Source organism: Candidatus Methylomirabilota bacterium, from assembly GCA_035315345.1.
In the GTDB taxonomy this organism is placed as follows: domain Bacteria; phylum Methylomirabilota; class Methylomirabilia; order Rokubacteriales; family CSP1-6; genus CAMLFJ01.
In genome coordinates this window covers 1-55,801 of the sequence record DATFYA010000215.1, presented here as the reverse complement: position 1 = coordinate 55,801, position 55,801 = coordinate 1, and the positions used below count along the sequence as shown (strand labels likewise).

General features: G+C 70.9%; 58 protein-coding genes (1 of these 58 cut by a window edge). 29 read left to right on the top strand and 29 right to left on the bottom strand.

Going from position 1 to position 55,801, the window contains the following annotated elements; genetic code table 11:
• The 5 genes from VKN16_27960 to VKN16_27940 all read left to right on the top strand — a co-directional run.
• On the top strand, positions 1–302 hold the 3' end of the coding sequence (locus VKN16_27960; GenBank protein HME98058.1) for a branched-chain amino acid ABC transporter permease. The gene continues 625 nt to the left of window position 1, outside the view; only the last 302 of its 927 coding nucleotides appear in the window; the start codon falls outside the window, past its left edge; it ends in the stop codon at positions 300–302.
• A complete protein-coding gene (locus tag VKN16_27955) occupies positions 299–2,377 on the top strand; it encodes a hydantoinase/oxoprolinase family protein (protein ID HME98057.1) in 2,079 nt (692 codons plus the stop codon). The genes VKN16_27960 and VKN16_27955 overlap by 4 nt, the downstream gene beginning before the upstream one ends.
• Positions 2,374–4,101, top strand: coding sequence for a hydantoinase B/oxoprolinase family protein (locus tag VKN16_27950; GenBank protein ID HME98056.1), 1,728 nt, complete (start codon positions 2,374–2,376; stop codon positions 4,099–4,101). The genes VKN16_27955 and VKN16_27950 overlap by 4 nt, the downstream gene beginning before the upstream one ends.
• Positions 4,102–4,285: 184 nt before the next feature.
• The gene (locus VKN16_27945; GenBank protein ID HME98055.1) at positions 4,286–4,678 is read left to right on the top strand and encodes a hypothetical protein; all 393 of its coding nucleotides are present in this window, start codon (positions 4,286–4,288) and stop codon (positions 4,676–4,678) included.
• 93 nt (positions 4,679–4,771) lie between these two features.
• A complete protein-coding gene (locus VKN16_27940) occupies positions 4,772–5,851 on the top strand; it encodes a malate/lactate/ureidoglycolate dehydrogenase (protein HME98054.1) in 1,080 nt (359 codons plus the stop codon).
• 17 nt (positions 5,852–5,868) lie between these two features.
• Here the strand turns inward: VKN16_27940 and VKN16_27935 are convergent, their stop codons facing one another.
• Entirely contained in the window at positions 5,869–6,558 is a 690-nt protein-coding gene (locus tag VKN16_27935; protein ID HME98053.1) for a DUF1345 domain-containing protein, read from the bottom strand.
• 291 nt (positions 6,559–6,849) lie between these two features.
• Between VKN16_27935 and VKN16_27930 the strand changes: the two genes are divergently transcribed.
• The 4 genes from VKN16_27930 (at position 6,850) to VKN16_27915 (ending at position 11,212) form a co-directional block, all read left to right on the top strand.
• Entirely contained in the window at positions 6,850–7,896 is a 1,047-nt protein-coding gene (locus VKN16_27930) for a methyltransferase domain-containing protein (GenBank protein ID HME98052.1), read from the top strand.
• Between the two features lie 226 nt (positions 7,897–8,122).
• On the top strand, positions 8,123–9,502 hold the full coding sequence (locus tag VKN16_27925; protein ID HME98051.1) for an extracellular solute-binding protein: 1,380 nt from the start codon (positions 8,123–8,125) through the stop codon (positions 9,500–9,502).
• A gap of 22 nt (positions 9,503–9,524) precedes the next feature.
• Positions 9,525–10,400, top strand: a complete 876-nt coding sequence (locus VKN16_27920; GenBank protein HME98050.1) for a sugar ABC transporter permease — start codon at positions 9,525–9,527, stop codon at positions 10,398–10,400.
• The gene (locus VKN16_27915) at positions 10,397–11,212 is read left to right on the top strand and encodes a carbohydrate ABC transporter permease (protein ID HME98049.1); all 816 of its coding nucleotides are present in this window, start codon (positions 10,397–10,399) and stop codon (positions 11,210–11,212) included. Before VKN16_27920 ends, VKN16_27915 begins: the two co-directional genes overlap by 4 nt.
• A 49-nt stretch (positions 11,213–11,261) precedes the next feature.
• On the opposite strand, the gene VKN16_27910 is transcribed toward VKN16_27915, so the two are convergent.
• The 9 genes from VKN16_27910 to VKN16_27870 form a co-directional block, all read right to left on the bottom strand.
• Complete coding sequence (locus VKN16_27910; protein HME98048.1) at positions 11,262–12,389, bottom strand: MFS transporter; 1,128 nt, start codon at positions 12,387–12,389, stop codon at positions 11,262–11,264.
• A gap of 55 nt (positions 12,390–12,444) precedes the next feature.
• Complete coding sequence (locus tag VKN16_27905; protein ID HME98047.1) at positions 12,445–13,068, bottom strand: FAD-dependent oxidoreductase; 624 nt, start codon at positions 13,066–13,068, stop codon at positions 12,445–12,447.
• A gap of 9 nt (positions 13,069–13,077) precedes the next feature.
• Positions 13,078–13,809 carry an ABC transporter ATP-binding protein gene (locus VKN16_27900; protein HME98046.1) on the bottom strand — a complete coding sequence of 244 codons (732 nt, stop codon included), beginning with the start codon at positions 13,807–13,809 and terminating at the stop codon, positions 13,078–13,080.
• Positions 13,799–14,518, bottom strand: coding sequence for an ABC transporter ATP-binding protein (locus VKN16_27895; GenBank protein HME98045.1), 720 nt, complete (start codon positions 14,516–14,518; stop codon positions 13,799–13,801). The genes VKN16_27900 and VKN16_27895 overlap by 11 nt, the downstream gene beginning before the upstream one ends.
• 3 nt (positions 14,519–14,521) lie before the next feature.
• Entirely contained in the window at positions 14,522–15,457 is a 936-nt protein-coding gene (locus VKN16_27890) for a branched-chain amino acid ABC transporter permease (GenBank protein ID HME98044.1), read from the bottom strand.
• A gap of 48 nt (positions 15,458–15,505) precedes the next feature.
• Positions 15,506–16,336 carry a branched-chain amino acid ABC transporter permease gene (locus tag VKN16_27885; GenBank protein HME98043.1) on the bottom strand — a complete coding sequence of 277 codons (831 nt, stop codon included), beginning with the start codon at positions 16,334–16,336 and terminating at the stop codon, positions 15,506–15,508.
• Positions 16,337–16,391: 55 nt separating this feature from the next.
• Positions 16,392–17,672, bottom strand: a complete 1,281-nt coding sequence (locus VKN16_27880; protein HME98042.1) for an amino acid ABC transporter substrate-binding protein — start codon at positions 17,670–17,672, stop codon at positions 16,392–16,394.
• Between the two features lie 90 nt (positions 17,673–17,762).
• Positions 17,763–18,158 carry a response regulator gene (locus tag VKN16_27875; GenBank protein HME98041.1) on the bottom strand — a complete coding sequence of 132 codons (396 nt, stop codon included), beginning with the start codon at positions 18,156–18,158 and terminating at the stop codon, positions 17,763–17,765.
• Positions 18,155–19,033 carry an SMP-30/gluconolactonase/LRE family protein gene (locus VKN16_27870; protein ID HME98040.1) on the bottom strand — a complete coding sequence of 293 codons (879 nt, stop codon included), beginning with the start codon at positions 19,031–19,033 and terminating at the stop codon, positions 18,155–18,157. Before VKN16_27870 ends, VKN16_27875 begins: the two co-directional genes overlap by 4 nt.
• A 106-nt stretch (positions 19,034–19,139) precedes the next feature.
• On the opposite strand from VKN16_27870, the gene VKN16_27865 reads away from it, so the two are divergent.
• Together VKN16_27865 and VKN16_27860 are read left to right on the top strand one after the other, a co-directional pair.
• Positions 19,140–19,637 (top strand): hypothetical protein, encoded by a 498-nt coding sequence (locus VKN16_27865; protein ID HME98039.1) that lies wholly within the window; start codon positions 19,140–19,142, stop codon positions 19,635–19,637.
• A gap of 19 nt (positions 19,638–19,656) precedes the next feature.
• A complete protein-coding gene (locus tag VKN16_27860; GenBank protein ID HME98038.1) occupies positions 19,657–20,700 on the top strand; it encodes an isocitrate/isopropylmalate family dehydrogenase in 1,044 nt (347 codons plus the stop codon).
• Between the two features lie 64 nt (positions 20,701–20,764).
• On the opposite strand, the gene VKN16_27855 is transcribed toward VKN16_27860, so the two are convergent.
• Positions 20,765–21,091, bottom strand: a complete 327-nt coding sequence (locus tag VKN16_27855; GenBank protein HME98037.1) for a hypothetical protein — start codon at positions 21,089–21,091, stop codon at positions 20,765–20,767.
• A gap of 108 nt (positions 21,092–21,199) precedes the next feature.
• Between VKN16_27855 and VKN16_27850 the strand changes: the two genes are divergently transcribed.
• Both VKN16_27850 and VKN16_27845 read left to right on the top strand, forming a co-directional pair.
• A complete protein-coding gene (locus VKN16_27850) occupies positions 21,200–22,180 on the top strand; it encodes a Gfo/Idh/MocA family oxidoreductase (GenBank protein HME98036.1) in 981 nt (326 codons plus the stop codon).
• A gap of 109 nt (positions 22,181–22,289) precedes the next feature.
• On the top strand, positions 22,290–22,523 hold the full coding sequence (locus tag VKN16_27845) for a hypothetical protein (protein ID HME98035.1): 234 nt from the start codon (positions 22,290–22,292) through the stop codon (positions 22,521–22,523).
• Between the two features lie 27 nt (positions 22,524–22,550).
• Here VKN16_27845 and VKN16_27840 read toward each other — a convergent pair whose 3' ends face one another.
• The 6 genes from VKN16_27840 to VKN16_27815 form a co-directional block, all read right to left on the bottom strand.
• Positions 22,551–23,267: a Bax inhibitor-1/YccA family protein gene (locus VKN16_27840; protein HME98034.1), complete on the bottom strand. Its 717-nt coding sequence runs from the start codon at positions 23,265–23,267 to the stop codon at positions 22,551–22,553.
• 41 nt (positions 23,268–23,308) lie between these two features.
• The gene (locus VKN16_27835; GenBank protein ID HME98033.1) at positions 23,309–24,178 is read right to left on the bottom strand and encodes a creatininase family protein; all 870 of its coding nucleotides are present in this window, start codon (positions 24,176–24,178) and stop codon (positions 23,309–23,311) included.
• 120 nt (positions 24,179–24,298) lie between these two features.
• Entirely contained in the window at positions 24,299–25,597 is a 1,299-nt protein-coding gene (locus VKN16_27830) for a glutamate-1-semialdehyde 2,1-aminomutase (GenBank protein HME98032.1), read from the bottom strand.
• Between the two features lie 29 nt (positions 25,598–25,626).
• On the bottom strand, positions 25,627–26,148 hold the full coding sequence (locus VKN16_27825) for a DinB family protein (protein HME98031.1): 522 nt from the start codon (positions 26,146–26,148) through the stop codon (positions 25,627–25,629).
• On the bottom strand, positions 26,138–26,680 hold the full coding sequence (locus tag VKN16_27820; GenBank protein HME98030.1) for a VOC family protein: 543 nt from the start codon (positions 26,678–26,680) through the stop codon (positions 26,138–26,140). The genes VKN16_27825 and VKN16_27820 overlap by 11 nt, the downstream gene beginning before the upstream one ends.
• 14 nt (positions 26,681–26,694) lie before the next feature.
• Complete coding sequence (locus tag VKN16_27815; GenBank protein ID HME98029.1) at positions 26,695–27,312, bottom strand: NIPSNAP family protein; 618 nt, start codon at positions 27,310–27,312, stop codon at positions 26,695–26,697.
• Between the two features lie 104 nt (positions 27,313–27,416).
• Between VKN16_27815 and VKN16_27810 the strand changes: the two genes are divergently transcribed.
• The 5 genes from VKN16_27810 (at position 27,417) to VKN16_27790 (ending at position 34,169) form a co-directional block, all read left to right on the top strand.
• Complete coding sequence (locus VKN16_27810; GenBank protein HME98028.1) at positions 27,417–28,436, top strand: LLM class flavin-dependent oxidoreductase; 1,020 nt, start codon at positions 27,417–27,419, stop codon at positions 28,434–28,436.
• Positions 28,433–29,692 carry an MFS transporter gene (locus VKN16_27805; protein HME98027.1) on the top strand — a complete coding sequence of 420 codons (1,260 nt, stop codon included), beginning with the start codon at positions 28,433–28,435 and terminating at the stop codon, positions 29,690–29,692. The genes VKN16_27810 and VKN16_27805 overlap by 4 nt, the downstream gene beginning before the upstream one ends.
• Positions 29,693–29,768: 76 nt before the next feature.
• The gene (locus VKN16_27800) at positions 29,769–31,031 is read left to right on the top strand and encodes an LLM class flavin-dependent oxidoreductase (GenBank protein ID HME98026.1); all 1,263 of its coding nucleotides are present in this window, start codon (positions 29,769–29,771) and stop codon (positions 31,029–31,031) included.
• Between the two features lie 25 nt (positions 31,032–31,056).
• On the top strand, positions 31,057–31,842 hold the full coding sequence (locus VKN16_27795; protein HME98025.1) for an alpha/beta fold hydrolase: 786 nt from the start codon (positions 31,057–31,059) through the stop codon (positions 31,840–31,842).
• Between the two features lie 5 nt (positions 31,843–31,847).
• Positions 31,848–34,169 (top strand): xanthine dehydrogenase family protein molybdopterin-binding subunit, encoded by a 2,322-nt coding sequence (locus VKN16_27790; protein HME98024.1) that lies wholly within the window; start codon positions 31,848–31,850, stop codon positions 34,167–34,169.
• A 60-nt stretch (positions 34,170–34,229) separates the two neighbouring features.
• Here the strand turns inward: VKN16_27790 and VKN16_27785 are convergent, their stop codons facing one another.
• Positions 34,230–34,877 carry a TetR/AcrR family transcriptional regulator gene (locus VKN16_27785; GenBank protein ID HME98023.1) on the bottom strand — a complete coding sequence of 216 codons (648 nt, stop codon included), beginning with the start codon at positions 34,875–34,877 and terminating at the stop codon, positions 34,230–34,232.
• A gap of 2 nt (positions 34,878–34,879) precedes the next feature.
• Entirely contained in the window at positions 34,880–35,818 is a 939-nt protein-coding gene (locus VKN16_27780) for a Rieske 2Fe-2S domain-containing protein (GenBank protein HME98022.1), read from the bottom strand.
• 219 nt (positions 35,819–36,037) lie between these two features.
• On the opposite strand from VKN16_27780, the gene VKN16_27775 reads away from it, so the two are divergent.
• Complete coding sequence (locus VKN16_27775; GenBank protein ID HME98021.1) at positions 36,038–36,583, top strand: HdeD family acid-resistance protein; 546 nt, start codon at positions 36,038–36,040, stop codon at positions 36,581–36,583.
• Positions 36,580–37,578: an amidohydrolase family protein gene (locus VKN16_27770; protein HME98020.1), complete on the top strand. Its 999-nt coding sequence runs from the start codon at positions 36,580–36,582 to the stop codon at positions 37,576–37,578. Before VKN16_27775 ends, VKN16_27770 begins: the two co-directional genes overlap by 4 nt.
• An 18-nt stretch (positions 37,579–37,596) precedes the next feature.
• Here the strand turns inward: VKN16_27770 and VKN16_27765 are convergent, their stop codons facing one another.
• Together VKN16_27765 and VKN16_27760 are read right to left on the bottom strand one after the other, a co-directional pair.
• Positions 37,597–37,977, bottom strand: a complete 381-nt coding sequence (locus VKN16_27765) for a carboxymuconolactone decarboxylase family protein (GenBank protein ID HME98019.1) — start codon at positions 37,975–37,977, stop codon at positions 37,597–37,599.
• Between the two features lie 104 nt (positions 37,978–38,081).
• Positions 38,082–38,978, bottom strand: coding sequence for an NAD(P)-dependent oxidoreductase (locus VKN16_27760; protein HME98018.1), 897 nt, complete (start codon positions 38,976–38,978; stop codon positions 38,082–38,084).
• Positions 38,979–39,084: 106 nt separating this feature from the next.
• Here VKN16_27760 and VKN16_27755 point away from each other — a divergent pair, with 106 nt between their 5' ends.
• Complete coding sequence (locus VKN16_27755) at positions 39,085–39,735, top strand: methyltransferase (GenBank protein ID HME98017.1); 651 nt, start codon at positions 39,085–39,087, stop codon at positions 39,733–39,735.
• A gap of 103 nt (positions 39,736–39,838) precedes the next feature.
• Here the strand turns inward: VKN16_27755 and VKN16_27750 are convergent, their stop codons facing one another.
• Entirely contained in the window at positions 39,839–41,026 is a 1,188-nt protein-coding gene (locus tag VKN16_27750; protein HME98016.1) for a CoA transferase, read from the bottom strand.
• A 67-nt stretch (positions 41,027–41,093) separates the two neighbouring features.
• Between VKN16_27750 and VKN16_27745 the strand changes: the two genes are divergently transcribed.
• From VKN16_27745 to VKN16_27735, 3 genes are all read left to right on the top strand, one after another.
• Positions 41,094–42,332 (top strand): MFS transporter, encoded by a 1,239-nt coding sequence (locus tag VKN16_27745; protein HME98015.1) that lies wholly within the window; start codon positions 41,094–41,096, stop codon positions 42,330–42,332.
• A 2-nt stretch (positions 42,333–42,334) separates the two neighbouring features.
• The gene (locus VKN16_27740; GenBank protein HME98014.1) at positions 42,335–43,423 is read left to right on the top strand and encodes an Ldh family oxidoreductase; all 1,089 of its coding nucleotides are present in this window, start codon (positions 42,335–42,337) and stop codon (positions 43,421–43,423) included.
• A gap of 78 nt (positions 43,424–43,501) precedes the next feature.
• Positions 43,502–43,909, top strand: a complete 408-nt coding sequence (locus VKN16_27735; GenBank protein HME98013.1) for an SRPBCC family protein — start codon at positions 43,502–43,504, stop codon at positions 43,907–43,909.
• 65 nt (positions 43,910–43,974) lie between these two features.
• Here VKN16_27735 and VKN16_27730 read toward each other — a convergent pair whose 3' ends face one another.
• The gene (locus VKN16_27730; GenBank protein HME98012.1) at positions 43,975–44,553 is read right to left on the bottom strand and encodes a PEP-CTERM sorting domain-containing protein; all 579 of its coding nucleotides are present in this window, start codon (positions 44,551–44,553) and stop codon (positions 43,975–43,977) included.
• 175 nt (positions 44,554–44,728) lie between these two features.
• Positions 44,729–45,298, bottom strand: a complete 570-nt coding sequence (locus VKN16_27725) for a putative glycolipid-binding domain-containing protein (GenBank protein ID HME98011.1) — start codon at positions 45,296–45,298, stop codon at positions 44,729–44,731.
• Positions 45,299–45,335: 37 nt separating this feature from the next.
• Between VKN16_27725 and larA the strand changes: the two genes are divergently transcribed.
• Entirely contained in the window at positions 45,336–46,622 is a 1,287-nt protein-coding gene (gene larA, locus VKN16_27720; GenBank protein HME98010.1) for a nickel-dependent lactate racemase, read from the top strand.
• Positions 46,622–48,217 (top strand): NAD(P)/FAD-dependent oxidoreductase, encoded by a 1,596-nt coding sequence (locus VKN16_27715; GenBank protein ID HME98009.1) that lies wholly within the window; start codon positions 46,622–46,624, stop codon positions 48,215–48,217. The genes larA and VKN16_27715 overlap by 1 nt, the downstream gene beginning before the upstream one ends.
• Positions 48,218–48,272: 55 nt before the next feature.
• Here VKN16_27715 and VKN16_27710 read toward each other — a convergent pair whose 3' ends face one another.
• The 5 genes from VKN16_27710 to VKN16_27690 are packed head-to-tail and all read right to left on the bottom strand — an operon-like array spanning position 48,273 to position 53,020.
• Complete coding sequence (locus VKN16_27710; GenBank protein ID HME98008.1) at positions 48,273–49,532, bottom strand: MFS transporter; 1,260 nt, start codon at positions 49,530–49,532, stop codon at positions 48,273–48,275.
• A 28-nt stretch (positions 49,533–49,560) separates the two neighbouring features.
• A complete protein-coding gene (locus VKN16_27705) occupies positions 49,561–50,403 on the bottom strand; it encodes an SDR family NAD(P)-dependent oxidoreductase (protein ID HME98007.1) in 843 nt (280 codons plus the stop codon).
• A complete protein-coding gene (locus VKN16_27700; GenBank protein HME98006.1) occupies positions 50,400–51,215 on the bottom strand; it encodes an alpha/beta fold hydrolase in 816 nt (271 codons plus the stop codon). Before VKN16_27700 ends, VKN16_27705 begins: the two co-directional genes overlap by 4 nt.
• 12 nt (positions 51,216–51,227) lie before the next feature.
• A complete protein-coding gene (locus VKN16_27695) occupies positions 51,228–52,166 on the bottom strand; it encodes an SMP-30/gluconolactonase/LRE family protein (GenBank protein HME98005.1) in 939 nt (312 codons plus the stop codon).
• On the bottom strand, positions 52,166–53,020 hold the full coding sequence (locus VKN16_27690; protein HME98004.1) for an LLM class F420-dependent oxidoreductase: 855 nt from the start codon (positions 53,018–53,020) through the stop codon (positions 52,166–52,168). The genes VKN16_27695 and VKN16_27690 overlap by 1 nt, the downstream gene beginning before the upstream one ends.
• 115 nt (positions 53,021–53,135) lie before the next feature.
• Between VKN16_27690 and VKN16_27685 the strand changes: the two genes are divergently transcribed.
• From VKN16_27685 to VKN16_27675, 3 genes are all read left to right on the top strand, one after another.
• Positions 53,136–54,098, top strand: coding sequence for an ABC transporter substrate-binding protein (locus VKN16_27685; GenBank protein ID HME98003.1), 963 nt, complete (start codon positions 53,136–53,138; stop codon positions 54,096–54,098).
• 91 nt (positions 54,099–54,189) lie between these two features.
• A complete protein-coding gene (locus VKN16_27680) occupies positions 54,190–54,942 on the top strand; it encodes an ABC transporter permease subunit (protein ID HME98002.1) in 753 nt (250 codons plus the stop codon).
• Entirely contained in the window at positions 54,939–55,712 is a 774-nt protein-coding gene (locus tag VKN16_27675) for an ABC transporter ATP-binding protein (GenBank protein ID HME98001.1), read from the top strand. Before VKN16_27680 ends, VKN16_27675 begins: the two co-directional genes overlap by 4 nt.
• Positions 55,713–55,801: the final 89 nt, after the last annotated feature.

The following is a 55,801-nucleotide window of genomic DNA, read 5'->3' as shown; positions in this document are numbered from 1 at the left end:
TGGCCTTCGCGCTCAGCTCGGGCTTCGCGGGGCTCGCCGGCGGCCTCTACGCCTACTACGTGCAGCTGGTGAGCCCGGTGGTGGCCGGCGCGGCCACGACGTCGCTGGTCATCGGCATGGCGGTGTTCGGCGGCCTCGGCACGCTCTGGGGGCCCGTGCTGGGCGCGCTGCTCCTCTACGGCCTCTACGAGGGCTTGCGCTTCGTCGGCGTCGTGTACAACCTGATCGCGGTGGGCTTCGTGATCGTGGTCTTCGTCATCTTCGTTCCGCGCGGGCTGGCGGGCCTCGGGAGATCGGCATGAGCTATCGGCTGGGAGTCGACGTGGGCGGCACCTTCACCGATCTGGTCCTGGTGGCGCCCGACGGCGTGGCGCGCACGTGCAAGGTGCTCTCCACCACCACGAACTACGCCCAGGCCATCATCGCGGGCCTCCGCGAGCTGGCCGACCAGGCGGGCATCGCGGCCGCCGACATCGGCGAGATCATCCACGGCACCACGGTGGCCACCAACGCGATCCTCGAGCGCCGCGGGGCGCGCGCGGGCCTGCTCACCACCGAGGGCTTCCGCGATCTGCTCGAGATCGGCCGCCTGCGGCTCTCGCGGCTCTACGACCTCGACTTCGAGCGCCCGTCGCCGCTGGTGCCGCGCCGGTGGCGGCGCGAGATCCGCGAGCGCATGAACCACCGCGGCGAGGTGGTGACGCCGCTCGACCACGACGGCGCGGCCGCCGCCATCGACCGCCTGCTCGCCGAGGGGGTGGAGTCGATCGCGGTGTGCTTCCTGCACGCCTACGCCAACCCGGCCCACGAGGCCGCGGTGGGCGCGATGATCCGGGCGCGCGCCCCGCACGTGGCGCTCACGCTCTCCTCGGAGATCCTGCCCGAGATGCGCGAGTTCGAGCGCACCAGCACCGCGGTCACCAACGCCTACGTGATGCCGGTGATGGGCCGCTACCTGGCCTCGCTCGAGGGCGAGCTGCGCGCGCTCGACGCCCGGGCCCCGCTGCTGATCATGCAGTCCAACGGCGGCGTCATGACCGCCGAGGGCGGACGGCAGCGCCCGGTGCACGTGATCGAGTCGGGCCCAGCCGCCGGCGTCATCGCGACTGCCGCGCTGGCCCGCGCCATCGGCGCCCCCAACGCGCTCAGCATCGACATGGGCGGGACCACCGCGAAGGCCTCGATCATCGAGGGCTACGAGATCAAGCGCACCGGCGAGTTCGAGATCGGCGGGACCATGTCGCAGGGCAGCCGGCTCAACAAGGGCGGCGGCTTTCTCCTGCGGGTGCCCGCGATCGACATCGCCGAGGTGGGCGCCGGCGGCGGCAGCATCGTGTCCGTCGACGGCGCGGGCGCGCTGCACGTGGGCCCGCGCAGCGCGGGGGCGCTGCCGGGCCCGGTCTGCTACGACCAGGGCGGGACCGAGGTCACGCTGACCGACGCCAACGTCACGCTCGGCTACCTCCACCCCGAGCGGCTGCCGAGCGGCCTCCGGCTGGACGCGGGCAAGGCGCGGCGCGCGCTCGCCGAGCAGGTCGCCGCGCGCCTCGGCATCGACGCGGCGGACGCGGCGCACGGGGTCTACCTGCTCGGCTGCGCGGGCATGGCCCGCGCGGTGCGCGCGGTCACCATCGAGCGCGGGCGCGATCCGCGCGAGTTCACCCTGGTGGCCTTCGGCGGCAACGGCCCGCTGTTCGCGGCCGAGATGGCGCGCTCGCTGGAGATCGGCACGATCCTGGTGCCGCCGGCCCCCGGCGTCTTCAGCGCGCTGGGGCTGCTCGAGGCCGAGGTCGAGCATCACCTGGTGCGCACGTTCCTCCGCCCGCTGTTCGGCACCAAGCCGTCGGAGATCGGCGCGGCGGTCGCGGAGATGGAGCAGGAGGCCGAGGCCCTGCTGCGCGCGGAAGGCAGCCGGGCCGCGGTCGAGATCAGCCGCTCGATCGACCTCAAGTACCAGGGCCAGTCCTTCGAGCTGACCGTGCCGCTGCCGCCCGCGTGGACCGACGAGGCGCTGCGCACGCTGGCCGTCGACTTCGGGCGCGAGCACGAGCGCACCTACGGCCACCAGGCCGAGGGCGATCCCGTCCAGATCGTCAACCTGCGGCTCACCGCCCGGGTGCTGCGGCCGGCCGACCGCCCCCCGATCCGGCTCGGGGAGGGCCGCGCCGGGCGCCCGGGCGACCGCGCGGCCTACTTCGGCCCGGCCCACGGCACGATCGCCACGCCCGTGGTCGCGCGCGCCGCGCTCGACGCGGCCCCGCGTCCGGGCCCGCTGCTGGTCGACGAGTACGACGCCACCACGCTGGTGCCGCCGGGCTGCACCGCGCGCCTCGATCCCCACGGCAACATCGTCATCGCGACCGGAGGCCCGGCATGACCACGCGCGATCTGAGCGACCCGATCCTCCTCGAGCTGGTCAAGAACGGCCTGGACGCGATCGTGGACGAGATGGCCATCGCGCTCGTGCGCACCGCGTACTCCAACAACCTCAAGAACGCGATGGACATGTCCTGCGCCCTCTGCGACGCCGAGGGGCATCTCATCGCCCAGGGCCTGACCCTGCCCCTCCACCTGGGCTCCATTCCCGACGCGATGGCCCAGGTGCGCCGCAAGTTCGGCGCGGGCCTCGCCCCCGGCGACGTGTTCATCCTGAACGACCCCTACGAGGGCGGCACCCACCTGCCCGACTTCTACATCTTCAAGCCCATCCTGGCCGGGGGCCGCCTGGTCGGCTGGTCGGCCAGCATCGGGCACCAGCTCGACGTGGGCGGCAAGACCGCGGGCGGCAACGGCTGCGACGCCACCGAGATCTTCCAGGAGGGCCTCCGCATCCCGCCGCTGCGCCTCTACGCGGCGGGCAAGCCGGTGGACGCGGTGTTCGAGCTGATCGACCGCAACGTGCGCGTGCCGCGGCAGGTGCTGGGCGACGTGCGCTCCCAGGTGGCCGCCTGCCTCACCGGCGAGCGCGGCTATCTCAAGCTGGCCGAGCAGTACGGGCCCGATCGCTTCGCGGCCTGCACCACCGCGCTGCTCGACCAGGCCGAGCGGCTGGCCCGCCACGCGATCACCGCGATGCCGGACGGCCGCTACACGTTCACGGACTGGATGGACGACGACGGCATCGATCCCGACCCGATCCCGATCACGGTGACGGTCACCGTGACGGGCGACCGGCTCATCGCCGACTTCACCGGCTCGGCGCCCCAGGTCAAGGGCGCGATCAACTCGCCGCTGCCCTTCACGAAGTCAGCGGTGTACGCGTGCGTGCGGCACCTCGTCGGCGGCACCCCGCCCAACAACGAGGGCTACTTCCGTCCGATCGAGGTGATCGCGCCTGCGGGCACGGTGGTGAACCCGGTGATGCCGGCCGCGGTGGCCGCCCGCGGGCTCACCGGCTTTCGCATGGCCAATACGGTCTTCGGGGCGTTGGCCCAGATCGCGCCCGACCGGGTGTTCGCGTGCGAGATGGGCGGCGACACCGGCATCAGCTTCGGCGGCTACGACGTCGAGCGCCGACCCTTCGTCTTCCTCGAGTTCCTCTTCGGCTCGTGGGGCGGCCGGCCGACGAAGGACGGCGTCGACGCGTGCAGCAGCTCGGTGGTGAACTTCTCCAACAACCCGGTGGAGATCATCGAGTCCGAGTATCCGCTGATGATCGAGCGCTACGGCTACCTGCCCGACACCGGCGGCCCCGGCAAGTTCCGCGGCGGGCTGGCCCTCGAGCGGCAGTATCGCTTCCTCGAGGCGGAGGGCACGCTGCAGCTGCGCACCGACCGGCGGGCGCACGTGCCCTACGGCCTCGCGGGTGGGCGCCCGGGCACGCCGTCGCGCAACGTCCTGAACCCGGGCGCCGAGCCGCGCGACCTGCCCGCCAAGTGCACGCTGACCGTGCGGCGCGGCGACGTGTTCCGTCACGAGCTGGCCGGCGCGGGCGGCTGGGGCGATCCCTTCGAGCGCGACCCGGAGCGCGTGCGGCGCGACGTGATGGAGGAGAAGATCACCGCCGCGTACGCGCGGCGCGAGTACGGCGTCGCCGTCGACGAGGGCACCGGCGCGATCCTGACCGAGGAGACCGCGCGGCTGCGGGCGCGCCGGCCGTAGCGGCGGGGCGTTCGTCGGCGATTTCGCGCAGGAAGGCCTTACCGGGGAAGAACGCCACGCCCGCCGCGGTCGCAGACCCGCTGATACGGGCAAGCGGCGACTTTGCGCCTCGATGCAGAGTCTGGCACGTCCAGTGCTCCATCCTCACGGCAGGCGAAATCATCGCCGAAGGAGGATTCGAGCCATGTCGAGCCCCAAGACCTTCATCGCGGTCGTGCTGGGATCGGTCGCGTTCACCCTTCCGATGGCGGCCGCACTCGCGGATCACGTCAAGGTGGGAGCCCCGGCGACGACCACCGTCGTGGTCACGCCGACCGTGCCCGTTCCCGCGACCCAGACGCTTCAAGCCGACGAGATCAAGGCCGGGACCGTGCGTGCCAATACGATCTACGCCAACAAGATCGAGGCGGACGAGGTCCGTGGCGCCGTACACCAGACCGAGGGCGTGAAGGTGAAGGACAGCGAGGGCAAGATCCAGGCCCCCGAAGTCTCGGCGTCCATCATCTACGCCGACGAGATCACCGCGAACACCGTGATCGCCGACACGATCTACGTCCGCGACATGGACCGCCGCTAAGTCCGGGGTCAGGTCTTGCATTACGACAAATGTCGTAATGCAAGACCTGACCCCGCTTGATTCTGGTGGGGCGGGCGCGTAGGCTCGCGGGGTATGCGCGTCGCCCACGACCGGCTTCGTCGGATCACCGCCGAGATCATCGGCCGCGGCGGGAGCGAGCCCGCCGAGGCCGATCTGGTGGCCGGACACCTGGTGGACGCCAACCTGGCCGGCCACGACAGCCACGGCGTGAGCCTGGTCCCGCACTACGTGCGTCACCTGCAGGCCGGCCTGGTCGTGCCCAATGCCGCCGCCAAGGTCATCAAGGACGACGGCGCGTTCCTGATGTTCGACGGTCAGCGGGGATTCGGGCGTCGGGTGGCCGGCGAGGCGATGGCTGCGGCCATGGCGCGCGCCCGCGAGACGGGCGTGGCGGTGATGACGCTGGCCAACGCGCACCACATCGGGCGCGTGGGCGCCTACGGCGAGATGGCGAGCGCGGCCGGCCTCGTGTCCATGCACTTCGTGAACGTGACCGACCATCGCGGGCTGGTGGCCCCGTACCGCGGGAGCGATTCGCGCTTCTCCACCAATCCGGTGTGCATCGGCATGCCCGGCACCGCCACGCAGCCGCCGCTGCTGCTCGACATGGCCACGAGCGGCGTCGCGCTCGGCAAGGTGCTGGTGGCGAAGCTGGCGGGCAAGCGGGTGCCCGAGGGCAATCTCATCGACTCGAAGGGCGCGCCCACTACGGACCCCGAGGTCATGTACCAGGAGCCGCACGGATCGCTGCTGCCCTTCGGCGCCCACAAGGGCTACGCGCTGGCCGTGCTCACCGAGCTGCTGGCCGGCGCCATGTCGGGCGGCGGCACCATCCAGCCCGACAACGCCCGCCGCGGCGGGATCGTCAACAACATGTTCAGCATCCTGGTCGACCCGGCGCGCCTGGCCGGGGTCGACTGGATGGGGCGGGAGATCGACGGCTTCGTGACCTACGTGAAGGGCTCGCCGCCCGCCGATCCCGCGAGCCCGGTGCTGGTGCCGGGCGACCCGGAGCGCCGCTCGCGCGACCTGCGAGGGCAGACCGGCATTCCGCTGGACAGCGCGACCTGGGAGGCGCTCCTGGCCGCCGGCGAAGCCATCGGGGTGCCGCGGAGCCGGACCGAGACGGTGGCCGCCCCGGTCCGGGACTAGCCGCCCCGGGGTCGCGGTTATCCGGTCGTCAGCATGCCCGAGGCGATGTTGATCGTCAGGGCGAGCAGCGCGACGTTGAACACGAACGAGACGATGCCGTGGGCGGTGACCGTCCGGCGGATCTCCCGGCTCGTGATCGCCACGTCGGACACCTGCGAGGTCATCCCGACCACGAACGCGAAGTAGACGAAGTCCCAGTAGTCGGGCGTGTCGTCGCCGCCCGGGAACGCCAGCCCTCCCGCCGACCCCTCGTCCTCGCCGTAGAACTCGTGGGCGTAGTGCAGGGCGAACATGGTGTGGACGAACGCCCACGACAGCAAGATCGTCACGACGACGAGGCCCACCTGCGCGGGCTTCCGCTCGCCTCCGGTCCCGGTCAGCTGGGCCAGGATCGCGCCCAGGCTCGCCAGCCCGGCCGCCACCGTCAGCACGAGGATGACGCCTTGCCCCGCGTCCTCGCGGGAGGCCCGCTGGCGAATATCGCGCACGCGCGAGCGGAGCATCATCTCGAGCACGAGGATCAGGTAGAGCGTCACCGTGAGGTCCCAGCCCACGAGCAGCCGGGTGGCCGGCCGCCAGTCCGTCGCCGCCGCGAAGACGATGAGGCACGCCAGCCCCAGCGCGAGCGAGGCGAACAGGCGAGGCCGCGACCACACGATGCGGTGGGGAAGGAAGCCGCGGCGTCGACGGTGACCCGGGGTCGACATGCAGTGCGCCCGACGATCCGGCCAAACCCCTGGCGTGTCAAGAGCGACGAGGTGCGGCTGTGCCTACAGAGACAACCCGCGCCGTCCCTCGCGCCTCGGGTCGGATCGGACTCGCGCCCGCCCGAGCCGGGCATGATGCCGTGCGCCGGCCCGCCACCGTCCGGCGCAAACGCGCGTCCTGGTGGAAGCGGCCGCGCTGGCATCGCGGATGCTCTGTGGAATGGTAGCCGCGCCGCTCGGTGGGACGAGCGGCGGCCCGGCTCAGCATCCTCTCCAGCCTCGGAGGTGCCCATGGCGATCGATCAGGCGAAGCTCGACGCGCTCCTCGGCCGCGCAGTGGTCGACATCGGCGCGAACTTCCACGCCGCGCTGGTGGTCACCGGCGACCAGCTCGGCCTCTTCCGCGCGCTGCACGACATCGGGCCGGTCACCTCGGCGGACCTGGCCAAGCACACGAGCACGCACGAGCGGTACGTGCGGGAGTGGCTCGCCGCGATGGCCGCCGGCGGCTACGTCAGCTACGAGCGGGCCACCCAGGAGTTCTCGCTCTCGGACGAGCAGGCGATGGCCCTCCTCGACGCCGATCTCCCCGGGGCGTTCCTGCTGGCCCAGGCCGCGGTGAAGTCGGGCGCGCGGATCACCGAGCTGTTCCAGACCGGCGAGGGCCTGGGCTGGCACGAGCACGACCCCGCGCTCTTCGAGGGCACCGAGCGGTTCTTCCGTCCCGGCTACACCGCCAATCTCGTCTCGCGCTGGATCCCCGCCCTCGAGGGCGTCGGGCTGAAGCTCGAGTACGGCGGGCTGGTCGCCGACGTCGGCTGCGGGCACGGCGCCTCCACCATCCTGATGGCGCGGGCCTACCCGCGGTCGCGCTTCGTCGGCTTCGACTACCACCGCGCGTCGATCGATCGGGCGCGCGAGGCCGCGCGGCGCGCCGGCGTCGACAACCGCGTGACCTTCGAGGTGGCGGGCGCCACCGACTATGCGGCCGCCGGCTACGACCTGGTGGCGTTCTTCGACTCGCTGCACGACATGGGCGATCCGGTCGGGATCGCGCGCCACGTCCGCCGGTCGCTCGCGCCCGGCGGCACCTGGCTCCTCGTCGAGCCGTTCGCGCACGACCGGCTGGAGGACAATCTCAACCCGGTCGGCCGCATGTACTACGCGGCCTCCACGATGCTCTGCACGCCGAACTCCCTGTCCCAGCCCGTCGGGGCCGCGCTCGGCGCCCAGGCCGGGGAGACCCGCCTCCGGAACGTCGCCACCGAGGCCGGCTTCACGCGGTTCCGGCGCGCCGCCGAGACGCCGTTCAACCTCGTCTTCGAAGCACGGGGCTGAGCGGCGGGGTGACGGCGAGGGGCGGTCGCAGCAGCGACCGCGACCGCTCCTCGTCGCTCGCCTCGTAGCCCGCGCGCGCCGCTGCCTTCTCCCTGCCGGCCGGACCGGCCGCCTTGACACCCCACCCGGGCCGAGTAGACTCGGCAGCGTCGCGGCGAGAACCGACCACTTTCGGACGGCCAACGAAGCACTACCGAACGAAGGCATCACGGAAGGAGTGGCGCTCATGCCCCACCACACGCCCGCACCGTCGTCTCGCGTCTCCCGTCGTCGCTTCCTGGCCGGCGCCGGCGTGGCCGCCGGCGTGGCCACCTTCGGCCGGGCGCCCGCGGTGATCGGCCAGCAGGTGCGCGAGCTGCAGGTCTGGCACACCGAGGTCGAGCCGCAGACGGTCAAGGTCATCCAGGACACCTCGATCGCCGAGTTCGAGAAGAAGTTCCCCGGCTTCAAGGTCAAGCAGCAGGCGCTGGGCTGGGGCGATCTCAACACCAAGCTGCTCGCGGCCCTCGCGGCGGGCAGCCCGCCCGATCTCACGCATCTCAACCCGTTCATGACCGCGTCGCTCTACACCAAGAACCTGCTGCGGCCCATGGACGAGCTGATCCGGTCGGTGGGCGAGAGCGACATCCACGAGGCCACCCGCAAGCTGCAGTTCTTCGACGGCAAGTACTACGGCATCACCCACGCGATGGGCGCGACCTACTTCTGCGAGCGGCGCGATCTCCGGGTGAAGAAGGGCATCAAGGCGCCCGAGACGTACGCCGACATGCTGAGCCTGTGCGCGGCCCTGACCGAGGACGGGCGCTACGCCTTCCAGATGCCGGGGGAGAAGCTGTACATGGGCTTCGTGCACCCGGCGGAGTGGCTGGCCGGCAACGGCGGCTCGTGGGTGGACGCCAAGACCTGGCGCCCGCAGCTCAACAGCAAGTCGATGCTCGAGATCCTCGACTACCTCCAGAAGCTGAACAAGTTCCAGTCCCAGGGCTGGTCGGGACAGAAGTATCTCGACACCCAGGCCGCGCTCGCCACCGGCAAGATCGCGATGAGCTATCTCTCGGGCGCGCGGGCCATCGGCTACATCGAGAAGTACGCCCCCGAGAACATGCGCGACCCCGAGCACTTCATGCCCTTGCTGCGGCCGCACGGGCCGTCCGGCAAGATCGGCATGTCGGCGCTGGACGGGGAGAACTGGGCGGTGTTCAGCCAGTCCAAGTACCCCAACGAAGCGCTCGAGTTCCTGCGCCTCTTCTACAAGAAGGACTACTACATGCAGTACTGCCACTCGGTGCCGATCCACCTCACTCCGATCTTCAGCTCGATGCTGAACGACCCGGCCTATCTGGCCAACGAGCGGATCAAGAAGTGGAAGGCGTGGCACGAGGTGGTGCTCACCGGACTCAAGGGCAACCGGTTCCTGCCGCTCGGCTTCACGCGGCCCGAGGACAACCTCCTGCCCTTCCTGGCCGAGCTGGACGGCTCGAGCATCGTGGCCGACATGGTGGTGGAGGTCATGGTGGGCGGCAAGAATCCGAAGGCGGAGGCCGACCGCGCCCAGAAGCGCGCCGAGGAGCTGCTCACCCAGCTCGGTCACAAGCGCTGGTCGTAACCGCGGGTCCCGGGCGGGGCGAGTGAGGCAGAGCGCCGTCGTCGGCTGGCTCCTCCTCGCCCCGTCGGTGCTGCTGCTGGGCGGGCTGGTGGTCTTCCCCGTCCTCTACAACATCTGGCTGAGCCTGTTCGACAAGCACGCCTTCATGCCGGTGCAGACCTTCGTCGGCCTCCAGCACTATCGCTACTTCGCCCACGACCCCGAGTTCTGGACCAGCTTCTACTACGGCAGCGTCTACGCGGGCGCGACCATGGTCTTGCAGCTGGGCGTCGGCGTGCCGGCCGCGCTCCTCTTGAACGAGGCCTTTCGCGGCCGCAACCTCCTGCGGGGCGTCGTCCTGTTCCCGTACATGATCCCCACCATCGTGGCGGTGATCCTCTGGAAGTGGCTGCTCAACGATTCCTACGGCCTCGTCAACTATCTCCTGGTCAGCGCGGGCGCGGTGCGGGCTCCGGTGGCGTGGCTCGGGCCCGACTACATCATGACCGCGTTGATCGTCACCAGCGTGTGGCAGTTCTTCCCGTTCGTGGTGGTGACCTACCTGGCGCGGCTCCAGACGATCGCCCCCGAGCTGTACGAGGCCGCGACGGTGGACGGGGCCTCCGCGTGGCGGCGATTTCTCCACGTGACCCTGCCCCAGACCGCGAGCGTGCTCTTCGTCATCGTGCTCCTGCGCAGCATCTGGATGTTCACCAAGTTCGACACGGTGTGGCTCCTCGCCGGCGACGGCGGGGTGAGCCGTTACATCCGCACCCTGCCGGTGTACGCCTACGCGCGCAGCTTCACCTACCTGCAGGCCGGCATGGGGGCGGCGCTGGCCGTGATCATGTTCGCGATGCTGCTGGTGGCCACCGCGGTGTACTTCCGCATGTTCCGCAGCGAGGAGGTCTTCTCGTGAGACGCACGGGGGCGCTGTACGGGGCGGGCCTGGTGCTGCTGCTGGCCGCGGCCTTCCCGCTCTTCTGGATGCTCTCGACCGCGCTCAAGCCCTCCGGCGAGATCTTCGCGACGCCGCGCTTCGTGCCGCTGCATCCCACCCTGGAGAACTTCCGGCGCCTCTTCGCGGACACCAGCTTCCTCGTGTTCTTCCGCAACAGCGTGGCGGTGGCCGGAGCCACCGTCCTCCTGACCCTCGCGGTGTCCTCGCTCGGCGCCTACGCGCTCACCCGCTATCGCTTCCGCGGGCGCGACACGGTGGCCGGGCTGATTCTGTTGACCTACATGTTCGCGCCGATCATGATCATCATCCCGTTCTACATCCTGGTGAAGCAGCTCGGGATCGTGAACACCCACCTGGCCCTGGTGCTCTCCTACACCACCTTCTGCCTGCCCTTCTGCCTCTGGGTGCTCCGCGCCTTCTTCCAGTCGATCCCGCTCGACCTGGAGGAGGCGGCCCTGGTCGACGGGGCCGGCCGCGGGCGCACCGTGTGGTACGTGGTGCTGCCGCTCGCCCTGCCCGGGCTCATCGCGGCCGCGATCTTCACGTTCATCCTGGCGTGGAACGATTTTCTCTTCGCGCTGGTGCTGATCACCTCCGAGGAGCTGAAGACGCTCCCGGTGGGCGTCAACGACCTCTTCAACGCCACCATCGTGGACTGGGGGATGATCATGGCCGCCGGGGTGATGATCACGGTGCCCACCGTGTGCTTCTTCGCGGCGGTGCAGCGCTACCTCGTGCAGGGCTGGGGCTCGGGCGGGGTCAAGGGCTGAGCGCGCCCCGCGCCCGCGCGCGTCCGCGCTCGGATGCCCGCCGCCGCGGTCAGAGCGAGAAGAGCGCCCAGAACACCACCAGCGAGAACGCGGCCAGCGCGGCGAACGGCGCCGTGAAGCTGCCGGTCGAGCCGAAGAGCGCGCCCACCACCGGGGCGCCGACCGCGATGGCGATCACCCCGAGACCGCTGACCAGGCCGACCGCGGCGCCGGGCGCCCGCGGCAGCACCGCCCCGGTGGTGTTCATCACCGCGGCGTAGGGCGCATTGAAGGCGACGCCCAGAGCACAGATGGCGAGGGCGGCCACCGTCAGCGGCCGGCCCGGCCAGGCGAGCACGGCCAGACCGATCGCGCCGCCGAGCACGGTCAGCCTCATGACGAGGCGCGCGCTCACCACGCCCCGGTCGATCAGCCATCCGCCGAGCGGGCGCGAGATCACGCCCAGGGCGAGGATGGCCGAGCCGGCCGCGCCCGCGCTGACCAGCGACAGGCCGAAGTCGTGGACCAGGAACGTGGTGATCCAGATCCCGACCAGCACCGCGAGCCCGAAGGTGGCGGTGTGGACGAGGCCGAGCGTCCACACCGTCCGGCTGCGCGCGGCCTCGGCGAGCGGGGCGGCCGCCTGCGCGGGGCGCACGCGCGGGGCGAGCGCGAGCCAGGCGAGGGTGGACAGCGCGATCAGCCCCGACGACACGATGAACGCGCGGCGCCAGCCCACGAGGCTCGTGAGCAGCGGGATCAGGTAGAGCGCCGTGCCCCCGCCGAGCTGCACCAGGCCGCCGTAGATGCCGAGGGCGCGGTGGACGCGCGCGGGCGGCACCACCAGGGCCGCGTAGCGCATGCCCGCCACGAACGCGAGACCGCAGCCGAGGCCGCCCACCACCTTGATCGCGAGCAGATCGGGGAAGTGCCGCGCGTATCCGAGCGCGAGATTGCTCGCGAACACCGCCACGATGCCCGCGGTGCCCACTCCGGTGGGACCGAAGCGATCGCTCAGCAGGCCGGCGGGAACGCACGAGACCCCGAGGGTCACGAAGAAGACCATGGACAGCACGCCGGCCTGCACCGGCCCGAAGCCGAGCTCGGTCATGAGCAGCGGGATGATCGCGGCGTGATTGGTGTAGTTGGTGGTGGCCGCCCATCCCAGCAGGCAGGCCGCGGCCAGGCGCAGGGTCATCGGCCGCGGGTCACCGAACACTCGAGACGGTGCACATGGAGGGTCTTCTCCGGGTCTAGACGAACGTCATCACCTCGACCGGGGTCTCCCCACGGCGAAAGCGGTCGAGATCGAGGGGGGCGATGTCCACGGTGTGGGCTCGTCGATCCGCCACCAGCTCGGCCATCAGCTGCCCGGCGATGGGGCCGTGCATGAAGCCGTGACCGCTGAAGCCGGCGATCACGGTGGCGCCGCGGCGCCCGCGCGTGAACCCGGTCACCTCGCGATCCGGCTCGATCACCACCCCGAGATCGCGAGCGCGCGCGGCGATCGCGGTGGTGACCAGGTACGGATCGGCGAAACCGTCGCGGGGCGAGTAGGTCGCGGAGGCCAGGTCGCCGGTCCAGAGATACGGGCAGAGGGCGCGCACGTCGTCCGGCGCCAGCACCCGCGTGTCGACGCCCAGGGCGCGCTGTAAGGCCGCGCTGTAGACCCGGATGCTCTGCCGGGTCAGCTCGATCCCGATGCGGTTGGCGTACTGGTGACGGATGCCGCCGGAGGCCAGCGCGGTCGAGCCGGAGCAGACCGCGCCGCGCTCCAGCACGACGATCCGGCCGTAGCCGCGACGCGCCAGGTGGTAGGCGGTGCTGGCGCCCATGATGCCGGCGCCGACGATGACCGAGTCCGCGGTGGCCACCATGCCGCCGCCTCAGACGCCCAGGTAGTACTTCTTGACCAGCTCGTTCTCGCGCAGCTCGCGCGTGCTGCGGCCCTCGAACTCGATGCGGCCGTGCACGATGATGTAACCGCGGTCGGCGATCTTGGTGGCCTGGTTGAAGTTCTGCTCGGCCATCAGCACGGTGAGCTGGCGGCGCTCCTTCAGCTCGCGGATCTTGGCGATCACCCGGCTCACCAGGATCGGCGCCAGCCCCACCGACGGCTCGTCGACGAGGAGGATGCGCGGCGAGGACATCAGGGCGCGCGCGACCGCCAGCATCTGCTGCTCGCCGCCGCTCATGCTGCCCGCGAGCTGACGACGCCGTGCGGCCAGCACCGGGAAGGCCTCGAAGGCGTAGGCCAGGTTGGCCGCGATGTCGGCGCGCGCGCCGGTCCGGTAGGCGCCGAGCAGGAGGTTCTCCTCCACCGACAGCTTGGGGAACAGTCGGCGGCCCTCGGGCACCAGGGCGATGCCCAGGGCCACGATCTCCTCGGTGGATTTCCCGGCGAGCGCGATGCGTTGTCCGTCGGATTCCAGGAAGATCTCGCCGGCCTCGGGCGTGACCATGCCCATCAGGCACTTGATCAGCGTGCTCTTGCCGTTGCCGTTGGTGCCCAGGAGCGCGACGGTCTCGCCCTCGCGCACCTCGATGGAGACGCCGTGCAGGACGCGCACCGCGCCGTAGCCGGCGTCGACGTTGCGCACCACGATCCTACTCGCCAAGGTAGGCCTTCTCCACGTCCGGGTTGCGCACGATCTCGTCCGGGGTGCCCTCCGCGATGCGCTCGCCCGCGTCCAGCACCACGATGCGCTCGGAGAAGCGCATCACCGCCCGCATGATGTGCTCGATCATGATGATGGTGATGCCCCGCTCGTTCAGCCGGAACAGGATGGCCAGGATGTCGTCCACCTCCGCGTGGGACAGGCCGGCCATCGCCTCGTCGGAGATGAGCAGCCGCGGACGGGCCGCCATCGCGCGGGCCAGCTCGAGCTTGCGCATCTCGATCTGGGTGAGCCCGGCCGGCCGCAGGTGGGCCTTCGACTCGAGCCCGATCGCGCGCAGGATCTCCATCGCGTCGGCGTCGGCCGCCTCGGCGCGCTCGTGGGCCGCGTACTCGAGCGGGATGTCCAGGTTCTCCAGCACCGTCATGCTGCCGAACGGCTTGGGGATCTGGAAGCTCCGCACCAGGCCCAGCCGGGTGCGCCGGTGGGCGGGCAGGCCCGTGATCTCGCGCCCGTCGTAGACGATCCGGCCGCCGTCCACCGGCAGCGAGCCCGACACGCAGTTGATGAGCGTGGTCTTGCCGGACCCGTTGGGCCCGATGAGCCCGAAGCGCTCGCCCGGCTTCACCTGGATGGAGACGTCGTGGAGCGCCATGAAGCCGCCGAAGCGCTTGGTGAGATGAGAGACCTCGAGCCCGGCGCCCGCCATCGCTCAGCGGCCCCGCAGGCGTCGCACCAGGCCGAGAATGCCCTCGGGAGCGAGCACCACGAAGGCGACCAGCACCACGCCCACGATGAAGAGGTTCATCTCCGACGAGATGGTCACGGTGGCGAGCTGCTGCGCGGAGCCGAGCAGCACCGCGCCGATCACCGGCCCCACCCAGCTGGTGGTGCCGCCGATCATCGGCATCGCCAGCGCGTTCACCGCGTAGTCGATGGCGAAGGCGGAGTTGGGCTCGACGAACGTCACGTAGTAGGGGAACGGCGCCCCCGCCACCCCGAGGAGGAAGCCGCTCACGGTGGTGGCGAAGAGCTTCAGGCGCAGGGTCGGCACCCCCATGCACTCGGCCGCCTCCTCGTTGTCGCGCAGGGCGGCGAGGCCGCGGCCGATCCAGGAGCGCTCGATGAAGCGCGCCACCAGCACCGAGCCCACCGCGAGCCCGACCATCACCGTGAAGAGGAAGGTGACGTAGTTGCCGAAGGGCGGACCGCTCGGCCGGATGACGCTGAGGCCCCGGGAGCCGCCCACGAACTCCCAGTTGATGATGACGGTCTGCAGCACGATGGCCAGGGCCAGGGTCGCGATCGAGAAGAACACCCCGCGCAGGCGCAGGGTGAGATAGCCGATGCCGAGCCCGAGCAGGGCCGACACCAGGCCGCCGGCCAGGATGAGCAGCGGCAGCGGTGGGCGCACGGTCTGGACGAGGAACACCGCGGTGTAGGCGCCGAGGGCGAAGAAGGCGGGAGTGCCGAAGTTCACGTAGCCCGCGTAGCCGCCCAGGATGTTCCACGCCGTCGCGATGACCACGTACTGGAGGATCACGTAGCCCGCGAAGTAGATGTAGGGGTTGACCTTGGCCGACGCGAGGAGCACGCCGACGCCGACCATCGCGACGGCCACCACCAGGACGATCCCGGTGCGACGCATCGCTACCCCACCCCCAACGACTCGGCGGCCTTCTTCATCAGCCCGCCTCTAGCGCCCGAACAGGCCGGCGGGGCGCACCGCGAGCGCGATCAGCAAGATCCCGAAGGACACCGCGAGCGACCACGAGGGGCCGAAGAAGGTGCCCATCAGGCTCTCGACGACGCCGAGGATGATCGCGGCGACCAGCGTGCCGCCGATGCTGCCCATGCCGCCGAGCACGGTGATCGCGAACATGCGGCCGATATAGTCGCGGTCGGACGAGGGCACCACCGGGGCGATCGTGATCAGCAGCGCGCCGGCCAGGCTCGACGCCGCGATGCCGATGCCGAAGGCGATGGTCTTGATGCGGATGGGGTCGGCCCCCATCAGGCGCAGCGCGCCGGCGTCCTGCGAGACCGCCATGATGGCGCGCCCGTAGAAGGTGCGGCCGAGGAAGAGATAGAGGGCCAGCGTCATCAGCAGGCCCACCACGCACGGCACCAGCAGGCGGTAGGCGATCCCCACCCCGCCCCACTCGATGGACTTGCCGATGTAGGAGGCCTCGACCAGGCGGTAGTCGACCCCGTACTTGAGGCTCAGGCTGACCTCGATGATGAAGAGGAGCCCGAAGAAGAAGACGAGCCCCCGCAGCGACTCCTCACCCCGCCGCTCGAAGGCGCTGTAGTAGACGCGATAGACCGCGGCCCCCAGCAGGTAGAAGAGGGGGGTGAGGAGCAGACCGGTGAGGATGGGATCGAGGCCGTACGCGCTGTTCAGCACGTACGCCGCGTAGGAGCCCAGGATGAGGAACGCGGGCTGCGCGATGTTGGCGATGTCGAGCAGGCCGAAGATCAGGGAGATGCCGAGGCTCACCGCGGCATAGAAACCCCCGACCAGCAGTCCGGCGACCAGCGCGTTCGCCAGCAGGTCCCAGGAGAACAGGGAGCGGCTCGCGCTAGTTCTTCGCCGCCGAGTACGGGTAGATGATGTTGCCCGACTTGAACTCGTCGGGGTAGAGCACGACCTTCTTGCCCGGCCCGCGGAACTGCTCGACGCTCGTGCCCTGGATCTTCTGGTACTGCACCATCAGGGTGCGCCCCCTGGCCCACTCCCCGTTCTTGCCGAACTTGATCTTGCCCACGATGGTGTTGAACTCGGTGTTGCGGATGTAGTCGGCCATCTTCTGCTGGTCGAGGCCCTTGGTGGCCTCGATGGCCTGGGCCAGCACCTGGCCGGTGGCGTAGGAGTACGGCGGCAGGTAGTAGCCGAGCGGGTCGACGCCCGCCTTCTCCGCGCGCGCCTGGTACTCCTTCAAGAACTCCTTGATCCCGGGCATGGCCAGGAACGGCGGCTCGGGCGCCCAGAAGTCGTAGTTCACGATGCCGTTCAGCAGCGGGCCCATGCTGGTCATGATCGTGGTGAACATCAGGCCCACCATGCCCCCGCCCATGATCTTGGGCTGAAGCCCCACCTCGTGCGCGGCCCGCAGCATGCCCACCGAATCCGGCGGGTAGGAGGCCACGAACACGATGTCGGGGTTGGTGGCCTTGATGGCCCGCACGATCGGGGTGTAGTCGGTGGTGCTGGGCGGATAGGTCTTGTCGTAGACCGTCTTGAACCCGAACTTCTTGATCAGCTCGCGCGCGCCCACCAGCGCGTTCTGCGGGTACTCGGCGTCGGCCCCCACGATCGCCACCGTCTGCGGCTTCGGATTCTGACGCGCGGCCAGCTCGAAGAAGCCGAGCGCGGTGCTGGTCTCGGGCTCGGGCCCGTTGGGCGAGATCTGGAAGTAGTTCGGGTACTTGTACTTCTCGTTGTTGGCCAGCCCGAAGATGCCCATGACCAGCAGCTTGCGCTCCATCGCGATGGGCAGGAGCGGCGCGATGAGGTTGGTCCCGTAGCCGGAGGTGATGAGGTCGACCTTGTCGACGTCGAGCAGCTTCGAGTAGATGCCGGGCACGGTGGCCGGGTTGGTCTGGTCGTCGTAGAAGATCAGCTCCACCGGCCGCCCGAGGAGGCCGCCCTTCTTGTTGACGTCGTCCTTCCAGATCTGCAGGGCGAGCAGCGCGGGCTTGCCGTTGGCCGAGAGGCCGCCGGTCAGCGCCATGCCCAGCCCGATCCTGATGGGGTCCGCGGCCCGGGCCACGAAGGTCCCGGTGCCGGCCAGCACGATGCCTGCGATGACGGATACGAACAGAACCCAGGTCAGGATCGGATGGCGCCGGAACGGCCTCATGGCAGCCTCTCTCTCTGCGCGGCTCTCACGAGCGCGCCGGTGATCGGGGTGATCGGGCGGGCCAAGACTGCGACAGCGGGCGCGGCCTTGTCAAGGCGGACCGGGCCGCGCGGGCGGGCGCCGGGTGAACGGCGAGCTCGACGGGCGCAGGAGCTGACCCACCTTGTCGGTCAGCGCCTCCGGGGTGAAGGGCTTGGCGATGAACGGCAGCTGCGACTCGGTGATCTCGGCGATCTTGTACGCCGACATGAGCAGCACCTTCGCCGACGGCGCCAGGGCCCGGACCCGCTGGGCCAGCTCGGTGCCGCGCATCAGGGGCATGACCACGTCGGTGAGGAGCAGATCGATCGGCTCCCGGCCCGCGATGCGCAGGGCGTGGTGCGGATCGCGCGCGTCCAGTACCACGTAGCCCTTGGCCTCGAGCATGCGGCGCACCACGAGCCGGATGTCGTCCTCGTCGTCCACCACCAGGATGGTCTCCCTCATGCGCGCGCGCGCCGCTTCTCATACCACGGGTGTGGCTGGCCGGGCGCCTTCACGCGCATCGCGTACACCGAGGTGCGGGCGGTGAAGAAGAGCGTGCGGAGATCCGGCCCGCCGAAGGCGAGATTGGCCGGCACCTCCGGGGTGCGGATGATCCCGAGCCGCCTGCCGTCGGGCGCGAAGACCCACGTGCCGCCCGGCCCGGTGCAGTAGACGCGCCCCTCCACATCCACCTTCATGCCGTCGGGCACCCCGTCGGTCTCGTCGGAGGACATGTCGGCGAAGATGCGCCGGCGCACCATCTGGCCGCGACCGTCCAGCTCGAGCAGGTGGATGTACTGCGCCCACCGAGTGTTGGCCACGTAGAGCCGGCGCTCGTCGGGCGAGAACGCGAGCCCGTTCGGGTATTCGAAGTCGGCGACCAGGCTCACCGCCCCATCCGGCGCGATGCGGTACACGCCGGCGTGCGGAACCTCGCGCTCGGCCAGCGGCACCCGCAGGCCCGGGTCGGTGAAGTAGATGCTCCCGTCGGACCGGCACACCACGTCGTTGGGCCGGTTGAGGCGCTTGCCCTCGAACCGGTCCATCAGCACCTCGAACCGGCCATCGGCATCGCGACGGGTGACGCGGCGATGGTCGCCTTCGCAGAGGACGAGCCGCCCCTGCAGGTCGAACGTGGTGCCGTTGCCACCGCCGGTCTTCTCGCGGACGACTTCCGGCGCGCCCCCCGGCGGCAGGCGATACAGCATGCTCGCCCGCACGTCGACGAAGTAGAAGAACCCGTCCGGGTGCCACAGCGGGCCTTCGGTGAACACGAATCCGGTCGCCAGCCGCTGCGCCGGCGTCGCGTCGAGGATCGCGGAGAGCGGATCGGCCATGGGCGCGCGCCTCCTGTGTGGCCAGCAGTCTAGCACCGGGCCGGCTCCGCCGTGCGAGGCCCCGAGGCCGGTGCTATGGTAGGGCGGCGAGCGCAGAAGGAGACCCATGAGAGGACGGTCGAGCCGTCGCATCGTCGGGATCGCGCTCGCCGCGGTCGCCGCGGCGGGCTGCGCGAAGGGCCCGGTCAATGGACGCGTGGCGATGCCCGGGCACTCGGAATCGGCGCTGACCATGAGCTGGGAATCGGGGCTCTTCGGTGAGTCCGGCACGATGGCCGCCGCCCTGCCCGACGGGGAGCGGTTCCGGGGAACCTACCAGGTCGTGCGCGCGGGCATCGACCGCCGCGACATCCCGGCGGCCTGGACCGGCGAGGAGCCGATCGAGCAGCAGGGGCTGATCGACGGCACCTACTGGGGAGCCGGCGCCGACCACGTGGCCTTCGTGAACACGCATCGCAACCGCGCCATCGGCACGTTGAAGGGCGATCGCGGCAGCACCATGCTCTGTCGCTTCGATCTCCTCGACGCGGCCGGCGGCATGGGCGGCGGCGGATCGGGCGCGTGCCAGACTTCCCGCGGCGCCCGGATCACCGCGCAGTTCTAGAGCGGAGGAGGCTTCCGTCATGAAGACCGTCGTCGCGCTTCCCGGAGAAGGCATCGGCCCGGAAGTGGTGGACGCCACCTGCGAGCTGCTGATGGGCACCGGCTTGCCGCTGAAGATCCTGACGCCGCCGCAGGGTGCTCCCCTGCCCGACGAGACCAAGCGCGCGGCCCGCGAGGCCGATGGCGTGCTCTTCGGCGCCGCGGGCCCGAAGACCTCGCCGGTGGTCTCCTGGCTGCGCTGGGAGATGGCGGCGTGGGCCGGCGTGCGCCCGATCCGCTTCTTCCCCGGCATGCGCTCGCCGCTGGCCGAGCCGGACGGCATCGACTACGTCATCCTCCGCGAGAACAGCGAAGGCCTCTACCCGGGGCGCGAGGGCCCGCTCGCCGATCTGGTACGCCTCATGCCGGACATCGCGGATCGCACCGGTCGCACCGTGCGGGAGTTCGGCACCGAGGGGCGCTTCGCGGTGAAGGTGGTCACGCCGCGCGGGGCCGAGCGCATCGGGCGCTTCGCCTGTGACCTGGCGCGCCGGCGGCAGGCGCGCGGCAAGCCGGGCAAGGTGACGCTGGTGACCAAGTCCAACGTGCTGCCGAAGACGGACGGCCTCTACGACGAGATCGTCGGGCGCCTCGTGCGCGAGGCCGGACTGCCGTTCGAGCACTTCCACGTCGACGACGCGGCCCGGCGTCTCGTGCGGTTTCCGCGCGCGATGGACGTGGTGCTCTGCATGAATCTCTACGGCGACATCCTGTCCGACCTCGGCGCCGAGACCGCGGGCGGCCTGGGGCTCGCGCCCTCCGGCAACTTCGGCGACGGCTGGGCCTACTTCGAGTCGGTGCACGGCTCGGCGCCCGACATCGCGGGCCGGGGCATCGCGAACCCGACCGCCACGATCCTCTCCGCCGCGCTGATGCTCGAGCACATGGGCCTCCTCGCGGAGTCCCGGCGGCTCGAGGGCGCGGTGGGGCGGGTGTATCGCGACGGGAAGGTGCTGACTCCCGACCAGGGCGGCGCCGCCACGACCCGCGAGGTCGCGCAGGCCGTGCTGGCCGCGTACCGCTAGATGCATCGGGGGAGACCGCGCGAGGGCGGCCGGACCCGCGTCCGGCCACCCGGTCGCGTGTCGGCTACCGGGTCTGCCCGTCGTGCTTCTGACGGTAGATGCGCTTGCTCTGCACGTCCTGCGCATGCTCGAGTCGCGCCTTCTCCCGGCCGGTGATCTTGCCGTCGGCCTGCGCCCGGGTCTCGACGTTCTCCACGCGCTGCTGGCCGTGCTCGAGCCTCCGCGTCTCGCGCGGGGTCAGCGCGCCCGACTCGACGCCGCGGTCGATGCGCTGCTCCTGCCGATCCTGTCGGCGATCCACGCGCGTCTCCTGCGCGAAGACGGGCGTGGTCAACGACAGCGCGGCGATGCCGATCACTGCGACATTTCTGCACCGGGACACTGCGTTCATGAGGTCCCTCCGGGGATCGGGATTGTCGGCCGGTTCCGGCCCTTGCTGCTCTGCCCGATCTGACGCCGGAGGCGCCGCGGGAGTTTACACACTCGTCGAGAGGACGCCATGACCATTCGCGTGGCCGGAATCGAGGTCAGTCACTGGCACGCGGTGCACGACGCGGCCTATCTCCGTCACTTCGCCGCGATGCCGGACGTCGCGCTCGTCGGCGTGCAGGACGGCGACGCGAGCCTCGTCCGCAAGCGCGCGGCCGAGGTCGGAGATCCGCCGGTCTTCACCGACTATCACCGGATGCTGAAGGAGACGCGTCCGGATTTCGTGATCGCGCTCGGCCGCCATCGTCAGATGGCCACGATCGCGCACGACCTTCTCGACGCGGGCTATCCGTTCATGATGGAGAAGCCGATGGGCGTCAACGCCCAGGAGGTGCAGTCCATCGCGGACAAGGCGGCGCGGCTCAACGCGTTCGTGTCGGTCCCGCTGTCGCAGCGCTACCAGCCCTTCGCGATCCGCGCCCGCGACCTGATCGCGTCGGGACGCCTGGGGCCGCTCTCCCACATCTATATCCGCGTCAACCGTCCGGGCCCGGCGCGCTATCCGGGGTGGGACAGCGCGTGGATGCTCGATCCCGCCGAGGCCGGCGGCGGCTGCCTGCGCAACCTGGGCCCGCACGGGTTCGACATGTTCCTCTATCTGACCGGCGAGGACGCGCAGGTGACCGGCGCGCAGATCAGCCGGCGCGCGCACGGTCAGCGCGTCGAGGACTACGCCTCCGCGCTGCTGCGCTCGGCCAGCGGGATCCTCGGCACCATCGAGGTCGGCAACACCTTCCCGCGCGTGGGCACCGACGGCGAGTGGAAAGTGGCCGGCCGCGATGGAATCCTGACCCTGAAGGACGGCGTCCTAAAACTGGCCGGCGCCGGCGGCGACGAGGTGGAGAAGGGCACCGAGATCGAGACGCCCTACGCCACCGCGATCCGCGACGCGCTCGAGGCCTGGCAGAGGGGGGCCGCCCCGCCGATCAGCGTGCACGACTGCCTGCGGGCGGTCCGGCTCATCGACCAGGCCTACGCCCTGGCCGGGTAGGTCCCGGGAACCCCGGGGGAGGTGGGCCGGTTGAAGTCGTGGTCGATGGTGTCGACGTGCCCGTACAAGGCGCGGACCGAACGGGCCCGCGGATCAGGAGCGCGTAAAGATGACTGCCGTCACGGTGAGCAGGGTCGGCCGCAGAGGGAAGAACGTTCTACTTGGCGCACTGCTGGGCGCCGCCGCGCTGGGCCTCTTGTCGGGGTGCGCCTCGATGCCCCAGGGGCCCACGTACACCGACGCCGAGCTCCGGGCCCAGTGCGAGCGCCGGGGCGGATGGTGGCGCGGCAACCTGATCCCGGGCTTCTGCGAGTACCAGTCCGCCTCGCTGCAGTCGCCCTAGCGGCGCCGGCTTTTTCATCAGCCAGCGCTAGTCGCGGCTACTGCCCTGGAAGCGGAGCAGGATCAGGAACAGGTTGATGAAGTTGAGGTAGAGGGATAGGGCCCCGACGATCGCGTAGGAGCCCAGCTGGCCGCCCGGGATGCTCAGCGCCATCACCTTCAGGCGCTGGGCGTCCCACGCGGTGAGGCCGGTGAACACGACCACGCCCACCACCGAGATCAGGAACTGCAGCGCCTCGCTGTGCCAGAAGATGCCCACGATCGACGCCAGGATCAGCCCGATCAACCCCATCATCAGGAACTGGCCGAACCCGGCCAGACTCCTCTTCGTGGTCGAGCCGAACAGGGCCATGGCTCCGAACATGCCGGCGGTGATCATGAAGGTGGTGGCGATCGACGCCCCGGTGTACATCAGCAGGATCAGCGACAGGGTCACCCCGTTCAGCGCCGAGTAGACCACGAAGAGCCCGGCGGCGGTGTTCGGGGCCAGGCTGGTCGCGCGCGCCGAGAGATAGAAGACCAGGCCCAGCTCGGCCAGGATCAGCACCAGGAACAGGACCTGGTTCGACGCGATCGTCCGTACGAGCGCGGGCGAGGACACCACCAGGTAGGCGACCACCGCGGTGATGCCCAGGCCGACGAACATCCAGCCATAGACCTTTCGGAGAAACGCGGTCACTTGCTCGGCCGCCGCCGTCGCGGTGATCGGAGCCGTGGCGTCTGGGTTGAACCGGTAGTCGGCCATGGTCGTGCCTCCCGCCTGCGCGAGTGGGTGGATCCGGTCCCTTAGTCTAGTCGCGACGAACGGCCCCGTCCACTCGGCCGTCGGCCCCCGCGCGGCGCGGGTCCGAGCGCGCGAAGGATCTCGCGCGCCATCAGCCGGCCCCGCAGCGCCAGCACGCGCCGCGCGGTCGCCGCCTTCGCCGCCGCGGGCCAGCCGAAGTAGCCGGCGCCGCCCGGCGCGATCTCCTCGAATCGCCGCGCGCCGCGCGCGAGCGCGCCGCGGAAGTCCACCCAGGCCGGCGGCAGTCGGCGGGCCAGCGCTCGGCGCACCAGGCGCGGACGACAGGCCAGCACCAGCGCGGTCTCGAGCTCGCCCGCGTGCCACTCGCCCTGCGGGTTCGGGCTCCGCGACAGGCGCAGCACCGCCGGGTTGAGCATCGCGGCCAGGCTCGACGTTTCCGGGCTGAAGCCGGCGAACAGGATCTGCAGGCGGCCCGCGCCGGCGCGCGTCCGCCGCCGGGCGCCGGGCCGGGTCAGCGCGCGCTTGGCCTCGGCCATCGCCCGCAGGTGACCGGGATCGGCCTGGTAGTTCGCGAGGACGAAGCGACGGAAGCCGTGACGGGCCAGGCTGCCGACGACGTCCACGATCACGCGGCGGAGCGTGCCGACGGAGAGCGAGACGGTGCCAGGCCACGCCTCGGCCAGCGGGCTGGCCCCGTAGGGCAGCGACGGGGCCAGCACCGGACGATAGCCCGCGCGCCGCAGGTGAGGCGCCACGTGGCGCGCCAGCTCCTCGGCGCCCAGCCAGTCCACCAGCAGCGGCAGGTGGGGGCCGTGCTGCTCGACGGCGCCCAGCGGGAGCAGCACGATCACCCGCGCGTCGCGCGCCAGCCGCGCCGCCTCCCGACACGTGCACTCCGCCAGCTTCAGCATGGGGTCGTCACCACGGGGTCAGGTCTTGCATTACGACATTTTCGGAACGCGCGGCGTTGTCGCCTGACGCGGCGAAAATGTCGTAATGCAAGACCTGACCCCGTCAGAGCGCTGACCCCGTCAGAGCGCTTTCAGGGCGTCTTCGCAGGCCTGGAGGGTGGTGGCGACGTCGGCGTCGGTGTGGGCCAGCGACATGTACATCTTCTGGGTGTTCTTGACCACGCCGCGCTTGATCAGCTCGGTGGTGAAGGCGCGGGCTCGCGCCCCGTCCGCCTTCTGCAGTGAGCGGTAGTCGGTCACCGGCTCGGCGGTGAACAGCAGATCGAAGACCACCGGCTCGCCCACCACCTGCGCGGCGAAGCCGGAACGCGCCGCGATCTCGGCGAGGCCGGTCATCAGCTTCCGCCCGGTGCCGAGCAGCCGCTCGTAGGCGCCCGGCTTGCGTAGCTCGGCCAGGGTGGCCAGACCCGCGACCGCGGCGATCGGGTTGCCGTTGAGCGTGCCGGACTGCGAGATGAACTCGCCCCGGCCGTCGCGCCCCGGGTCGAAGGGCTGCATCAGGTCGGCGGCGGCGCACACCGCGGCGAGCGGGAAGCCGCCGCCCACGATCTTGCCCACGCAGGCGATGTCCGGCACCACGCCGTAGTACTCCTGCGCGCCGCCGTAGGCCAGCCGGAAGCCGGTGACGACCTCGTCGAAGATCAGCAGCACGCCGTGGCGCCGCGTGATCTCGCGCAGCCCGGCCAGGAACCCGGGCTGGGGCGGGATGAGCCGCTGGAAGGGCTCGATGATGACCGCGGCCAGCTCGTCGGCGTGCGTGGCCACGATGCCCTCCACGGTGGCCAGGTCGTTGTAGGGCGCGACCAGGACCTCGTCCTCGAGCGCGTGCGGGATGCCCGAGGAGTCCGGCACCGGTGCCGGAAACGCCTTCGGCGAGCGGGGCGCCGACGACATCATCGAGTAGTCGTGGGCGCCGTGATAGCCGCCCTCGAACTTGAGGATCTTGTCGCGCTGCCGCGCGGTGCGCGCGACCCGCAGGGCGAAGAAGGTCGCCTCCGAGCCGGTCGAGGTGAAGCGCACCTGCTCGGCGCACGGCACCGCGCGGCAGATCTCCTCGGCCAGCTCGATGATCGGCTCGGTCACCATGAAGTAGGTCGTGCCGCCGGCCAGCTGCTCGCGCACCGCCGCCACCACCGCGGGATGGGCGTGCCCCAGCACCAGCGGGCCCGAGGCCATCACGTAGTCGATGTACTCGCGGCCGCTCACGTCGTAGATCTTGGAGCCCTGGCCGCGCTTGACCACGAAGCCCACGTCGTCGGCGTAGCGGGAGGTCCCCAGCACGCCGCCGGGCAGGCGCTGACGGGCGCGCTCGAGCAGTCGGGTCTCTTCGGTCGATCGGGGCGTCGTGGTGTCGGGCATGGTCGTCCTCGGATGACGGGGGTGCGGGGTCAGGGGAGCGAGAAGCGCTGCGCGTTGCCCATGTGGGGCCACGCGTAGGCCTGCACGTTGGCCAGCATCTGGCGGATGTGGTTGCGATCGTGGTGCACCCACTCGTGGAGCAGATCGGACACGCGGAGGAGCCCGACCTTCGGGTGCGCGCCGCCGCGCCCGAGCTCGGCAGGCGCGAGCCCCGCCACCTGCGTCACGCTCGCGTCGCGCAGGTCGCGGAACTCGCGGTAGAGCGCCGACCAGTCGCGGCGGCAATCGTGGCGGGCGCGCGCCACCGCCTCCTGGTCCCACCCCTCGAGCGCGGGCGTGTCACCGGCCAGGATGACGGCGATGCGGCCGGAGAAGCCGCGCCGCTCGCACTCGATGAGGTGGCCGAGCACCTCCTTCGCGCACCACTCCCCGGGGGCGGGATGGAACTCGAGGGCGTCCGGGGCGAGCGCTCCCATCTCGGCGTGGATCATGGTGGCGGCGGCGCCGAGCAGCGCGGCCACCGCGGACGGCGGCAGCGGCTCAGCCGTCACGGACGACCAGCTCGGCCACCGGCACGCCGGCCTCGAACTTCCGCACCAGCTCGTCGGGATCGAACTCCACGCCGATCGGGTTGCGATCGAACGCGGGCGAGTGCATCCAGGCCTCGCCCTCCTCGACGGTCGCGAAGTTGTCGATCTGCAGCTCGACCCGGTTGCCGTCGGGGTCGGCGTAATACATGGAGGTGGTCGGCCCGTGGTTGATGGCCAGGAACGGGCGCACGCCATCCGTCTTCAGGCGCGTGTAGGTGTCCAGCAGCTCGCCCATCGAGCCGAAGGTGAAGGCCACGTGGTGGAGGCCCGGCTGATCGGTGTCGCGCACCATCAGCTCACCGCCGGTCGACCGCGGGGCGAGGGGCCCGAAGTCGATGAACGCGACGCGATGGTGCTCGTCGTCGTACGTCACGAAGCCGAGCTGCGCGTTCTCGTAGACCACGCGGCCGCCCAGCACCGCGCAGTACCAGTCCTGCATCGCCTGCTTGCGGTTGGTCTGGAACACCACGTGCGCCAGCTTGGTCGGCGGCATGGGCGCGCGCTCCGCTACTGCAGCGGCGAGAAGGCCGAGGGCATGACGATCTTGGTCTCCTGCGCCAGCAGCTCGTCGCCGCCGCCCGGCGGGGGCCAGACCCCGGCCTTGCGCGCCTGCTCCCGCACCTGCAGCCGCTGGTCCATGCTCTTGTAGGCCCAGATGTGGACGAAGCGGTTCGCGCCGCCGAACTCCATCCCGCCGGCCAGCACCAGGGGCGAGAGCTTGACGCGCTCCCCGATCGCGCCCTCCCAGCGCTTCATCACGCCGGGCAGCGAGCCGGGAGTCAGGCTGTAGCGGCGGATCTCGAAGATGGGACCCATGGTGCCCGGGGTGATCTCGGGCACGAAGGCAAACGGCGTGAGCACCTCCACCTGCTGGTCCACGACGAAGTCGCGGATCTTGGGCGGCCAGTTCGACTCCTTGGCCGCCTCGGCCCGGACGCGGGCGCGCTCGGCCAGGTCGCGGTAGCCCCACACGTGGATGATCTCGTTCAACGGACCGATCTCGGTGTGCCAGAAGGCGGTGAGCGGCGAGTACTTCTTCCGGTACTCGTACGCCTCCCCGAATCGCTTCTCCACCTCGGCGAGGCTGCGGGGCTTGAGCGCGTAAGTACGAAATTCGTAGATCATCGCTGGTCTCCTTCGATGTCGCGCGAGGATGGTCCGGCTCCCGGGAAGTCTGCGCCCCGATTCCGGAGACGTCAAGCGGCCGCCGGTGCTAGGGTGTGACGGTCATGGCGCCCGCTCGCCCGCGGTTCGGCATCGTGTTCCTGCCCGAGTCGCTCGGCGGCTTCGGCGATCTCTGCCGCGAGGCGGAAGCCGAGGGCTTCGACTGGCTCGGGGTGGCCGACTCGCAGTCGGTCTTCCGCGAGCTGTACGTCGCGCTCACCCTCGCGGCGCTGCATACGAAGCGGATGCGCGTCGGCCCGCTCGTCACCAACCCCCTCACCCGGCACCTGGTCGTCACCGCGAGCGCGATCGCCAGCGTGGACGAGGTGTCGGGCGGACGCGCGGTGCTCGGCCTCGGCTCGGGAGACAGCGCGATCTACACCATCGGCGCGCCGCCGGCCACGCTGGCCGGGCTCGAGGAGGCCATCGTCACGCTCGGCCGGCTCACCCGCGGCGAGCCGATCGAGCGCGAGGGCCGCACCTGGCGCGTCCACCGCTCGACCCGACGCATGCCCCTCTACCTCGCCGCGGAGGGGCCGCGCACCCTCGAGCTGGCCGGCCGCCTCGCCGACGGCGTCATCGTCGGCCTCGGGCTCACCCCCGAGGTGATCCGGCTCTCGCTGGCCGCCATCGAGCGCGGCGCCCGCGCGGCCGGCCGCACCCTCGACGACGTCGACGTCTGGTGGTTCGCCAAGACCAGCCTCGCCGACCGCCGCGACGAGGCGATCGCGCCGATCACGATGGCGCTGGCGGCCAGCGCCAATCACGCGTTCCGCTTCACGCTGGAGGGCAAGGGCGTGCCGGTCGATCTGCACGAGAAGATCCGCGCGCTGCAGCGCGAGTACAACGCGCACCACCACGAGATCCCCGGCGCGGGCAACGCGAGCCTGCCCGACCGCTGGGGGCTCACCGAGTTCCTGGTGGACCGCTTCGCCATCGCGGGCACGCCGGATGACTGCGTGGCCCAGATCCGCCGCGCGATGGACGCGGGCGCGCGGCAGTTCATGATCACCGGATTCGTGCCGGACCCGGGCGCGTTCATGCGCCGCTGGGCCCGCGACGTCGCGGGCCGCGTCGCCGGGTGATCCTCGCCGCGTTCCACGTCAAGAGCTTCCGCTATCAGTGGCCCGCGGATCTCTTGACCTCGTGGGCTTTCGAGATGGAGACCATCATCCTCGGCTGGTACGTGATGGTCCAGACCGGCTCGGTCCTGCTGCTCACCGCCTTCGGCTCGCTCCAGTTCCTCGGCACGCTGGCCGCGCCGATGTTCGGCGTGCTGGGCGACCGGGTCGGCGGCCGCCTCATGCTCTGCTTCATGCGCGCGGTGTACCTGTCCCTCGCGGCGCTGGTGATGCTCCTGGCCCTGACCGGCGCGCTGTCGCCGGCCTGGGTGTTCGTGGCCGCGACGCTGAACGGCATCTTCCGGCCCAACGACCTCGTGATGCGCAACGCCCTCATCGGGGAGACGATCCCGCCCGCGCATCTGGTCGGCGCGCTCGGCATGTCGCGGGCCACCATGGACTCGGCGCGGGTGGGCGGCGCGCTCGCGGGCGCCGGGCTCTCCACCGCGCTGGGCATCGGCTACAGCTACCTGTTCGTCACCGCCTTCTACGCGGCGAGCTTGACGCTGACATTCAGGATCGCGCGGGCGCGGCCCGTGCCGGATCCGGCCGCCCCCTCACCCTACCCTCTCCCCCTCGCGGGTGACCGGCAGGGAGCGTCGCGGTGGCGCGATCTGAAGGACGGGCTCGCCCACGTGCGGGAGACGCCGCGGCTGCTCGCGCCGATGTGGCTCGCGTTCCTCATCAACCTGACCGCGTACCCGGTGTCGGGCGGGCTGCTGCCCTACGTCGCGCAGCGGATCTACCACGTGGACGCCACCGGCCTCGGCTGGCTGGTGGCCGCCTTCTCCTTCGGCGGCCTGCTCGCCTCGATCGGCGTGGTGGTGACGGGCGGGTCGCGCCATCCCGAGCGCGCCACGCTCGTCTATACCGCGGTCTGGTACGCGCTGCTGCTGGGCTTCGGCCACCTGGCGAGCATGGGCCCGGGCCTCCTCACGCTGCTCGCGGCCGGGTTCGTCCAGAACGTGGCGATGATCTCGATGACCGGCGTGCTGCTCGCCGCGGCGGGTCAGCGCTTCCGCGGCCGCGTGATGGGCGTGCGCGCGCTCGCGGTCTACGGGCTGCCCATCGGGCTCATGGTCTCGGGCGCGCTGATCGGGCGCATCGGCTACCCGGCGACGATCACCCTGTCCGCGGCGGTGGGCCTGCTGTTCACGCTGCTCATCGGGGTGCGGTGGCGCGCCGCGATGTGGCGACGGTCCCGCCCGGTCACCGCCTGACGCTCCGCCCGCGCCCGCGGTCCGCTCCATTGATATACTCTCCCGGCACGATCAGCCGGACCCGTGGGAGGAGCCGATGAAATTCACCTGGTTCAATCTGATGCCGTGGCCGTACCTGCCCGACGATTTCCGGGAGAAGCACCGCTCGGTGTGGGTCGACATCCCGAACACGCTCTACGACCCCCGGAAGGGCCACTACGTCTACCACCAGTACATGGACCAGCTGGAGTACGCGGAGAGCCTGGGCTTCGACGGCATCGGCTGCAACGAGCACCACCAGAACGGTTACGGGCTCATGCCCTCGCCCAACCTGATCGCGGCCGGCCTGGCTCGCCGGACCTCGCGCGCGGCGATCTGCGTGATCGGCAACTCCATCGCGGGCTACAACCCGCCCATCCGGGTCGCCGAGGAGTTCGCCATGCTCGACGTGATCTCGGGCGGGCGCCTGGTGGCCGGCTTCCCGGTCGGCACCCCGATGGACACCAACTTCTGCTACGGCCAGATTCCCGCGCTGACCCGCGACAAGTACCAGGAGGCCCACGACATGATCATGAAGGCGTGGGCCGAGGACGAGCCCTTCGCCTTCGACGGCAAGTACAACCAGCTGCGCTGGGTGAACTGCTGGCCCAAGCCGATCCAGAAGCCGCACCCGCCGATCTACATCCCGGGCGGTGGGTCGATCGAGACGTGGGATTTCTGCCTCGACCACGACTACAACTACTCGTACCTGTCCTTCTACGGCTACCTGCGCGGCAAGTCCCTGCTCGAGGGCTACTGGGACCGCGTGGCCAAGCGCGGCAAGGACGACTCGCCCTATCGCGCCGCCTTCGCCCAGATCATCTGCGTGGCCGACTCCGACGCGGAGGCCGAGGAGCTCTACGCGGAGCACTGCCTCTACTTCTTCAACCGGTGCCTCCACGTTTTCCCGCCCTTCGCGGATCCGCCCGGCTACCGCACCGTGAACACCATCAAGTACGGCGCGCTCTCCCAGCTGCGGATGGAGGCGCAGCGGATCATGCAGGGCCTCACCTGGAAGCAGCTCGTGGACGAGCGCTTCATCATCGCGGGCAGCCCGGAGACGGTGCGCCAGCAGCTCGAGGAGTGCATCACCGGCCTGCGCATCGGCCATCTCTTCTGCCTGCTCCACACCGGCAACATGCCGGACTGGAAGACGCGCCACTCCACCAAGCTCTTCGCCGAGAAGGTCATGCCCCAGCTGCGCCACCTGTGGTCGGACTGGAAGGACGACACGCGCTGGTGGATCCATCCCATGGACGAGCGCCTCCACCCCGAGGAGACGAGGCCCGGCGCCGAGAAGCCCGGTCAGGAGTGGCGGTGATCCCGCGCGCGACAGAGTCCACGGCATGAAAGCGCTGACCATCGAGACTCGTCGCGGCGCGCGCTGCCGCGTGCTGGAGGCGGGCAGCGGGCCGCCGGTCGTCTTCCTCCACGGCGCGGGCGGCCTCCTCGCCGACAACCCGTTCCTCGATCGGCTCGCCGCGCGCTACCACGTCTTCGCACCCGAGCTGCCCGGCTACGGCGAGTCCACCGGCGAGGAATTGCTGGAGGACATGCTCGACTTCACGCTGCACGGCTGGGACGTCGTCTCGGCGCTCGGTCTCACCCGCCCGCATCTGATCGGCCATTCGATGGGCGGGATGATCGCGGCGGAGATGGCCGCGGTCGCGCCGCGCGACGTGGACCGGCTCGTCCTGGTGGCCGCCGCGGGGCTCTGGCTCGAGGAGCACCCGATCCCGGACATCTTCGCGCTGCTGCCCGGAGAGCTCGTCGAGCTGCTGTTCCAGGACCCCGCGCAAGGGCAGACCCTGCTCACCGGCGGCGTGGACTTCTCGGACATGGAGGCGTTCAAGGCGTTCTACCTGGGCCAGCAGCGGCGGCTCGCCATGGCGGGCAAGATCCTGTTCCCGATCCCGAACCGGCGGGTCTCCAAGCGGCTGTACCGCGTCGCCGCGCCCACGCTGGTGCTCTGGGGCGACGCCGATCGACTGATCGTTCCCGCGTACGCCCGCCAGTGGGGCCGGCTCATCCCGGGCGCCACCGTCGAGATGATTCCCGACGCCGCGCACATGCTGCCCTACGAGCAGCCGGAGGCCTTCGTCTCGGCGGTCTCCCGATTCCTGCCCCGGTAGACACGATGACCGACCGCGCGGCGAGCGACGGGCACGGCGACGGCTGGATCGGGCGCCCCCTCAAGCGACGAGAAGACCACCGGCTGCTGATCGGCGCCGGCGCGTACGTGGACGACATGACCCCGCCGGGCTGCCTGCACGTGGCGCTGCTGCGCTCCGCGCACGCCCACGCCCGCATCACCCGCCTCGACGTCGAGGCCGCGCGCCGCGCTCCGGGCGTGCGGCTGGTGGTGACCGGCAAGGACGTGGCCACCCTCGGGCCCATGCCGGTGAACCGTCTGATGCCGGACATGCGCGTGCCGCCGCATCCGATCGTGGCCGACACCCACGTGCACTCGACCGGCGTGCCGGTCGCCGCGGTGGTGGCCGACGATGCCTATCGCGCCCACGACGCCCTCGACCTGATCGAGGTCGACTACGAGCCGCTGCCGGCCCTGTCCGAGCCCGGACCGTCCCTCGCCGCCGGCGCCCCGCAGCTCTTCCCGGAGGTCGCGGGCAACCGGGCGCTGACCCGCGCGCTCCGCGAGGGCGACGCGGCCGCCGCCTTCCGCGCGGCCGCGCACGTGGTGACGCTCGACGTGGCTCAGGCACGCGTGTCGGCGGTGGCGATGGAGCCGCGCGCGGTGCTGGCCAGCTGGGATCGCTTCGCCGAGGAGCTGTCGATGTGGGTCTCCTGCCAGGCCCCGTTCCGCATCCGGGCCGAGGTGGCGCGCCTGCTCGACCTGCCCGAGAGCCGGGTGCGGGTGATCGCTCCGGACGTGGGCGGCGGCTTCGGGGTGAAGACCGGGCCCTACCGCGAGGACGTGCTGCTCGCCTGGCTCGCCCGGCAGCTCGGGCGTCCGGTCAAGTGGGTCGCGCTGCGCCGCGAGGACCAGCTCACCACCAACCAGGCGCGCGGCTCTCTGTGCGAGGGCGCGCTGGCGCTGGACGCCGACGGGCGCATCACCGGCCTGCGCGCGACCATCGCCTCGCCGCTCGGCGCCTCGCTCATGAACGCGGCCGCCGGTTCGCCCTGGAACCACGCCCGGCTGCTGCCCGGCGCCTACGTGATCCCGTCGTGCGACATCACGGTGTCCGGCGCGGTGACCACGACCGCGCCGGTGGCGGCCTACCGCGGCGCCGGGCGCCCCGAGGCCTGCTTCTTCATCGAGCGGCTGATGGACACCGCGGCGCGCGCGCTCGGGCTGGACCCGGCCGACCTGCGCCGGCGCAATTTCATCGCGGCCGATCGCTTCCCGTTCCGGACCATCACCGGCCAGGTCTACGACTCCGGAGATTATCCGCAGGCGCTGGAGCGTGCCCTGAAGGCGGCCGACTACGACGGCCTCCGGCGGCAGCAGGCCGAGCGGCGGGCCCGTGGCGAGATCGTCGGCGTCGGGCTCGCGTCCTACGTGGAGCCGTGCGCGCTGGGCTGGGAGAGCGGCGCGATCCGCGTCGAGCGCTCCGGCAAGGTCACCGCGATCACCGGCTCGAGCGCCCACGGTCAGGGGCACGAGACCACGTTCGCCCAGGTGGTGGCCGACCACCTCGGCCTCACCCCCGACGACGTCACCGTGCTCCACGGCGATACCCGCTCGGGGCCGGAGGGCTTCGGCACCTTCGGCAGCCGCAGCGTGGCCCTGGGTGGCGGCGCGCTGGCGCGGGTGTCGGTGGAGGTGCGCGACAAGGGCCGGCGCATCGCGGCCCGGCTGCTGGAGGCCGCGGTCGAGGACGTCGTCGCGGCCCGCGGCGGCTTCCACGTCGCCGGCGTGCCCGCCAAGCGCGTCACGTGGAGGGAGGTCGCGGGGGCGGCCTACGCGGGCGGCCAGGCGCTGCCCGCGGGCGACACGCCCGGGCTCGAGGCCACCACCTACTTCCAGGCCGAGGCGGAGTGCTGGAGCTTCGGCACGGTGGTCTGCGCGGTCGCGGTGGATCCGGAGACCGGCCGCCTCGTCATCGAGCGGCTCGTGTGGGTGGACGACGCGGGCACCATCATCAATCCGCTGCTGGCCGAGGGGCAGCTGCACGGCTCGCTGGCGCAGGGGCTCGGCCAGGCCCTGATGGAGGCCATCGTCTACGACGCGGACGGGCAGTGCCTGACCAGCACCCTGATGGACTACGCGATCCCGCGCGCGGAGGACATGCCGGCGGTGCTGATCGAGAAGATGCACACGCCCTCGCCCCGCAATCCCCTCGGGGCCAAGGGCCTGGGCGAGGCCGGCTGCATCGCGATGCCGCCCGCGATGGTCAACGCGGCGGTGGACGCGCTGGCGCCCCTCGGTATCACGCACGTGGACATGCCGCTCACCGCCCCGCGCCTGCGCGCGGCGCTCACGGCACGGCGCTAAAGTACCGGCGGCTCCCTGCGGCGAAGGCGGTGGCCGAGGCGGCCGCACGCCGCACGATGGTCACGACGTCTTCCTCCGTCGCGCCGAACGCGGGCCGGGCGCGACCGCGCCCGATCGCGCGCCGGCCACCAGCAGGCGCATCGCCTCGCGCTGGATCGCGCGGAAGTCGGGCTTGTCGGGCAGCTTGCCGGCCAGGTGCAGGACGACCAGGCCGTGCATGGTGGCCCAGAAGACGTAGCCCATGAGCTGGGGATCGCCGGTGAAGACGCCGGCCTTCACCAGGCCCTCCAGCGCCGCGCTCATCATGCCGCGCGCCCGATTGCTCGCGCGGACCAGATCCGGGTAGCGGTCGGGGTGCGGCTGCGCCAGGTCGAACATCAGCCGGTACCCCTCGGGATCGCCGAGGGCGAAGCGGATGTAGGCCTCGCCCATCGCCTGACCGCCCGCGCGCAGGTCGCCGCGCGTCTGCCGCGCCGCCTCTTCCAGCGCCTGCGCGAAGCGGTCGAAGGCGGCGGCCCGCACCGCGGCGAGGATCTCCTCCTTGTCGCGGAAGTAACGGTACGGGGTCATCGGGCTGCAGCCCAGCTCGTCGGCGAGCTGACGCATGCTGACCCCGTCGACGCCCTGCCGGGCGAAGCGCTTCTGGGCCACCGCGCAGAGCCGCGCCCGGAACGCCTCGACGTCGGCCTTCGAGAGGTTGCGCGGCACGGTCAGGCCGGCGGGTGCGCGCGCGGGAACCGGCGCACGTACTGGAAGAAGCGCGCCAGGTGCCGGTCGGAGGCGACCAGCACACCCGGGCGGAAGCGGATGGTGTCGAGCACCGGCGCGTCCTCCGCGAGGAGCTGGCGCACCAGCCGGCCCACCGACTCGAGCTGCTCGGCCACCGCGTCGCGGCCCCGGCCGCCGTCCCGCACGCCGTAGGCGTAGAACCCCATGGAGCGACCGTGGGTGATCGGCGCGCCGCTGAACAGCATGAACATGTCCTCGTCGCCGAAGGCCAGGTGCTGCGAGAACGTGTTCACGCCGGTGATGAGCCCCTCCTGCACGAAGGCCTCCGACGCGATCCGGTAGTCGATGGAGTGCTCGCCCACCCGCACCGCGTCCGGGTCCACCGCGGGCAGGCCGTGGAGCGTGCGCAGGTGCTGGAAGTCGACGCCGTTGGAGGTGCCCACCCAGGGCTCGGTGTCGCGCACGCCGCGGAAGTGCGTCTCGACGACCAGATCGCCCTCGTCGGCGCCGGGGATGCGCGGCGGCTCGAACGTCGGCGATTCGCCGTTGAAGATCCAGATCAGGCCCCACGCCTCGATGCTCGGATACGTGGCGATCCGCGCCGCCGGCGGGATGCGATCGCCGGCCGGGATGTCGACGCAGCGGCCCGCGCAGTCGAACCGCCAGTGGTGGTAGGCGCAGCGGATCTGCCCATCGATCACCTGCCCCACCGAGAGATCGGCGCCCAGGTGCGGGCAGTAGGCGCCCTGGACCACCGCGCGGCCCGAGGCATCCCGGTAGCAGACGACCCGCGTGCCGAGCACGTCCCGTCCGATCGCCTGCCCGGCCGGGATCTCGCGCGCCAGCGCCAGCGGAAACCAGGATCGGTGATAGCCCGCGGGGATCTTCTCGGTCCGTCGCTTCGCCAGGGTCGGGCGCATGGGAGCCTCCTCCGGTTCGGCACGGCGTCTGATGCTCATGGATGGACACTGTATATTTACAGTGTACTCACAGTCAAGAGCGCGCCGAGGACGGCGCCGGGGTACGACCAAGGTCCGATGGCGCGCGGGCGCCGGGCCCCTAGTATGGGCGGGCGTGCCACGCGCTGACGTCCACTTCGAGATCTCGGTCGGCCCCGGGGCCCTCCGGGGGAGGTGATCATGGCGACCCACATCATCGAGCCGGGACAGCTGCCGACCCGATGGACACCCCTATTGACCCTCGGCATCGTCCTCATCGCGTTCGGCACCCTGGCCCTCGCGGTCTCCTTCGTGACCACGCTCGTGTCGGTGCTCGCCTTCGGATGGCTCCTGCTGGTCACCGGGGGCACGGAGACGGTGTACGCCTTCAAGAACGCGCGCTGGGCGGGTACCATCCTGCACGTGGCGAACGGGGTATTGTCGGGGACGGCCGGCTTCCTGCTGGTGATGAACCCGGCCGCGGGCGCGGTGGTGCTCACGCTGCTCATGGCCATGTTCTTCCTGATCGGCGGCCTCTTCCGTATCGGAGCCGCGCTGGTGATGTCGGTCCCGCACCGGGGCTGGATCCTGCTGAGCGGTGCGGTCACCCTCCTGCTCGGCATCTTCATCTGGCGGCAGCTGCCCGGGGCCGCGATCTGGCTGATCGGCACGTTCGTGGGCGTCGACATGATCATGATCGGATGGTCGTGGACCATGGCCGCGCTGGCCGGCCGCCCGCGTCAATGAGAGCCATCGACGTCCACGCCCATCTGGTTCCCCGGTCGGCCTGGCGTGCCGCCGAGACCGGCCGCGACTGGCACGGCTACCGCTACGAGGCGGGCGAGGGCGTGGGCACGTTCGTCGGCGGCGGCCGGCGCATCGCGTTCACCTCGCCCAAGGTGCGCTTCACCCCCGAGGAGCGGCTGCAGGACATGGACGCCCAGGGCGTGGACGTGCAGGTCGTCTCGATCCACACCCCGTTCTTCGGCTATCACCTCGACGGGCCGCGCGGCCTCGCCCTGGCCCGCGAGGTCAACGACGAGATCGCGGCGATGACCCGGCAGTGGCCGCAGCGGTTCGCCGGGCTGGCGACCCTGCCGGTGTCCGACGTCGCGCTCGCCATCGGGGAGCTGGAGCGCGCGGTCACCGTGCTCGGGCTCAAGGGCGCCGAGCTGGACACGGTGGTGAACGGCGAGAACTGGGACGAGCCGCGCTTCCGGCCGCTCTTCCGGGCGGCCGAGGCGATGGGGGCGGTGCTCTTCTTCCACCCGCAGCCCCAGCACAACTTCATGGTGGAGCGGGCGGGCCGCTACGGGCTCTTCAACAGCCTGGGCGTGATCGTCGAGGACGCCATCGTCGTGGCGATCCTGATCCTGGGCGGCATCCTCGAGCAGTGCCCGGGGCTCAAGGCCTGCATCGCCCACGGCGGCGGGCCGGCGTGCCATGCGATGGGGCGCCTGGACCGCGCCTGGCAGAACACTCCGGCCGAGCGCCGGAGCATTTCCCAGGCCCCGAGCCAGTATCAGCGGCGGCTCTACTACGACACCGTGGTCGGCAACGAGCAGACGCTGCGCTTCCTGATCGACGAGGTCGGCATCGACCGCGTGGTGATGGGCAGCGACTGGCCGTTCGTGCCCTGGCATCCGTCGCCGGTCGCGTGGGTGCGGGGCTTGACGCGCCTGAGCCAGGAGGAGAAGGAGCGCATCCTCTGGCGCAACCTGGAGTCCCTGCTCGGGCTCTAGCCGGCGCGCGGTCCGGCGCTATTCGAAGGCGCCCGCGCGATCCAGCTCCATCAGGGCCTGCGCGCCGGTGCTGAAGGTGGGGCCGCCGCCCGGCACCGCGGCGGACTGGATGGCCTCGAGCAGCTCGCGCTTCGTGGCGCCGTGCTCGATGGCCCGCCGCATGTGGGCGATCACGCCCTCCTTCCGGCCGCGGAAGGCCAGGATGCCGATGATCACCATCTCGCGATGCTTCACCGACAGCTCCTTGCCCTCGCCGATGGACAGCGCGCTCAGCGGCTGCCGCGCCTTCACGTACTCCGGATCCTCCCTCGCCACCCACTCCCAGAAGGGATAGCCGTAGGGGTTCCTGGTCCCGCCGGCGGGACGGTCGGGCTTCGCGGGCTGACGGCGCGTGGGCATCGCGACCTCCTGGGATGCGGGCTCGGGGGTGCAGTCTCAGGCGGCCAGGCGGAGCGCGCGCCCGGCGTCCGGGTTGACACCGTGGAGGCCGAGCTTCATCGCGCTCACCGCGGGGTCGGCGGCTTCATGCCGGCCAGGCGTTCGATGATCGTGAACACCACGCTCGTGTCCTGCTCGCCGAGGCCGGCGGCCAGCGCGGCCTGCTGGTAGTGCTGGGCCAGGTTGGAGAACGTCACCGGGACGTTCAGCTCCTTGGCGATGGTGTGGAAGGTCTCGAGGTCCTTGTTCATCAGCGCGACCTTGAAACCCGGCTCGAAGTTGCGCGGGATGAGGGCGCGCGGAATCCGCTCGATCGCCTTGCTGCCGCCGCTGCTGGCCTTGACCACCTCGTAGATGGTCATCGGGTCGAGCCCGGCCTTCACGCCCAGGAGGAAGCCCTCCATCATGGTGGCGCTGTTGACGCACGCCATCATGTTGTTGATCGCCTTCACGGTGTTGCCGGCGCCCACCGGCCCCACGTGGAAGATGTTCGGCCCCATCGCGCGCAGCACCGGCTCCGCCTGCTTGAGCGCGCCCGCGTCGCCGCCGACCATGATGGCCAGGGTCGCCGCGGCCGCCCCGCTCACGCCGCCGCTCACCGGTGCCTCGAGGAAGTGCACCCCGCGCTGGCGGGCCACCGGCTCGATCTTCCGCGGCGTCGAGGGCAGCACGCTGCTGAGGTCGATCAGGATCGTCCCGGGCCGGGCCCGCTCGACCAGCCCGCCCGGCTGGAGATAGGCCGCCTCGACGTCCGGCGACGCGGGCAGCGAGGTGAGCACCACCTGGCAGCCCTCGACCACCTCCTGGGCGGACCCGGCGCGCTTGGCCCCGGCCTGGACCAGATTCTCCATGGCCTTCGGGTTCATGTCGTAGACCGTCATGGGGAACCCGGCCTTGAGCACGTTGCCCGCCATGGGATTGCCCATGTTCCCCACCCCGATGAAGCCGACCGAGAGAGCCATCGCGCGCCTCCTTGGCGAAACTGCCGTCGAGCCCCGGGATCGAAACGAACGCGCCGAGCATAAACCTCCGCGACGGACGGATCAACGTGCGCTAGACTTCGATTTAGTGCTACGCGAGTTCGCCCTCGACGCGGTCGGGATCGTCTCAATCGAGGAGACTTCGTCGAAGCATCTGCTCAAGCTCTCGACGCGCTCCTACTGGCAGCGCGTGTGGCCGGCCGGCCTCGGCCTGTCGGCCCACATCGTCGAGCGGTTCGGCCCGGACGGCTTGCGGGGCCGGCGCGTGCTCGATCTCGGCTGCGGGGTCGGCCTGGTCGGCATCGTGTGCGGGCGCCTCGGGGCCGACGTGACCTTCCTCGATCGCGAGGCGGGCGCGCTCGCCGTCGTGCGGCGCAACTGCCGCCGCAACGGCGTCGGGCCCGCCCAGACCATCGGCGGCGACTGGAATCACGGCGGAAACCGGCTCGCGCCCGACGCCTACGATCTGGTGGTGGGCGGCGACGTGGTCTACGACGACGTGGAGTGGCCGGGCATCGGTACCGGCCTCATGCGCACGCTGCGCGCGGGCGGCCGCGCGCTCCTGGCCGACCCCGGGTGGGTGGCCGACGGCCAGCTCCGCGCCGCGTTCCGAAGAACCGGGTTCGCGGTCGATCGGACCGTGCTGCACGTCCAGTGGCCGCCCTGGCGCACCACCCATCAGAAGCGCAAGGCCATCAACATCTACAGCCTCCGCCGCGCCGACGCCGTCCCGCACTAGCTCCCCCTCGATCGGCTCCTTCTCCACCAGATCGACCGTGCCGACCGACGGCCGCCCACCTGCACCGGGCGACTCGCGTAGACGTGCATCGGCCCGGGGCGGTCTAGATGACGCCCCGGTGCGTGAAGTCGGCGATCTCGTCCTTGGTGTAGCCGAGCCCGGTCAGGATCTCCTCGTTGTCCTGTCCCAGCTCGGGCGCGGGTCCGCGGATCGGCAGGCGGCGCTCGCCGTGCGAGACCGGGTGGCCGAGGATGGTGAGATCGCCGAGCGCCGGCGAGTGCACCGGCTGCGCCATCTCGAGATGCTTGACCTGCGGATCCGCGAAGGCCTCGTCGACGCGGTAGATCGGCCCGCACGGCACCCCGGCCTCGTTGAGCAGCCGGATCCACGTCGCGCTGTCCTTCTGCCGGGTCACCGGCATCAGCGTCTCCATCAGCACGTCGCGGTTGGCGGAACGGGCCTTCGCGGTGGCGAAGCGAGGGTCGGTGCGCAGGTCCGGGCGCTCGATCGCGCGGCAGAGCCGCTCGTACAGCTCGTCGCCCGCGGCCGCGATGTTGATGTGGCCGTCCCGGGTCTCGAACACGCCGGTGGGAATGCCGGTGGGATGGTTGTTGCCGGCCTGCGCCGGCACCTCGCCGCTCATGAGCCAGCGCGAGGCCTGGAAGTCGAGCATCGACAGCATCGCCTCCAGCAGCGAGGTGTGCACCCACTGGCCGCGCCCGGTGCTCTCGCGCTCGATCAGCGCGACCAGGATGCCCTGGGCCAGCAAGATGCCCGAGCACAGATCGGCGATGGGAATACCGACCCGCACCGGCCCCTGGCCGGGCAGGCCGGTGATGGACATGAGGCCGCCCATGCCCTGGGCGATCTGATCCACGCCGGGCCGGTCGCGATAGGGCCCGCTCTGCCCGAAGCCGGAGATGCTGCCGTAGATGAGCCGCGGGTTGATCGCGCGCAAACTCTCGTAGTCGATCCCGAGCCGGCGCTTCACGTCGGGGCGATAGTTCTCCACCACCACGTCGGCGCCGCCCGCGAGACGCTTGAAGATCGCCACGCCCTCGGGATCGCGCAGGTTGAGCGTCATGCCCTGCTTGCCGCGGTGGAGGTTCTGGAAGTCGAAGCCGTGACGGTTGCCGCCCATGCCGTCGCCCGAGCGGCCCCCCGGCATCTCGATCTTGATGGCCCGCGCGCCCCAGTCGACCAGCTGCCGCACGCAGGTGGGACCGGCGCGGGCCCGGGTGAGGTCGAGCACCGTGTAGCGCGCGAGCGGCAGGGCGGCATTGGGGGCCATGCGTCTCTCCTCCCGGCCGGGAATCTAGCACGCCCGCCGCGCGAGGCTCTGTGAGAAATTGGCCCCCGTGCGACGCGGGCTCTTCTACGGCTGGATCGTGGTCGCGGGCGCCTTCTTCGGCTATGCGATCGCGCAGGGGCTCATGCACTCCTACGCGGTGTTCCTGATCGCGTACCTGGGCGAGTTCGGCTGGGGGCGCGGCGAGACCTCGGTGGCCTACTCGGTGTCGCAGCTCGTGATCGGGCTCAGCTCCCCGCTCATCGGGGCCCTCGTCGACCGGCTCGGCACGCGCGTCCTGGTGGCGGTGGGCGCCGTCCTCCTGGCGGTCGGGCTCGTGGCGAACGCGGGCGCCTCCGCGCTCTGGCAGGTGATCGCGCTCTACGGCATCGTGATGACGCTCGGCTCGAACTGCCTTGGCCTCGTGGTCTCGGTGCCGATCCTCTCGCGCTGGTTCGTGGCCCGGCGGGGCCTCGCCATCTCCATCGTGCAGTCCGCCAATGGCTTCGGCCGCGCGGTCTCCGCGCCGATCACCCAGCTGCTGATCTCCTCGATCGGCTGGCGACGCTCCTACCTGGCCCTCGCCGCGGTGATGGCGGTGGCGGTGGTGCCGATCGTGCGCGCGTTTCCGACCCGCGAGCCCGACGCGGCGGCGGGCGGCGACGCCTCGCCGCGCCCCGCCGTCGCGGCCGGAAGCCCCTGGACGGTGGGCGAGGCGATGCGCACGCCGCACTTCTGGCTCCTCTTCGCGGTGTACCTGCTCACCGGACTCGGCAGCTTTCTCGTCTCGCTGCACCAGCTCGCCTTCGCGGTGGACGTGGGCTTCGATCCCCTCTACGCGGCGAGCGTGCTGGGCACCGGCAGCCTGCTCGCGGTGGTCGGCACCATCGGCACCGGGACGATCTCCGACTACATCGGACGCGAGGTGTCGGCCATCCTCGCCTACCTGGTCTCCATCGTCGGCGTGGTGTGCGCGCTGTTCATCACGAGCGCCGAGCAGCACGCGCTCCTGTGGCTGCACGCCTGCTTCTTCGGCCTCACCTGGGGCGCGCGCGGGCCGCAGATCACCGCCAAGACCGCCGATCTGTTCCAGGGCCCGCACCTGGGCGCGATCCTGGGCGTGATCTCGATCGGCACCGGCCTCGGGGCGGCGGGCGGCGCGTGGGCGAGCGGGCTCATCTTCGATCTCTCGGGCAGCTACCACCTCGCCTTCCACCTCTCGATCCTCTCGTACGCGGTGGGCTGCGTGGCGTTCTGGCGGCTGCGCCGGCCCGCGCGATCGGCTACGATGCAGCCCCGGGAGGGCTGACCATGCTCGATCTCTTCAAGGTGCCGCCGAAGGACCAGGTGCTCGTCACCGAAGACGCGCTGCGACTGACCGTCACCCAGATCTTCGAGAAGCTGGGCGTCACCCGGGAGGACGCGGCCGACGCGGCGGACGTGCTCACCATGACCGACCTGCGCGGAGTCGAGACGCACGGCGTGTCGAACATGCTGCGCACCTACGTGCGCGAGTATCGGGCCGGCAAGCTCGATCCGCGGCCGGGCTGGGCCATCGAGCGCGAGTCCCCCGGCACCGCGGTGATCGACGCGGGCCAGCGGCTCGGCATCATCGTGGGGCCGAAGGCGATGCGCCTGGCCATGGACAAGGCGCGACAGGTCGGGGTGGGCGTGGTCACCGTGCACAACGCGGGGCACTTCGGCGCCATCGGCCACTTCGCGATGCAGGCTGCGATGGCGGACATGGTGGGCGTCTGCTTCACCGCGGCCGGCCTGCACGTGGTGCCGACGTTCGGCTCGAAGCCCCTGCTCGGCACCAACCCGATCGCGCTGGCCGCTCCCGCGCGGCGCGAGGCCCCGCTGCTCTTCGACGCGGCCACCTCCGCGATCGCGGGCAACAAGATCCGCCTGGCCATGCGGGTGGGCTCCCCGCTCCTGCCGGGCTGGGTGACGGACCGGGACGGCAGCCCGATCATGGAGGAGAAGCCCATCTTCAACCGGGAGGACGTCTACCAGGCCCCGCTCGGCGGCACGCGCGAGCAGGGCTCGCACAAGGGTTACGGCTTCGCCCTCATGGCCGAGGTGCTCTCGACCTTGCTCGCGGGCACGCTACCGACGATGCTGGCGCCGGGCAATGGCTCGAAGAACCAGTTCGCGGCCTACCACATCGAGTCGTTCACCGACCTCGAGCGATTCAAGGACACGATGGACGAGATGCTGCGGACGCTGCGGACGTCGGCGCCCGCCCCGGGTCAGGAGCGCGTCTTCTACCCGGGCCTGCTGGAGGCCGAGGAGGTCCAGCACCGGCGCGCCCACGGCATCCCGCTGCACCGCGAGGTGCTCGACTGGTTCGGCGAGTGCACCCGGGACATGGGCCTGCCGCCGCTCGCCGCCGCCTGAGCGTTCTGGACACCACCCTGTTTCACGGCGCGCGCCGGTCGGGGTCTCATGGGGCGTCCTCCCAGGAGGGGGACGCTCATGGCTTCCATCCGAAAAGAGCTGCGGCTCGACGCCTCGGCGGAGCACGTCTGGGACGCGGTACGTGACGTGGGCGCGGTGCACGAGCGGCTCGGCCCCGGCTTCCTGCTCGAAGCGCGGATGGACGGCGACGCGCGCATCGTGACGTTCGCCAACGGCATGGTGGTGCGCGAGCCGATCGTGGACATCGACGACACCGCCCGTCGCCTGGTCTACGCGGCGGTCGGAGGCATGTCCAGCCACTACAACGCGTCGATGCAGGTGTTCCCCGACGGCGACGGCCGCTGCCACCTCGTGTGGATCATCGACCTGCTACCGCACGCGCTGGCGCCGACCGTGGCGGCCTTGGCCGAGCAGGCCACCCACGTGATGAAGAAGACGCTCGAGGCCGGCGGGCTGTCGACGTGAATGGTGGGAATGCGAAGCGGCGGCCTATTCTCGGCCGCCGCTTCGGAGCCGCGTGACTACTCGACCTACGGCTGCTGGCGCTGTTGCCGGCTCCGCCGCCACCGCGCGAGCGCCAGTCCACCTGCGGTGGTGCCGAACAGGAGGAGCGTGGCCGGCTCCGGGACGGGGGCGAGATCTGAACTGCGGCTCACGTTGACGGATCCGGTCCCCTCGTTGTTGCTGATGCCGGTGATGTAGCCATCGTTGAACCCGAGCCAGAGGTTACCTGCTAGGCCGGTCACAGTCTGCGGCCCGGCTCCGATCGCGAAGAGCCCCGAGGCGTTCTGAGCTATCGCTCTAGGGGACGCGTTCAAGTCGAGCGCCGCGCTCCCGATGAATGCGATCAACTGGCCATGCAGCCCGTTCTGGATCCACTCATCGTTTATGAAATCGCTGCTTACCACGGGAACGCCCTCGGGTCCGAACGGATCATGCCCGAAAGTGCCATCAAATGGCTGATAAGTCCAAGACGCGGTTGCGCTATCGAAGTGCAGGGTGTCCGTTGCCAGCACGGACATTCCCGTATTCGTCCATAGCGGATTGGCCGTCACGCCGAACGAGGCCGCGGAGGCTTGACTGAAGGGAACCAGAACCAGGAGGAGCACAAGGAGTAGTCTCATCGCTTCGTACCTCGGTCGGGCCGTCGGGCGACCCATTTGAATCGCAGCAGGTCGCATGAGTATACCGTTCGCGTTCGCGTGTGCAATCAATAAAGCCGATTTCTGAGGTGACAACGCGTCGCGGCGCCACTCGACCGACGATGCAAACATTGCGCAGAGCCTAGACTCGTCGCGAGAGATCCGGATAGTCGCGCACCACGCCGTCGGCGTCCATGTCGAGCTCGGCGATGAAGCCGGAGTCGAGCGAGCGGAAGCGCCAGCGTGACCCGGCGGCGCGCCGCTCGAGCAGCGTGTATTCCTGTGGGGCCACGCGCACGCGGAGCTCCGGCAGGAGCACCCAGGCCATGCGGAGCGCGACCGGGCGGCCCACCGTCAGCTCGGGCAGGCGTCGCACCGGCAGCGTGTTGGTGAACGGCGACGGGAAGATGTCGACGTCCACGCAGCCGTCCAGCGGCAGCGCCACGCCGGTCGTCGCGTCGCTCCAGCGGCCGCGGCCGTCCACGCGGAGGTCGAGCGTGGCCACCGGCTCCTCGAGCCGCTCGATGAGCACCCGCCGCGTCGTCCAGCCCGCGTCGCATTCGAGGCGATAGCGCGCGCGGTACGGCCGGCCGCCCGCGTCCACCGCGACGATCAGGCTGTCCGCCCGCACGCGGTCGGCCTCGATCTCCAGGCGGAGATGCTCGAAGCCCCGCCCGTCCCACGCCGCCCACAGCACGTCGCGCGTCGCCATCCTCGCGATCATGGCATATGATTCCGGGGGAGACGCCATGACCATCGATCTCCTCTACGGCCGCGGCACGGTGTCCCTCGCTCCGCCGCCCGGGTGCGTGCCGACCGTGGTCGCCAAGCACGCGATGCCGGTGCTGGCGGACCCGGGGGCTGCGGTCGCGCGGGCCCTCGCCGAGCCGGTCGGGGTGCCCGCGCTCCCCGCGCTGGCCCGCGGCCGGCGGTCGGCGTGCATCCTGATCTGCGACATCACGCGCCCGGTGCCGAACGGCCTCTTCCTGGGCCCGCTCGTCCGCGGACTGCTGAGCGCGGGCGTCCCGCGCGCCGGGATCACCGTGCTGGTCGCCACCGGCCTGCATCGCGCCAATGAGGGGGCGGAGCTGGCCGAGCTGGTGGGCGACCCGTGGGTGCTCGAGACGGTGTCGGTGGCCAACCACGACGCCACGGTGGACCGCGATCACGTCCTGCTCGGCCGCACGCCGGGGCGCGGCACGGTGGTGCGCCTCGACCGCCGCCTGATTGCCGCCGATCTCAAGATCGCGACCGGGCTGGTGGAGCCGCACTTCATGGCCGGCTGGTCGGGCGGGCGCAAGGTCATCGCTCCGGGGGTCGCGCACGCCGAGACGATCACCACGTTCCACAACTCGGCGTTCATGGCGCATCCGCGCGCGGCCAACTGCGTCCTCGACGGCAACCCGCTCCACGAGGAGCAGCTGGCGATCGTCGGCATGCTGGGCGGCGCGCTGGCGCTGAACACCGTGATCGACGATCGGCGACGGCTCGCCTTCGTCAACTTCGGCGAGATCGTGGCGAGCCACCTCGAGGCGGTGGCCTTCGCGCGGCGCTACGCGCAGGTGGCGGTGCCCCGGCGCTTCCACACCGTGGTCACCAGCGCGGCCGGCTATCCGCTCGACAAGACGTACTACCAGACCGTCAAGGGCATGGTGGGCCCGCTCGACATCCTGGAGCCCGGCGGGGACCTGATCGTGGCGTCCGCCTGCTCGGAGGGCATGGGCTCCAAGCACTATGTGGAGGCGCAGCGGCGCCTGGTCGACCTCGGGCCCGACGGCTTCGCGGCCAGCATCGAGCACAAGTCTCACGCCGACATCGACGAGTGGCAGACCCAGATGCAGCTTCGGCCCATGCGGGTCGGCCGCGTGCGGCTCTACACCGACGGGCTCGACGCGATCACCGCGGGGCTGACCGGCGTCGAGCGCGTGACCGATCTGGCGGGCGCGGTGGCCGAGAGCATGGCGCGCCATTCTGATCCCCACGTGGCGTTCGTCCCCGAGGGACCGTACGTCGTGCCGGTCCACGAGGAGGCCTGATGCTCGACGCCGTGGTGGTGGGCGCCGGTTTCGCGGGCATGTACATGCTCCACCGGCTGCGCGGGCTGGGCTTGTCGGTGCGGGTCTACGAGGCGGGCGACGGCGTGGGGGGAACGTGGTACTGGAACCGCTACCCGGGCGCGCGCTGCGACGTCGAGAGCATGGACTACTCCTACTCCTTCTCGGAGGAATTGCAGCAGGAGTGGCGGTGGACCGAGCGCTACTCGGCCCAGCCGGAGATCCTCCGGTACGCCAACCACGTGGCCGACCGCTTCGACCTGCGGCGCGACATCCAGTTCGGCACCCGCGTGACCGCCGCGGTGTTCGACGAGGCGGCCGCGCGCTGGGCCATCGAGACCGACCGCGGCGACCGCGTCACCGCGCGGTTCTGCATCATGGCCACCGGCTGTCTCTCCGACGCGCAGGTCCCCGACTTCGAGGGACTCGAGAGCTTCGAAGGCGCGCGGTACCACACCGGCCGCTGGCCGCACGAGGGCGTGGACTTCACCGGCCGGCGGGTCGCGGTCATCGGCACCGGCTCCTCCGCCATCCAGTCGATCCCGCTCATCGCCAGGCAGGCGGCTCACGTCTACGTCTTCCAGCGCACCCCGAACTACAGCATGCCCGCCCACAACGCCCCGCTCGATCCCGACTACGAGCGCCGGGTGAAGGCCGCCTACGCCGAGTTCCGGCGTCAGGCGCGCGAGTCGCGGGTGGGCTTCGTGACCGAGCGCAGCGGCGACTCGGCCCTGGCGGTGCCCGCCGAGGAGCGCGAGCGGGAGTACGAGAAGCGCTGGAGCCGCGGCGGCCTCGGCTTCTCCGCCGCCTACACCGACCTGCTCACCAGTCAGGAAGCCAACGACACCGCCGCGGATTTCTTCCGGGCCAAGATCCGCGCCGTCGTGCGCGATCCCGCGGTCTCCGACCTGCTGTGCCCGACGAGCTACCCGCTCGGCACCAAGCGGCTGTGCGTGGACACCGACTACTACGAGACGTTCAACCGCGACAACGTCACCCTGGTGGACGTGCGCGCGCGACCGATCGAGGCGATCACCCCCAAGGGCGTGCGCACCGGCGGCGTGGAGTACGCGGTGGACGATCTCGTCTTCGCCACCGGCTTCGACGCGATGACCGGGGCCCTGCTCAACATCGACATCCGCGGCCGCGGGGGACGCCGCCTCGCCTCCGAGTGGGCCGACGGCCCGCGCACCTACCTGGGGCTGACCGTCGAAGGCTTCCCGAACCTCTTCACGATCACCGGCCCCGGCAGCCCGTCCGTGCTCAGCAACATGATCGTGTCCATCGAGCAGCACGTGGACTGGATCGCCGACTGCGTGAGCCACCTGCGCGAGCGCGGCCTCGCCACCATCGAGGCCACCGCGGAGGCCCAGGAGGCCTGGGTCCGGCACGTCAACGAGGTGGGCCACATGACGCTCTACCCGCGGGCGCCCTCGTGGTACATGGGCGCGAACATCCCGGGCAAGCCGCGCGTGTTCATGCCCTACATCGGCGGGGTCGGGGTCTACCGCCAGAAGTGCGACGAGATCGCCGCCAACAACTACGCGGGCTTCACCCTCGATGGGGTCAGGTCTTGAAATACGACATTTTTCAGGCGCAGTGAGACGCCGCGACCCCGGAAAATGTCGTATTTCAAGACCTGACCCCGGCGGTGGCGGCGCGCCAGATGCGGCGGGCGTCGCGGTCGATGTTGAGGGCGACGATGGCGGCGGCGAGCAGGAGCGCGCAGGCTAGCACGTAGGCGAGGCCGTAGCCGCCGGTGGTCTCGAAGAGCGCGCCGGCCAGCCAGGAGCCCAGCGCCGAGCCGGTCTGGTGCACCAGGAAGATCAGCCCGAAGATCGAGCTGACCGAGAAGCGCCCGTAGATGTCGGCGGTGAGCGCCGAGGTCATCGAGCCGGTGCCGGCCAGGGTGATCCCGCCCAGCATGGCCACCACCATCAGCCCGGTGGGGTTGTCGCGGATCAGGAAGAGGCCGGTGAAGATCGCGATGCGTCCGGCGTAGATCCCGGCGAGCACCGGCCGCCGTCCGAAGCGGTCCGACAGCGCGCCCAGCATCACCGTGAAGATGATGCTCGAGCCACCCAGCACGCCCAGGGCCCACGACGCGACCATCGGGGTGTAGCCGTGATCGGTCAGCATCGGGATGCCGTGCGCGGAGAGCAGGCTCATCGAGAAGCCGCAGGTGAAGAACGAGCCGGCGAGCTGCCAGAACGCCAGCGTCCTGAGCGCCTCGCTCGCGGGCACGCGCTCGATGGCCGGCGCGTGCGCTCCCGCCACCGGCGGCGCCCCGTCGGCGGTGAGGCCGATCGACTCGGGCGAATCGCGCATCAGCCAGAGGCAGAGCGGCAGCGAGACGACGAGGATCAGCCCCGCGATCACGATGTAGGTGTTTCGCCACCCGGTGGCGAGCACGAGCCACGTCACCGCGGGCACCAGCAGGCTCATGCCGGTCATCGACGCGCTGCCCAGCACCGAGAGCGCGGTGCCGCGGCGCCGGCTGAACCAGCGCGCCACCACCCCGGAGGCGATCACCGGCCCGGTGCCGGCCAGCCCGAGCGGCACCAGGACACCGTAGACCGCGGCGAACTCCCACACGTTGCGCACCATCGCGGTCAGCACCAGCGAGGCGACCAGCAGCAGCGTGCCCGCCGAGGTGACCACCCGCACGCTGAAGCGGTCGAGCGCCATGCCGGCCAGCGGCATGAACACCCCGTAGAGGAAGAGGCTCAGCGCGACCACCGCCGAGAAGCTGGCCCGATCCAGGTTGAGATCGGCCACGATCGGCTTGAGGAACGGCCCGACCGCGTGGCGCACGCCGGTGGACATGAAGGTGGTGACCGAGAAGGCCCCGACCACCCACCAGCCGTAGAAGACCTTCCGGTCGTCGCGCATGCCCACTCGACTATATCCCACCCGGCGCCTAGAAACTCGGCTTGGTGGAAAACGGCGTGAGCTGCAATTCGTGCGTCCAGCAGGAGCGGTCCTGGGTATGGAGATACCAGAACGCCTCCGCGATCTTCACCGGGTTCATGACGATCTCCGGCTGCTTCTGGGCCCGCGGCAACGCCCGGGTCCCCGGCGAGTCGATGAGCCCGTCGATGACCACGTTGGCCACGTGCACGCCGTGCTCGGAATACTCCTCGGTGAGCACCTGGGCCAGCGTGCGCATCATCACGCGCGGATAGTAGAGCGACTGGCCGGTCAGCCGCTTCCGGCCGCGAAGCGACGAGGCGTTGTTGGAGATGAGGAAGGAGCCGCCTCCGCGCTGGCGCATCGCGGGCAGCACCTCCTTGGCGACCAGGAACGGCCCGCGGCTGGCGACGTGCTGCGCGGTCTCGAAGATGTCGAGCGGCACGTGCTCGAGCAATTCCTTGTCGGGCGGCAAATCGCGCCCCTCGAGGTAGCCCGCGTTGTAGACGAGCACGTCCGGATCGCCGGCCCGCTCCCGAATGGTCGCGAACGCCTTCGCGATGGAGGCGTCCGACACCAGATCCAGCTCGACGGTCATGGCCCGGCCGCCCTGCGACGTGATGGCCTGCTCGAGCGCGGCCGCGTTCGCCGCTTTGCGGGTGGTCAGCACGGTCAGGAAGCCTTCCTTGGCGAACTTCTGGGCGATGGCGCCGCCCACGCCCCAGCGCACGCCGACGGGCAGGTGGCGGTCGTCGAGATCCTTGCCGTGGGCCAGGCGTGTGTTGCGCCCGTCCGCCTGCCACTTGGAGGTCGCGCCCACCACCACCGCGACGGGTTGACGATCCGGGCTCATCGGCTGTTCTCCTCTGCCCCGCTGGCGAAGAACTCCAGCAGCAGGCGGTTGACCTCGGGCGCGTTCTCGTAGGCCGACCAGTGGCCGGCCCGGGGGATCCGGTGCACATCGAGACCGGGAACCGCGGCCTCGATCTCGCCGATCAGCCGCGCGGCGGGACGGAACGCGGAGTCGTCGCGCTCGCCCCAGAGCAGGCGGATGCGCCCTCCGCGGCGCGACACCGCGGCCAGGTCGCCGAGCAGGGTGCCGCCCGCGCTGACCTTCCGGCTGTCGAAGCGCGTCCGGCGCACCAGATCCGCCTGGATGTCCACCGTGTCCTCGGTCACGCTGGCCTCGTCGCTCAGCATGTTCACCAGCAGGTTGTGACGGCAGATCTCGCGGAAGAGACGCTCGTCGCCGCCCGCCTCCTTGTAGGAGCGGATCGGGCGCTCGCCGAACTTCCGGGCCGGGAAGCCGCCCGGCGAGATCAGGGCGAGGTGGCTCACCCGCGGGCCGAGACGGCGGGCCATGCTCGCGGCGATCGCCGCGCCGAACGAGAAGCCGGCGAGGCGCAGCGGGGCGACGCCGGGCAACGCCTCGAGGAGCAATGCGTGCACGAGGTCGAGATACTGCGGGCCGGTGGTCTCACGCGGGACGGTGGCCGAGTCGCCGTAGGACGGATGATCGAGGGCGTGGACGGTGAAGCGCGCGGCGAGCGCGTCCACGTTGCGGATCCAGTGCTTCCACGACCCCATGCCGCCGTGGAAGAGCACCAGGTCCGGTCCGGCGCCGGAGCGGCGCACCGCCATCCGGGGCGCAAGGTCGGGGCGCACGCGACGCGCGGCTCAGCGATTGAGGTAGTGCAGCGGCAAGCCGGGCCGCGGCCACTCGAACGACACGAGCGTGCCGCCCATCGACAGCGTCGCGAACGCGGTGCGCAGGTCCTTCCCGCCGAAGCACACGTTCGTCACCATCATGTCGGGCAGGGTGTACTGCTCCACGCGGCTGCCGTCGGGCCAGACGTCGCTCACCGCGCCGGTGATGAGGGTGGCGACGCAGACGTGGCCCTCGCCGTCGACGGCGAGCGAGTCGAACATCTGGTAGCCGCCGAGCCCGGTGATCACGGTGCCCTTCTCGCCCCGATAGGGCCCGTTGGCCGACTCGATCTCGCCGGGCCCGGAGAGCCGGAACGCCCACACCCGCGCGGTCGGCGTCTCCACCACGTAGAGGGTCTTCTCGTCCGGCGACAGCCCGATGCCGTTCGGGCGCTCGAGCGGGAAGATCGCCTCGCGGATCATCGAGCCGTCCGCCTTCGCGTAGTAGACGACGCCGCGGTCGGTGTCGCGCTCGCGCGTCTTGCCCAGATCGGTGAACCAGAAGCCGCCGGCCCGGTCGAACACCAGGTCGTTCGGCCCGCGCAGGCGCTGGCCGTCGCACCGGTCGTAGAGGGTCTCGAACTTGCCGGTGTCCGGATCCACGATCTGGATGCTACCGGTCACGTAGTCCTCGGCCTGCAGCACCGGAAACAGCTTGCCCGGCCGCTCCACGAACTTGAGCCCGCCGTTGTTGGTCACGTAGATCTTGCCGCCCGGCCCCATGGCCGCGCCGTTGGGGCCGCCGCCGAGGGTGGCCACGACGTGGATCCGGCCGTCGGAGGTCACGCGCGAGAGCGTGCGCCGCTCGATCTCGACCAGGATGACCGAGCCGTCCGGCATCGCCACCGGGCCCTCCGGGAAGCGGAGACCCGAGGCGATCTGCTTGATCGCGGGCTTGCGAGTGGCCATCAGGATTGCGCCTTCTGCATGAGCGTCGCGCAGCGGTCGAGCACCGGGAGCACCTCGTCGGCCTTGGCCGAGGCCAGGTTGAAGATGAGCCGCGTCACGCCGGCGTCGCGGTAGCGCCGGATCGCGTCGACGTCTTCGGCCGCCCCGAAGATCGTGATGGGCAGCGTGGCCGGATCCCGGCCGGCCTCGACCGCGAGCTTGCGGAACTCGGGCAGCAGGCTGAGCACGTCGCCGTAGGCGGGGCGGCGCGCGTGCGGCACCCAGCCGTCGCCGTAGGCGATGGCCCGCCGCGCTCCGTACGGAAACGCGCCGCCCACGATCACCGGCGGGTGCGGCTTCTGGCGAGGCTTGGGCCACGTCATCATCGGCGGGAACTTCACGAGCTCGCCCGCGTACTCGGGCTTCGACTTCGTCCAGATCGCCTTCATGGCCTCCACGCGCTCGCGCATCACCCGGAAGCGCGACGCGAACGCGGTGCCGTGATCCGCCATCTCCTCGGCGTTCCAGCCCGCGCCGATGCCGAAGAGAAAACGCCCGCCCGAGACCTGGTCGAGACTCGCCACCGCCTTCGCGGTCTGGATCGGATCGCGCTGGACGACCAGGCACACCCCGGTGGCAACACGCAGTCTGGTCGTCGCGGCCGCGGCGGCGGCCAGCGTCACGAACGGGTCCATCACGTCGTAGTACTTCTTCGGCAGGTCGCCGCCCGCCGGGAACGCGGAGGCGCGCGACAGCGGGATGTGCGAATGCTCGGGCGCCCAGAGCGACTCGAAGCCGCGCTCCTCGAGGGCGCGGCCGAGCGCGGCGGGGCCGATCGAGTAGTCGGTGAAGAAGATCGCGCCGCCGAAATCCATGGCTCCCCTCGCTCGCGCCGCCGCTCTGACGACCGCGGCCGAATCTACCGCCGTCGGGCGGGCCGGTCAACCGTGCTACGATGCCGCCGACGCGCACTCTTCCCGGGAGGAATCCATGACGACGACGTCCCTGACTCGGCTCGCGGTGATGCTGACCGTCGGCGCGCTGTTCACGCTGCCGGCCGGCGCGGCCGCGCAGGAAACGATCCGCATCGGCTGCCCGACCAAGACCTACTTCCCGACGATCCTCGCCACCGTGGCGAAGGAGAAGGGCCTCTTCGAGAAGGAAGGCCTCCGGCCCGAGATCACCATCTACCGGGGCGGCGGGGAGACCTTCGAGGCGATCGCGGCCAATTCCGCGGATCTGGGTCCGGTGGCCGTCCCGCTGGTGGCGACGTCCCGGAAGCGGGGGGTGTTGACGAAGATCGTGGGCGGCAACGGCGACGAATGGTCGGGCTGGATCCTGGGGGTCAAGAGCGCGTCGCCGATCAAGTCGGCCAAGGAGCTCGACGGCAAGAAGGTCGGCATCACCTCCGCCGGCTCCGGGACCGACACGCTCGCGCTGTGGGCGCAGAGCGAGGCCCATGTAAACTTCCAGCGAGTAGGCGTGGGCGGCGGCGGGCTCGTGCCGAACCTGCTCAACGACAACCTGGCCGCGGCGGTGATCTACTCGCCGCTCTCGTACCAGGTCGTCTCCGAGGGCAAGGTGCGCGTGCTGATGGACTTCGCCACCGCGATGCCGCCGAACCTGATCGGGGGCTGGGCCGCCACCGAGAAGAACCTCACCGAGCGGCGGCCCTTCATCCAGAAGGGCCTGAACGCGCTCTACGGCGCGCTCGAGTACATGCGCAACAACCCCGACTACGCGATCAAGACCATCGCCTCCAACAACGAGCTGCCGATGGAGATCGCGAAGATGGAGTACGAGAAGACCTACCTGCGCCTCTCGCGCGACGGCAAGATCACGCAGGCCTCGGTGGAGAAGGCCATGGAGCTGGCCGCGGCGAGCGGCGTGAAGGACATGGCCCCGGCCGCCGAGGTGTTCATGAACCTGCCGATCACGCCGACCAAGCCCTGAGCCTGCCTGGCGAGGTGCAGCTGCAGGCGAGCCGAGCGGATATCATGCCTGGCGAGGTGCAGCCGCAGGCGAGCCGAGCGGATATCACAGGATGCGGCCCGAGCGCCTGATCGTCGCCGCCGCCGTCCTGGGCCTCCTGGCGCTCTGGGAGGCGCTGGTGCGGCTCGGCCGGATCGATCCGAGCCTCGCCCCCGCGCCGAGCACGGTGGTGGACGCGCTGATCCGCCTCGCCGGCCGGCCCGAGGTGCGCGCGAGCCTCGCGGTCACCGCGTGGGAGGTGCTGGCCGCCTTCCTGATCGCGCTGCCCACCGGCCTCCTGCTCGGCTTCCTGCTGGCCGAATTGCCGGTGCTGGGCGCGCTGTTCCGACCGCTGGTCAACTTCCTGTTCGGGGTGCCCAAGTCCATCTTCCTGCCCGTCTTCATCCTGATCTTCGGGGTGAGCATCCCGCAGAAGGTGGCCTTCGGCGTGTTCACCACCGTGTTCGTGCTGATCGTGGGCGGCATCGCGGCGGTGCAGTCGGTGCCGCGCGAGCTGATCACGGTGAGCCGCGTCTACGGGGCGACCCGCGCCCAGGTCATCCGCGAGATCTACCTGCCCGCGATGGCGCCGATCCTGCTCGAGTCCGCGCGCCTGGCCATGGTGTTCAACATCACCGCGGTGCTGCTGTGCGAGATCTACGGCGCCCGCGACGGCATCGGCTATCGCATCGCGGCGTGGGGCGAGAACCTCCAGATGCCGCAGCTCTATGCGGCGCTGGTGCTGGTGGCCGCGGCCGCGGTGGCGGTCAACGAGGCGCTGCGCGCGGTGGAGACGCGGCTCGGCGCCTGGCGTCGAGACGCGTGACCCGCGCGCTGGTGGCCGTCCGCGGGGTGTCGCAGCGCTTCGGCGCCGACGGCGCCGCGGTAACCGCGCTCGAGTCGATCGACCTCGAGATCCCCGACGGGCAGTTCGCGTCGGTGGTGGGCCCGAGCGGCTGCGGCAAGTCCACCCTGCTCTCGCTGGTGGCGGGCCTGCGCCGGCCCTCGAGCGGCACCGTGCTGTGCGACGGCGAGCCGATGACCGCGCCGATGCCGCGCAAGGTCGGCATGATCTTCCAGGAGGCCAACCTCCTGCCCTGGCTCTCCGCGGTGGACAACGTGGCCTTTCCCCTCAAGCTCCGCCGCGTGGCGAAGGCGGAGCGCCTGGCCGCGGCCCGCCGCATGCTCGAGCTGACCGGGCTCGCCGGCTTCGAGGACCGCCTGCCCCACCAGCTCTCCGGCGGCATGAAGCAGCGCGTGTCGATCGCCCGCGGGCTCGTGCAGAATCCGGCGGTGCTGCTGATGGACGAGCCCTTCGCCTCGCTAGACGAGCAGACCCGCATGGTGCTGGGCGACGAGCTGCTGCGGATCTGGTCGGAGACGCGCAAGACCGTGCTGTTCGTCACCCACAGCCTGAACGAGGCGGTGTACCTGGCCGACCGGGTGATCGTGCTGAGTGCCCGGCCCGGGCGCGTGGTGGACGACGTGGCCGTCGACCTGCCGCGCCCGCGCAGCTTCGCGATGACCACGAGCGAGCGGTTCGGTATCTTGAAGGACCGCATCTGGCAGCACATCAAGAGCGCGGAGCGGCGATGAGCTGGCCGGAGCGGCACCTGCGCCTGTGCCAGGCGCTGCTCTACGCGGCGATCCTCGCGGCGTGGGAGATCCTGCCGCGCACCGGCCTG

Coding starts and splice junctions, on each gene's coding strand:
- VKN16_27955 (HME98057.1), top strand. CDS start 299: ATGAGCTATCGGCTGGGAGTCGACGTGGGCGGCACCTTCACCGATCTG.
- VKN16_27950 (HME98056.1), top strand. CDS start 2,374: ATGACCACGCGCGATCTGAGCGACCCGATCCTCCTCGAGCTGGTCAAG.
- VKN16_27945 (HME98055.1), top strand. CDS start 4,286: ATGTCGAGCCCCAAGACCTTCATCGCGGTCGTGCTGGGATCGGTCGCG.
- VKN16_27940 (HME98054.1), top strand. CDS start 4,772: ATGCGCGTCGCCCACGACCGGCTTCGTCGGATCACCGCCGAGATCATC.
- VKN16_27935 (HME98053.1), bottom strand. CDS start 6,558: ATGTCGACCCCGGGTCACCGTCGACGCCGCGGCTTCCTTCCCCACCGC.
- VKN16_27930 (HME98052.1), top strand. CDS start 6,850: ATGGCGATCGATCAGGCGAAGCTCGACGCGCTCCTCGGCCGCGCAGTG.
- VKN16_27925 (HME98051.1), top strand. CDS start 8,123: ATGCCCCACCACACGCCCGCACCGTCGTCTCGCGTCTCCCGTCGTCGC.
- VKN16_27910 (HME98048.1), bottom strand. CDS start 12,389: ATGACCCTGCGCCTGGCCGCGGCCTGCCTGCTGGGATGGGCGGCCACC.
- VKN16_27905 (HME98047.1), bottom strand. CDS start 13,068: ATGGTGGCCACCGCGGACTCGGTCATCGTCGGCGCCGGCATCATGGGC.
- VKN16_27895 (HME98045.1), bottom strand. CDS start 14,518: ATGGCGGGCGCCGGGCTCGAGGTCTCTCATCTCACCAAGCGCTTCGGC.
- VKN16_27890 (HME98044.1), bottom strand. CDS start 15,457: ATGCGTCGCACCGGGATCGTCCTGGTGGTGGCCGTCGCGATGGTCGGC.
- VKN16_27880 (HME98042.1), bottom strand. CDS start 17,672: ATGAGGCCGTTCCGGCGCCATCCGATCCTGACCTGGGTTCTGTTCGTA.
- VKN16_27875 (HME98041.1), bottom strand. CDS start 18,158: ATGAGGGAGACCATCCTGGTGGTGGACGACGAGGACGACATCCGGCTC.
- VKN16_27870 (HME98040.1), bottom strand. CDS start 19,033: ATGGCCGATCCGCTCTCCGCGATCCTCGACGCGACGCCGGCGCAGCGG.
- VKN16_27865 (HME98039.1), top strand. CDS start 19,140: ATGAGAGGACGGTCGAGCCGTCGCATCGTCGGGATCGCGCTCGCCGCG.
- VKN16_27860 (HME98038.1), top strand. CDS start 19,657: ATGAAGACCGTCGTCGCGCTTCCCGGAGAAGGCATCGGCCCGGAAGTG.
- VKN16_27855 (HME98037.1), bottom strand. CDS start 21,091: ATGAACGCAGTGTCCCGGTGCAGAAATGTCGCAGTGATCGGCATCGCC.
- VKN16_27850 (HME98036.1), top strand. CDS start 21,200: ATGACCATTCGCGTGGCCGGAATCGAGGTCAGTCACTGGCACGCGGTG.
- VKN16_27845 (HME98035.1), top strand. CDS start 22,290: ATGACTGCCGTCACGGTGAGCAGGGTCGGCCGCAGAGGGAAGAACGTT.
- VKN16_27840 (HME98034.1), bottom strand. CDS start 23,267: ATGGCCGACTACCGGTTCAACCCAGACGCCACGGCTCCGATCACCGCG.
- VKN16_27835 (HME98033.1), bottom strand. CDS start 24,178: ATGCTGAAGCTGGCGGAGTGCACGTGTCGGGAGGCGGCGCGGCTGGCG.
- VKN16_27830 (HME98032.1), bottom strand. CDS start 25,597: ATGCCCGACACCACGACGCCCCGATCGACCGAAGAGACCCGACTGCTC.
- VKN16_27820 (HME98030.1), bottom strand. CDS start 26,680: ATGCCGCCGACCAAGCTGGCGCACGTGGTGTTCCAGACCAACCGCAAG.
- VKN16_27815 (HME98029.1), bottom strand. CDS start 27,312: ATGATCTACGAATTTCGTACTTACGCGCTCAAGCCCCGCAGCCTCGCC.
- VKN16_27810 (HME98028.1), top strand. CDS start 27,417: ATGGCGCCCGCTCGCCCGCGGTTCGGCATCGTGTTCCTGCCCGAGTCG.
- VKN16_27800 (HME98026.1), top strand. CDS start 29,769: ATGAAATTCACCTGGTTCAATCTGATGCCGTGGCCGTACCTGCCCGAC.
- VKN16_27795 (HME98025.1), top strand. CDS start 31,057: ATGAAAGCGCTGACCATCGAGACTCGTCGCGGCGCGCGCTGCCGCGTG.
- VKN16_27790 (HME98024.1), top strand. CDS start 31,848: ATGACCGACCGCGCGGCGAGCGACGGGCACGGCGACGGCTGGATCGGG.
- VKN16_27780 (HME98022.1), bottom strand. CDS start 35,818: ATGCGCCCGACCCTGGCGAAGCGACGGACCGAGAAGATCCCCGCGGGC.
- VKN16_27775 (HME98021.1), top strand. CDS start 36,038: ATGGCGACCCACATCATCGAGCCGGGACAGCTGCCGACCCGATGGACA.
- VKN16_27770 (HME98020.1), top strand. CDS start 36,580: ATGAGAGCCATCGACGTCCACGCCCATCTGGTTCCCCGGTCGGCCTGG.
- VKN16_27765 (HME98019.1), bottom strand. CDS start 37,977: ATGCCCACGCGCCGTCAGCCCGCGAAGCCCGACCGTCCCGCCGGCGGG.
- VKN16_27760 (HME98018.1), bottom strand. CDS start 38,978: ATGGCTCTCTCGGTCGGCTTCATCGGGGTGGGGAACATGGGCAATCCC.
- VKN16_27750 (HME98016.1), bottom strand. CDS start 41,026: ATGGCCCCCAATGCCGCCCTGCCGCTCGCGCGCTACACGGTGCTCGAC.
- VKN16_27740 (HME98014.1), top strand. CDS start 42,335: ATGCTCGATCTCTTCAAGGTGCCGCCGAAGGACCAGGTGCTCGTCACC.
- VKN16_27735 (HME98013.1), top strand. CDS start 43,502: ATGGCTTCCATCCGAAAAGAGCTGCGGCTCGACGCCTCGGCGGAGCAC.
- VKN16_27725 (HME98011.1), bottom strand. CDS start 45,298: ATGGCGACGCGCGACGTGCTGTGGGCGGCGTGGGACGGGCGGGGCTTC.
- larA (HME98010.1), top strand. CDS start 45,336: ATGACCATCGATCTCCTCTACGGCCGCGGCACGGTGTCCCTCGCTCCG.
- VKN16_27715 (HME98009.1), top strand. CDS start 46,622: ATGCTCGACGCCGTGGTGGTGGGCGCCGGTTTCGCGGGCATGTACATG.
- VKN16_27710 (HME98008.1), bottom strand. CDS start 49,532: ATGCGCGACGACCGGAAGGTCTTCTACGGCTGGTGGGTGGTCGGGGCC.
- VKN16_27705 (HME98007.1), bottom strand. CDS start 50,403: ATGAGCCCGGATCGTCAACCCGTCGCGGTGGTGGTGGGCGCGACCTCC.
- VKN16_27695 (HME98005.1), bottom strand. CDS start 52,166: ATGGCCACTCGCAAGCCCGCGATCAAGCAGATCGCCTCGGGTCTCCGC.
- VKN16_27690 (HME98004.1), bottom strand. CDS start 53,020: ATGGATTTCGGCGGCGCGATCTTCTTCACCGACTACTCGATCGGCCCC.
- VKN16_27685 (HME98003.1), top strand. CDS start 53,136: ATGACGACGACGTCCCTGACTCGGCTCGCGGTGATGCTGACCGTCGGC.
- VKN16_27680 (HME98002.1), top strand. CDS start 54,190: ATGCGGCCCGAGCGCCTGATCGTCGCCGCCGCCGTCCTGGGCCTCCTG.